We start from the raw sequence: 57,671 nt of genomic DNA, 5'->3' as shown, positions 1-57,671 counted from the left end.
ATTCCTCCATACTTGAACCGGGAAACTGAAAAAAGCGATTTGCAGACTTATCAGACTGTCTATTCGAAGATAAAAGGTTCGGTGGCCGCTCCGACTGCCGGTTTGCATTTTACGCCGGAAGTCCTGGCTGATATCGATGCGCACGGCATCGGACGCGAGGAGTTGACGCTTCATGTCGGAGCCGGGACGTTCAAGCCGGTGAAAAGTGAAACAATCGAAGGCCACGAGATGCATACGGAATTTATATCCGTACGCCGTAGTTCGATCGAGCGGATCAAACAGAACCTCGGTAAGATTATTGCGGTCGGTACGACTTCGGTCCGTACGCTTGAAAGCCTCTATTATATGGGAGTTACGCTGGCTTCGAATCCGGAGGCGACAGCCGATGAATTGATTGTCAAACAGTGGATGCCTTATGAAGAGTCGAATAACCGTCTGACTGCTGATGAAGCGTTGCAAAATATCCTGGATTATCTGGACAGGCATCAGGCGGATAAGCTGGTGACGGCTACCCGGATCATTATCGCCCCGGGTTATGAATTCAAAATCGTACGGGGTATCGTGACGAATTTCCACCAGCCGAAAAGTACTTTGCTGCTGCTGATCTCAGCCTTTGTAAAAGGAGATTGGAAGAACATTTACGATTATGCCCTGGCGCATGATTTCCGTTTTTTGAGTTACGGGGATAGTTCGCTGTTGCTGTAAAGTACTGGTAGATCAGGCAATAATTGTGCTGAATGATGAACGGTAAGAATATCGATCCGGCTATCATTTAGCACTAAGTAGACTATCCTGTAGTTAGAGCGTATTAGTTCTCGTATATAATGGACATTATATTCAGGCACAACTCTTCCTGATAGAGGAAAGTTCTCTAAGATACTTACAGAGTCAAAAAGGTAATTTACAACTCTTGAAGCTTGTCGATAGCTATTCTGTTCAATGTAGTTTCCAATATCATTAAGGTTTTGAATAGCAAAGTTAGTCCATTTTATTTCAACCATTTTGACAGTTTGTTTCTTGCTTCTTCTTTAGTATTGGTTAACATTAATGCAGACTCTAAACGTCCTCGTTCTATTTTTTCAAGAAAAAGCAATCTGTCTTTTGTCTCTTTCAACGAAGAAACATTGGCTGGTTTATTAGAGATATTTAATTCATTTAGCATAGCTCGTTGGTTTTATATATGTTTATTTGACAAAGATAGTTATTTTCTTCAATTCAGGTTTCTAATGCAATAAGATTATTATGTATTCGTTGTATTTATCAGATAATAGTATATTTGTTCCCATATTGGTATAAGATGAAATTGAATATAATCTCATATTTGTTTCTGTTTTTTGCAATAGTTTCTTTGTATTCCTGTAAATCGGCGAAGTTGAGCGATGCGGAAGAAAAGCAACGCATTGGCGAATACTTTGAAGCTGCGGCCATATACCGGAAAGTATATACAAAAACACCTCCTGTCAAGCGGGACTTGCGTGGTTATATCGCTTACAGGATGGCTGATTGTAATCGCTTGATTAATAATACGCCGCGTGCAACCAGTGCGTATATGAATGCCTTGCGCTATAACTATCCCGACAGTATTGTGAACCTCAGGCTGGGACAGATGTACCATAAGAGCGGACGTTATGGTGAAGCGATCAAATATTACAATGATTATCTGTTAGCGGAACCGGGCAGCATATTGGCATTTAACGGTATTACGGGGTGCGAGGAGGCTACGAAATGGAAACAGAATCCGACTCGTTATGTGGTCAAACGAATGGAGAAGTTTAACTCCCGCCGTTCCGAGTTTGGCCCGATGCTGTACGGAGAAAAATATGACCAGCTTTATTTTGCATCGACTCGTACGCCCAAAGGAGCCGGAAAAGATAAGGATGAGACTACCAATGCGATTACCGGGCAACGGAATAATGATTTCTTCCTGGTGAAGCAGGATGAGAACGGAGCCTGGCAAGCACCGATAGAGTTGGAGGATGAAGTAAATACGGAATTTGATGAAGGGACGCCCTCTTTTTCGAAGGATGGGAATACGATGTATTATACTTATTGTGCGCAGGATCCGGAGGGACCGCGTACTTCTGAAATTTATATCTCTACCCGTAGCAGTGCCAAATGGGGGAAGGGTACGCGTGCCAGTATCGTAAAAGATTCGGTGACAGCTCTTGGTCATCCGGCGATTTCGCCTGACGGTAAATATTTGTATTTTGTATCCGATGCAGTGGGCGGTTACGGTGGTAAAGACTTGTTTCGGGCGCGTGTTGTCGGGAATGATTTCGGACCGATGGAAAACCTGGGACCGGATATCAATACGCCGGGTGACGAAATGTTTCCATATGTGCGTGATTCCGTTACACTTTATTTTGCATCGGATGGTCATCCGGGTATGGGAGGACTCGATCTGTTTAAGGCTACTTTAGACAGTACCGGTAAATGGAATGTCGAAAACATGAAAGCTCCGATCAATTCTTCCGGAGATGACTTCGGTATCACTTTCGCCGGGAAGCAGGAAAAAGGCTTTTTTAGTTCCAATCGAAATGATGCACGCGGATACGATCATCTGTATTCTTTTGAAATGCCGGTTATCACGATCTTTATTGAAGGTATCGTATCGGATGTGGATGAGAATCCGATCGAAGATGCGACAGTACGTATTGTCGGCCGGGACGGTTTGAACGAAAAAGTGCTGGCAAAGAAAGATGGTAAGTACAAAGTGGAACTGGAACGTGACATCAGGTATGTGATGATGGCCAGTGCACGCGGTTATCTGAACCAGAATTTTGAGTTGAAGACCGGGCCGGAAGAAAAGAATGAGACATATATCGTGGACTTTTTCCTTTCTCCGATCAGCAAACCGGTTGTGATCGAAAATATATTCTATGATTTCGATAAGGCGACACTGCGTTCGGAATCGAAAAAAGCATTGGATGAACTGATTAAGATGTTGAATGACAATCCGAATGTGACAATCGAATTAGGAGCGCATACCGACCGGAAAGGTTCGGACCAGTATAATGAACGCCTGGCCCAACGGCGCGCCCAATCGGTAGTCGATTATCTGATTGCGGGAGGTATAGCCAAAGACCGCTTGGAAGCCAAAGGATATGGTGAAAGTGTTCCTAAGGTGATCAACAAAAAGATGGCTAAGAATTACGATTTCCTGAATGAAGGGGATGTCCTGACGGAAGAATTTATAGAGAAGCTGACTCCTGAACAGCAGGAGACTGCGGACCAGATAAACCGTCGGACAGAATTTAAAGTATTACGGACAAACTATAATCTGTTTTGATTTATCAGCAGAGTAGACAAAGATATAAGGTACCTCGAATTTTTATCTTGTAGCGCGTAAGAGGTTGTCTTTGAATATCGGCATTTTTTTCTGAATGAGCCCGCCGGTTTTCGGATAACCTCTTACTTTAGTTAACTGGTCGATTAATTATTGCGCCTCTGATTATTTAATTGCTGATAAAGCTTATCTTTGTGGCAAATAAAAACAAGATACTATGCGGATTAAAGTACTTCACTTATTATCTTTTATGTTGATTTTTAGTGCTTGTAACGGTCAACAGCCCAAAAAGGTGGAAACAGAGAACACAAAAGAACGTACTTTTGAAATGGTTTCTGTTCCAAGTGTCATAACCGAGCCGGAAAAACGTGCAGCCTATCTGGTCACGCACTATTGGGATAAATTTGATTTTACCGATACGACCTTGATCCACCTTCCCGAAATCACGGAACAGGCAGCATCCAATTATATTGACATGATGAAATATGTTTCACCAGCAACGGCTGCTTCTTCTATTAAAGACATGATGAATAAGGCGGCTGTCGACAGTACGATGTTTGCTTATTTTGCCGGGTTATATGAAAAATATTTGTATGATCCGAATTCACCCATGCGGGATGAATCTCTCTATATACCTGTATTGGAAGCTGTGTTAGAGGCTCCGGTTTTCGATGAAGTCCATAAAGTACGTCCGGCGCATCTTCTTGAAGTGGCTCTTAAAAACAGGATAGGGGAGCCTGCTACCGATTTTACCTATACGCTGGCAGACGGAAAGAAAGGCACTTTGTATCATGTGAAAGCTGATTATCTGCTTTTATTCTTCTATAATCCGGATTGCCATGCCTGCAAGGAAATAACCGATCAGCTTGCTGCTTCCCCGATTGTGAATGGATGGATCAAGAATAATAAACTCAAAATCCTTGCTGTCTATCCGGATGAAGATCTGGATGCGTGGAGGAACCATATTTCTTATATGCCGGCAAGCTGGATTAATTCTTATGACAGCACGGTCAGCCTGAAGAATGATGAGATTTATGATTTGAAAGCTATCCCGACACTTTATCTGTTGGATAAGGATAAGAAAGTTATTTTGAAAGATGTTACATTTAACCAGATAGAGAATTATTTACAACAATAACAAACGAAATGAAAGGAAGAACATTTTTATTATCAATGGCTTTGGTGACCGGTGTCAGCTTGAGTGCATCGGCTCAATTTAAGATTGGCGGTAAATCCATCAATACAAAGAAATTAGTAAATGCGGCAGCGGATGCTGCAAAAGCTATAACTCTGTCGGACGAGGATGTGGCAAAGATGGCGCGCGAATATATCCAGTGGATGGATACGCACAATGAAGTAGCTGGTCCTGATACGGAAATGGGACAGCGTTTAGCTAATCTGACAAAGGATGTAAAAGTGGATGGTCTTGACCTGAATTTTAAAGTCTATAATGTGATTGACGTAAACGCGTTCGCTTGCGGAGACGGAAGTGTTCGTGTTTGTGGAGGTCTGATGAAGATCATGGATGATAATGAAGTGATGGCAGTTATCGGTCATGAAATCGGCCACGTGGTACATACGGATTCGAAAGATGCCATGAAGCAAGCCTATCTGACTTCAGCGGCCAAGAACGCTGCCGGTGCTGCGAGTAATACGGCGGCAAAGCTGACTGATTCACAGTTGGGAGATCTGGCCGAATCGCTTGCTGGTGCGCAATATTCACAGACACAGGAAAACGAGGCGGACGATTACGGCTTTGAATTTAGCATAGCCAACGGCCTTGATCCTTACAGTATGTGTAATTCATTGAACAAACTGTTGGAATTGAGTGAAGAAGCCCCTAAATCGTCTAAATTCCGCCAGTTATTCTCCAGTCATCCGGAAACGCAAAAGCGGGTGGAACGCATGAGGGCAAAAGCGGATGAATACGTGAAGAATCAGAAATAAACCGTTAACGGCACTTAAATAGATGGTTTTTTGATTAAAATAATGCTAAATCCTTGATCTTTTCTGCTGAAAAACTATGCTGCATAACATAAAACAGGTATATTTGCACTGTGTTTTTCATGGTATTAGATTTAAGGTTAGCAATGAAGATTGGTTGTCGTGATGACAACCTTTTCTTTTTTTAGACCGTATGTTCTCTTCTTTCCTATCGAATGCTTTTTAAGATTCCGAAATAATATTACTTTTGTGTATTGACTAAAAAACTAAATAGTGTGGATACAAGAATAAAACTACGGGTACAGGGTTTGACGAATAGCCAGATACAGTCGGGTGCATATGCCCTGATCCTGGCGGAAGAAGAAGGGGTTCGCCGCATACCTATCATTGTCGGAACATCGGAAGCGCAGTCAATTGCGATTGCATTGGAGCGCATAACACCTCCTCGTCCTTTGACGCATGATCTGTTTGCAACGTTTGCCCAGGCTTTCGGTATCCGTTTACGTGAGGTTTTTATCTATAAGTTTGAAGACGGTGTGTTTTATTCCGAATTGCTTTTTGAAGATGGAGCCAACGAGGTTCGTCTGGATTCGCGTACTTCCGACGCTATTGCTATTGCATTGCGGGTAAAATGCGATATTTATACAACGCCTGAGATCGTGAAAGAATGTGGTGTTGTTCTGGAAGATGCCGCCATGGATGAAAAGGATAAGGATGATGATGATTTTATCCTGGATTTGGAGCCGGAAGATATAAAAGATGAAGTCCGGCTAAAAAAGTGGCTTTCCCTTTTGGATGCCGAGGAGCTGTCGGATCGTCTGGATGAGGCGATTGCAGATGAGAACTATGAGTATGCAAAAATGTATAAGGATGAAATACGGCGTCGCGAAGAGGAGGGAGGGCCCAAATGATAGAACAACAACTTGGTTTTAGCCTGGAGTCTTTTTTGCGTGGTATTCTGGGTATAGCAACGGTTTTAGGAGTGGCTTATCTCCTGAGTTATGACAGGAAACGGATCGATTGGAAACTGGTCGGAGGCGGATTGCTGATGCAGGTCATTTTTGCACTTGCGGTTCTGCATGTTCCGGCAGTCGGGATCGTGCTGGAATGGTTGGGAAAGGCTTTTATCAAGTTGATGGACTTTACACAGTCGGGTGTCGCTTTTCTGTTAGGGCCGTTGGTGACCAAAAGTGAAGGGTTTATTTTTCTTCTGAATTCACTCCCTGTCGTGATTTTCTTTTCCGCATTGGTTTCCTTGTTCTATTATTGGGGGATTATCCAGCGTATAGTGGGTGCTTTTTCCTGGGTTTTGCGTCGTTTTATGAATATATCCGGTGCGGAAGGATTGGTAACTTCCGGAAATGTATTTATGGGAATGACGGAATCGCCTGTTTTGATAAAGAACTATTTGCCGGCCATGAACCGGTCTGAAATATTTTTGGTCATGGTTTCCGGTATGGGTACGATTGCCGGAACAGTGATGGGGACTTATATCGGTATGTTGGCTGGTGGCGATCCGGTTGCCAGAGTCTTGTTTGCGAAGCATTTGCTTTCCGCATCGTTGATGGCTGCCCCGGGTTCGATTGTTCTGGCAAAGATTCTTTGTCCGCAGACAGAAAAAGCCGATGACCGACTGGTTAAAATGGAAAAAATAGGAGAGCATTCTACGGCATTGGATGCTTTGGCTGCCGGGACATCGACAGGTGTCCGCCTGATGGTCAATATTGCTGCCATGTTATTGGTCTTTATTGCGATGGTGGCGCTTGCCAACTATATATTGGAAGGGTTGGTCGGACGGTATACCGGACTGAATGATTGGATCGTGTCGGTCACGGACGGTAAGGCGCAAGGGCTGACATTCCAGTTTATTTTAGGGGTAATTCTTTCTCCTTTCATGTGGTTGATCGGGGTTCCTTATCAGGATATCATGCTGGTCGGCTCTTTGTTGGGGCAGAAAACAATCCTGAATGAGTTTGTCGCCTATTTCCAGATGCAGGAATGGAAAGATGCCGGTATGTTTGTATATCAGAAATCAGTTTTGATGTCTACTTATATTTTATGTGGTTTTGCTAATATTTCATCCATCGGTATTTTGTTGGGAGGCATGGGGGTGCTGGCGCCGGAAAAACGGGAACTCATTACCCGCTTCGGTTTTCCTGCCATGGTCGGTGGTGCCTTGGTTTCGGTGCTTTCAGCTACCATAGTGGGCATGATACTGGGGTAATTGAAAGTTGAAAATTGAAAATTGAAAGTGAGAGATGCAGATATTTTATACGCCGGATATTGCTGTTAATCCAGAGTTGCCGGAAGAAGAAGGTGGCCATTGTGTTCGTGTCCTTCGGTTGACAGAGGGCGATGAGATTTTACTGACGGACGGTAAAGGTTTTTTTTATAAGGCTGCTATCAGTAGGGCACATCCTAAACATTGTGAAGTCAGTATATTGGAAAGCTGGGAACAACCGGCTTTGTGGAACTTCAATTTGCATATAGCGGTAGCTCCGACTAAAAATATGGACCGGATGGAATGGTTTGCGGAGAAAGCAACGGAGATCGGTATTAATGCGATCACTTGTTTAAACTGCCGTTTTTCCGAACGGAAAGAGATTAAGCCGGCCCGCCTGGAAAAGATTTTGGTTAGTGCGATGAAACAGTCTCAGAAAGCAACATTGCCGGAATTGAATGGAATGACGGATTTCCGTTCTTTTGTCAGCCAGCCTTTTGAAGGCCGTAAGTTTATCGCTCATTGTGAAGAAGGCGAAAAACCTTTATTGAAGAAAGTGTACCATCCTGGCGAGAATGCTTGATACTGATCGGTCCGGAAGGAGATTTCAGCCCGGAAGAAATAGCCTTTGCCCTGCAACAAGGATTTGAACCCATCTCATTGGGCGAAAGCCGGTTGCGCACGGAGACGGCGGCATTGGTGGCATGTCATACGATACATGTGTTGAATCAGTAAGAATAAATTTTTGTAAGAAAAGGGATATGTTAACCCAAAAAAATATTTTGGTTCATATCCTTTTTTTATTTTTCTTTGAATCGTTATTTAGAGCATCAACGGAAAAGGAGAAGATTAATGAAGAATTCTGGTATATTAACGTAGGTCCTAACGTTAAGAGTAAAATACCATAATTCTTTGCGAATATCATATAAGCCTTTAAATGTGCTTGGCTGTATATTTGTACGGCAGACTTATGTCTGTCGTCTGATTGTCCATTCTTTTAACAAATAAAATATTATGATACCACTTTATCAAGAACTACCATTTACGAGCAATAGTTATATAAACTTCTATAAAGAAGATTTGCCTCATTTTATTGTTCCGTGGCATTATCATCCGGAAATTGAAATCATGTATATATTAGAGGGCATAGGCACGCGTTTTGTTGGTGATCATATAGGTAGATACCAAGAAGGAGATGTTTGCATGGTAGGGCCGAAACTACCTCATGAATGGAGAAATGACGATGAGTTTTTTACACAAGGAGCAGGACTGAAGGCTTCTTGTTTATGTTTGTTTTTTCTGAAAGATATTTTTGAAGCTAATTTGATTCGTCTGCCGGAGATGTCTAATATACGTCAGCTTATAGAACGTTCTAGAAGAGGAATTAAGTTTGTAGGGAAATCCCGGGATGCCATTGGCTCTTTTATTCAGCGGTCGGTAAATGATACCGGAGCGTCCCGTATTATTAACTTTATTTCTTTGTTAGAATGATGGCTACCACTGATGAATACGAATTGTTAGCGAGTATCGGCTTTACGGAATCTGTTAATTCTTCTGATTTTGAAAGATTTGATAAGGTATATCAATATATGATGAAGAATTTTATGAAACCGATTAAATTAGAGGAAGTGGCATCACTGGTTGGGCTTACTCCTAATGCTTTTTGTCGCTATTTTAGAGGACGAACGAAGAAAACATTTATTCAATATCTGAATGATATAAGAATTGGTCATGCCAAAAAGTTATTGATTGAAGGACGTATGAAGATTTCGACATTGAGTATGGAGTCCGGTTTTAATAACTTATCAAATTTTATTGAGCAGTTTAAACGCTCTACGCAAATGTCCCCCTCGGAATACCAGAAGAAATTTGGGGTAAAAAACCAAAAAGTTATATGAATTTGGAATTATGGTAAAATACCAGAAATGTGTGTGAGAATTAAGAAATAAGATAATATCGGATTACTATATATTTGCAATATGATATTCGAGATATAGTTAACAGTTGTAATTCTAATAATAGAAAGCCTATGAATATAGAAATATTTGAATGAATAGTTTTGTCACACGATTGTAAATTATCCTGTTTGAGTACTAATATGAATAGAAGAAATTTTATAAAACAAACTACAATAGCCGCTTTAGGGAGTCTTACTGCCTTAGATACTCTTGGTTCTTCTAATAAGGATACGATGGCTTTTGAGACTGGGAGGAGAAATGTTTCACCTCGTGCAATTACTATGTGGGATTTTTCTTGGTTGGAGCGCCGTTGGCCGGGTGCTGGTTATGAAGACTGGGATATAGCATTGGATGAATTGCAGGAACGTGGTTATAATGCAATACGTATTGATGCTTATCCACATTTGATTGCAGAAAACCCGACTAAGAAGTGGTTATTGAAAGAAGTTTGGAATCAGCAGGTCTGGGGTAGTCCGGATTTGAATGAAGTACAGGTTCAACCGAATTTGAATAGATTTCTATTGAAGTGCAAAGAACGTGATATAAAAGTTGGACTTTCTTCTTGGTACCGCCAGGATATAGATGATGTTCGAATGAAGATAACGACCTCTGATAAAATGGCTGATTGTTGGATTTCGGCTCTTCAATCTATAGAACAGGATGGATTACTGGATACCATATTGTTTGTAGATTTATGTAATGAATGGCCGGGGAATTTATGGGCACCTTTCTTTTCTTCACAGTATCCTCATGTTGTATGGGGGCAGTGGTATAAGGAAGAATCTCTTCGATGGATGAAGCAGGCTTTGAGTCGAATGAAGGAAAAATATCCGGATATACCTTTCCTTTTCTCGTTTGATTGTGGTGATGTTTATAAATATGAAGAAATAGATACTTCATTTTTGGATTTGTATGAACACCACATTTGGATGGTTCACCAGAATAATAGTGAGTTTTATAAGATTGTAGATTATAAAGACGGACAATTTTCTCCAGAGGCATATAAAAAAGTGGTGAAAGTTGCAGAAAATCTTTATCAGGATAAACCATTGTACTGGCAGAAACTTTTGACTGATAAAATTAAACTGATGGGAAAAGTGGCAAAAAGAGTAGGCCGCCCTCTTGTTACGACGGAATGCTGGGGTATTGTAGATTATAAAGATTGGCCTATGTTAAATTGGGATTGGGTGAAGGAACTTTGTGCTTTAGGCACTGTCACCGCTGCTCAAACCGGTATGTGGGCCGGGATAGCTACCAGTAATTTTTGTGGGCCTCAGTTTGTAGGAATGTGGCGTGATATAAAATGGCATCAGGAGATGACTGCAATAATCAGGTCTGCTGAGTTGGATGAATCTATTATCATGAATAATGAAGTAGCTGCTAAATTATTGAGACGGCTCTAAATTTCAATCTTCAAAAGTCTCAAATAAAAAAATATAGGCAAGGACGTTTTTTGTCTTTGCTGGGGATGTTGCATTTTTTTAATAATGATTAATCAATTAAATTGATTCTTTTATGGAGAAGAAGAATAGGACTTTTTATCTGGTTTTCATTTCCGTTTTTCTGCTTTTAGGAAACTTGATCGCAGAAGCTCAAACGGGAAGAACTATTTCCGGAATTGTTGTTTCAGAGGTTGATAATGAGCCTTTGATTGGTGTAAATGTAGTTCAGAAAGGAACTACAAATGGTGTAGTTACAGATCTGGACGGGAAATTTACTTTAACTGTTCCGGATGGGAGTGTTTTACAAATTTCGTATATTGGATATCAGGAACAACTTCTGACAGTTAAACCTAATATCGCCGTTTATCAAGTAGCGTTGAAAGAAGATTCGCAGGCTTTGGAAGAAGTGGTGGTAATAGGGTATGGCATTCAGAAAAAAAAGCTGGTGACTGGTGCTACCGTACAGGTGAAAGGCGATGATATCCAAAAATTGAATACAGTAAGTGCTTTAGGTGCTTTACAAAGTCAAACTCCGGGTGTGAATATTACTCAATCATCCGGTATGCCGGGAGAAGGCTATAGTGTGACGATACGAGGGTTGGGTACTACTGGCTCTTCGGGCCCATTGTATATTATAGATGGCGTGACGGGTGCAGATATTAATAATTTGAATCCAGCTGATATAGAGTCTGTTGATGTGCTGAAAGATGCTGCTTCGGCTGCTATTTATGGTTCACGTGCCGCAAATGGTGTCGTATTGGTTACCACAAAACAGGGGAAAGCAGGAAAGGCTTCTATTTCTTATGATGGATATTTTGGCGTTCAAAACGTGTATAAAATGGCTCCGACGCTAAATGCCCAGGAATACGCCATGATACAGAATGAAGGTCGGCTGATGGATGGCCTGCCTGCTTATGATTTTAGTTCTTTGGTTCCTAATTGGGAAAGTTATTCGAATGGGACGAATAAAGGAACAAACTGGTTGGATGCCATGAGAAATGAAAATGCACCGATTCAAAATCATGCATTGAATATCACTGGAGGTAGTGAACAGTCTGTTTATTCTATGGGTATTTCGTATACTTCACAAGAAGGTATTTTGGGCAAACCTGTACAGCCTAAATATGACCGTTATACATTTCGTCTGAATACGGAACATACATTGTTAAAAAATAATGATTTTGATGTGATTAAGTTTGGTGAAAATTTAACTTATTCATATAGTGAAAAATCAGGCATATCAATCGGTAACCAGTACCAGAATGATATTAATGGTGTGTTGAAAGCAAACCCATTCCTTCCGATGTATGACGAAAACGGTGATTATCATTATGCATTGGCTTGGGATCCGACTGGTGAAAATCCTATAGCGCTGATGGAGTATGCACACGGTCAAAATTTGACAAAAAAGCATAATATCAAGGCTAATGCATATGTAACCTTGCAACCAGTTAAAAACTTGAAAATTAAAAGTAGCTTTGGCTTGACGATGGAAGCGAATGCTTATCGTAGTTTTGAGCCGGTTTATGAATTGGCTTCTAACGTATATAATAAGGAGAATGAAGTGACTCAACAGATGTATATCAGTTCCGGATGGCTTTGGGAAAATACGATTAGTTATGATTTTAAAATAAATAACGATCATAGTTTTAGTGCAATAATCGGTCAGTCGATGGAAAGAAGCGGTTTAGGGGATAATTTGTCCGCCAGTAATGTGAATTCAATTTTTAATGATTTTGAACATGCATATCTGAATAATACAACTGTTATCTATGCCGATAAAACAACCGTAGGTGGATCTCCCTATATGAAAAATAAGATTTTACAGAAAAGGAGTATTGCATCTTTCTTTGGACGTGTAAATTATGATTATAAAGAAACTTATTTGTTGACTTTGGTAATGCGGGCTGACGGTTCTTCTAATTTTGCAAAAGGAAATCGCTGGGGATATTTTCCTTCAATTTCTGCAGGTTGGATTATGAGTAATGAAGCTTTTATGGAGTCGACAAAGAATTATCTTGATCTTCTTAAAATTCGTGCCAGTTGGGGACAAAATGGTAATCAAGATATTGATCCGTTCCAGTATCTGGCTACGATCTCATTTTTGAAATCTAATTATTTCTTCGGCCCGGATAAGCAAACGATTTCTTCTGGTGCATATCCTGATATTCTACCTAATAAAGATGTTACTTGGGAAACTTCCGAACAATTGGACTTAGGTTTGGATGCTCGTTTCTTTGGTGGCCGTTTGGGGCTCTCTTTCGATTATTATTTGAAGACAACTAAGGATTGGCTTGTACAGGCTCCAATTCTGGATTCCTATGGAACAAGTGCTCCATATATAAATGGTGGGGATGTTCGGAACCAGGGGATTGAAATGGCTTTGAATTGGAATGATCATGTTGGTGATTTTACTTATGGAGTAAATTTGAATTTATCTCATAATAAAAACGAGGTAACCCGTATTGCTAATTCAGAAGGTATTATTCATGGTAGCCCTAATATTTTGAGTGAAGGTACTACTGAAATGTATCGCGCACAAGAGGGATATCCTATCGGTTATTTTTATGGATACAAAACTTTAGGTGTTTTTCAGAGTGAAAAGCAAATAGCAGAGTATTCCGGTGCCAAGCTTTCCGGGACAGCTCCTGGCGATTTGATCTTTGCGGATACTAATAAAGACGGTGTAATTGATGATAATGATAAATGTATGATTGGTAATCCTCATCCTGATGTAATAATGGGGCTTACTTTTAATTTAGGTTATAAAGGATTTGATCTGGGAATAACAACTAATGCTGTATTAGGCAATCAGATTGCCAGATCGTACCGGTCATTTGCCGATCAACCGAAGGAAAATTATACCACTGATATTTTGGGACGTTGGCATGGTGAGGGGACCTCTAACCGCTTACCTCGAGTAGCGTCTGGAACAAATACAAATTGGTTATATATTTCTGACATATTTATAGAAGACGGTGACTATTTCCGTATTCAGAACGTCACATTAGGGTATGATTTTAAAAAATTATTTCCACGTATTCCATTGGGACAGGCCAGACTATATGTTACAGCCCAGAATCTGGCAACTTTTACTAAATATTCGGGTATGGATCCTGAGATTGGATATGGTGCGGACAAGAGCTGGGTTTCCGGCATAGATGTCGGTTTTTATCCGAGTCCAAGAACATATATGGTAGGTGTTAATTTAAAATTCTAATAGATTTGAAATATGAAAAAGATAGCATTTCTTATATTACTCGTTTCTTTTATTACAGGTTGTGACTCTTTTCTGGATTCAGACAATTTAGTAAAGAAAGACACTTCTAATTTTCCGGAGACTTCACAGGATGCATTGGATGCACTGACCGGGGTGTATACAGTATTACCGTCTGTGAATGTTAATCAGTGTACTTTTCTGGTATCTGAATTATTGTCTGATGATCGTTTGGGAGGTGGAACATTAGTGGACCGAAGTTGGGGGGCCATTGATCAATTGAAGAAGATAAATGATGATATGTTTCCTGATTTTTGGAAAAAAATGTATCAAGGTATTTTTCGAGCTAATATGTTGTTGGAAACTCTTGATGTTGTAAAAACATGGGAAAAGCCAGAATTGAAAGATCAGATTGCTGCAGAAGCTCGATTTTTACGTGCTTACTTTTATTTTGACCTGTGTCGAATGTTTGGAACGGTTCCATTAGTACTAACAACAGAGGCGGTTAATAATCCAAGAGCTGAAGTAAAAGACTTGTATGCCCAGATAGCAGATGATTTAATATATGCGATTCAAACTTTACCGAATAGAAGGTATGAAGCAAAAGACGGTCAGTTGGGGCATGCAACCAAATGGGCTGCCGAATCATTGTTGGCACGTGTTTATTTATTCTACACAGGGTATTATAAGCAGGATGTATTGCCTTTACCTGACGGAGGTTCTATTACAAAGCAAGAGGTAATTAATTGGCTGGATGATTGTATTAATAATAGTGGTCATGGGCTGGTATCTAATTTCGGTAATTTATGGCCTTATGCGAATTCGGCTACGGCTCCTGATTATAAGTTTGCTGCAGATAATAATTTGAACTGGGTCGGTGATGATCAGAATAATGAAACAATTTTTGCGATTAAATATTCTGCAATGGGTAACCATTCGACTAGTATCTATTATAGTAATCAGCCAGTGCTTTATTTTTCTATTCGTGAACAGCCTGATTATGAAAATATTTTTCCATTTGGACAAGGTTGGGGGGCCGGTACTGTAAGTACAAATTTGATCGAAGATTGGGAAGCAAGTGAACCGAATGATTTTAGACGTACAGCATCTATTCTGGATGTAAATAATCCGGATGAAAATATCAAAAGTTATACTTGGGGAGCCAGTATGCAAATTCAGGAAACAGGTTATTGGCAGAAAAAATATATAGCGATCAATGCCCATCAGGCAAAATCGGATGGCACAACAGCTTGCGTAAATTATAGTTGTGTATTATATGGACGTACCCCAGATTTTCAAATTGATAATACACAGGATCAAGTGATTATTCGTTACGCAGATGTCTTATTGATGATGGCGGAATTAAAAAAAGATGTAAGTTATCTGAATCGGGTGCGTGAGCGTGCAGGTTTAGCCCCTTTGGCAGTTTATACGGATAAGGCTTTGCAGGATGAACGTCGCTGGGAACTTGCTTTTGAAGGTGTCCGTTATTATGATTTACTCCGCTGGGGGATTGCGGCAGAAGCTCTTGGAAAGCAAAATGGAGTGAAAGTGAAAAATAATGGTGTGGATGATGTCATGAATATGGGGAATCTGGTACAGCGTCTTCAGGAAACAGGTGGATTTATGCCGATTCCTAAAACTCAGATTGATTTATCTGCAGGGGTACTTGAGCAAACTCCGGGCTGGGGAAATGAAGCTTTGTATTAATTAATTAGTTAAATGAATTTATATGAAAAGGATAATAATAGCTCTTTTTTCGTTATTGGCAATATTTCAATTGTCCTGTAATCCGATAGAAGAAGAGCATAAACAAGGAAGTACTATTGCTGAAAGTGAATTGAATTTGGATGTTTACCCACTTACAGAAGGTGGAAATAAAATCGTAATGATAAATAGAACTCCAATGATTGGATCTCATTGGAATTATGGTTCGGGAATTTCCGTTCGTCAGCAAGACACCGTATTAGTCCCGTTTTTAGGGGAAAAGGAAATCGTCTTTACTGGAATTTGTTCTGGAGGAACTGTTTCTACTAGTCGAAAGGTGATAATTGATAAAATTTTGTATCCGATAGAAGATGAATGGGCTCTTTTTGCTGGTACTGATAGGAACGGTAAAACCTGGATGTGGGATTATACCAGTCCGGATGATGTTGTTTGGGGAAATGGGGGATACCCGGGAAATATAGCTCCCGCTTGGGCTACGATCAAAGCTGGTGATATGGACGAGCAGGATCCAGAAGTCGGAAAGGATGGAGTTATGCTTTTTGACTTGAATGGGGCGGCTAATTTCACTAAAATAAGTCAAACTGGACAGGTGGTAGAGAGAGGTAGTTTTCAATTTGATATGACCAAACAGAAACTAATGGCGGATGGAACACCTTGGTCTATTGGTACATTAACAATTGTTGACGGTACTGTGCTGAAAGGAGTTTCTCCTAATGAAGGAGGAAAAACTGTCCATGAATTTGATATACTGAAACTGACAGAAGATAAAATGGTATTGGCTCATGTTTTAAATAATGGATGGGAGGCTTGGTTTTGGTGTTTTAAAGTGAAAAAGTAAGGAGGAGGAGTAAGCTGGGAATAAGAGGATTAATCTTGGTTCCCGGCTTATATTTGAAATCTGGTGTGGAATCGGTAAACTGTTTTGTAGTATGAAAAGGATAGTTCTGTTTTGTATTTTACTTTGTCATTGTTTTTATCTTTCTGCTCAATATGAAAGAGCGGCACAATGGGAAGAAAAGATTCAGGAGTTAAGAGATAAAAATAGTAAAGAAGGGATTAAACAAGGTTGTGTTTTATTTATAGGAAGTTCCACTTTTACAAGATGGGGAGATACGCAGAAATACTTTCCAAATTCTGTTGTTGTGAACAGAGCCTTTGGAGGCTCTATGATGTGTGATCAAATATATTTTTTTGATGAAATTGTCAAACCATTTAGTCCCAGACAGATTGTTATTTACGAGGGCGATAATGACTTGAATGAAACGTCGACAACTCCAGTGCAGTTTATGGAAGATGTAATTTGTATGAGTCGCCTTATCCATTATCATTATCCTAAATGTCAGATATTACTTGTCTCTATTAAGCCTTGTCCGGCACGGGTGAAATCTTTTGATAAATATAAGGAAGCTAATAATCTTATGAGAGAGTATGCTGCATTATATGATTATATAGACTTCGTAAGTGTATGGGATAAGTTTGTAGATAAAAATGATCGTCCTATTATGAAATATTTTATGGATGATCAGATTCATATAACTCCTGATGCTTATCTTCTTTTTAAAGAGGTGATGGAAGATAAGCTATTGAAAAAAATAAATTAATAATATGACAAAGGTATATTGGTTTAGTTTGTTTACCTTTTTATTAATAGGGGGACAAGCTATAGGACAAAATAAATTGAATTTTGGGCGGACTGTCAGACAGCCGGTAAATGAACTCCCACGTTCAAAATCAACTCAGGATATTTTGAAACGGAAGGCTTATCAATCCGTTTCCGGAAAACTGAGTTTGGATGATGACGGAAACTTTTTGTTGTCCGGTGGCTGGGAAATGATCGAAGGATATAAGTTGGCTGGAAGGGGAATGTCTTTATGGGATATTCAAACCAATGCATCTGAATGGTATAATGCAGTTGTACCGGGTACGGTCTTGACAACTTTAGTGGAGCAATCCGTATATCCGGATCCTTATTATGGATTGAATAATTTACTTATACCGGATACGCTTTGCCGTATGGACTGGTGGTATCGGATTTCTTTTGCTGTTCCTCAAGATAATAATGATTCAGACTATCAGATATTATTGAATGGTATTAATTATAAAGCAGATGTTTGGTTAAATGGTAGCCGTTTAGGAACTATAAATGGTGCTTTTAAAAGAGGAATATTTCCTGTTACTGATTTATTGGATAAACAAGGCTTAAATACATTGGCTATTCATGTTTTTCCGCCTAATAATCCAGGTATTCCTTTTGAGGAAACGAAGGAATGGTTTGGCGGAAACGGGGGGGGCTCTTTGCTTGGATGGACCAACTTTTATATCTTCGGAAGGATGGGATTGGATACCAGGTATCCGAGATCGAAATATTGGTATTTGGCAAGATGTTAGATTGATGCGAGTAGGTGATGTTATTATGGAGGATCCTCAGGTTATAACGGACTTACCTTTACCTGATACTACTTATGCGGATATCACGATAAAGATACCCTTGGTGAATAATACTACAGAAGAACAAATTTTCTTCGTAAATGGGAAGATCGGAAATGTTTCATTTTCACAGAAAGTAGCGTTGAGCCCGTTAGAGCGGAAAGAAATATGTTTTACATCGGAAAAGTTTGAACAACTACGTTTTCAAAACCCTGCTTTATGGTGGCCGAATGGTTATGGAGCACAAGCTTTGTATAAGTTGAATTTGACTGTAATACGGGACAATCAGGCTTTACAAACAAAAAATATTCGTTTTGGTATTCGTGAACTTTCTTATAAACTTATGGCGCAAACTCCAGACAAGAGAAATGTGCGCTTTCAATATAGTCCTACAGATGTAGAAGAGAAGGGAAAACCTTTGTTTAATTATAAAAAACGAATTGCAATAGAAAATCCTGCTTTTCCACAAGTAGTTATTCCAACATTAGCAGATGGAACTATACGGTATTTGCAGGAAGAAGTGAATCAGTCGGAAAATCCATTTTTGACTATTTGTGTAAATGGAAAACCGATCTTTTGTCGTGGCGGAAATTGGGGTATGATGATGGGATGAAACGTGTGACCCGTGAGAGGCTTGAGCCTTATTTCCGTTTGCATAAGGATGCTAATTTTACAATGATTCGAAATTGGACTGGAGAGTCGACGGAGGAACTATTTTATACTCTCTGTGATGAATACGGCTTGCTTGTATGGAATGATTTTTCCCTTTCAACTCAAGGGTATAATTTGGAACCATTGGACGATGAACTATTTCTTTCGAATGCTCGGGATATTGTTTTGCGTTTTCGTAATCATCCTTCTATCGCCATATGGTGTCCACGTAATGAAGGGTATGCACCAGATATATTGGAAGATGGTTTTCAAGAAATAGTTAATACGGTGGATGGGACCCGACATTATCACGGGAATTCAAGATGTTTAAATCTTTGTCCAAGTGGTCCTTGGCATTATATTGACAATCAATTGGAATATTTGACTGAAAGAGCGAATGGTTTCAGTACGGAATTGGGAGCACCTTCTGTTCCAACAGTGGAAACTCTTCGTAAATTTATACCGGAAGAAGATCTTTGGCCGATTGGAGATGTTTGGTATTATCATGATTTACATTATGAAAGTTTTGATTGGAAAAATTATATCCGCGATGTGGAAAAATTAGGAATGGCTCCATCTCGTAGTGCGGATGAGTTTTGCTCGCGAGCTCAGTTTATTAATTATAATCTGTATCGTAATATGTTTGAAACTTGGAACCAGAAGATGTGGAATTATGCCAGTGGATTATTGTTATGGATGAGTCACCCGGCATGGCCGAGTGTTATTTGGCAGGTATATTCGTATGATTATGAAACTCACGGGGCATTCTATGGAGCAAAGAAAGCTTGTGAGCCGATACATGTACAATGGAATTCAGTTAACGGGAAACTACAAGTCATAAATACAACCCTTGGAAAAATTTCGAACGCAAAAGCATCATTTAAAATATATAATTTAAAAGGCCAAAAGTTGTATGAGAAAAAAATATCGGTAAACTTAGATGCTAATGGATTAACTGATTGTATGGAAGTTTTTGTTCCATCAGAAATCAATGAATTATCATTGGTCAGAACCCAGTTGTTAGATCAAAAGGGGCATACCATTTCCTACAATGATTATTGGGTTAATCCTGCTGCTCCTTCAAATTTCTCTGTTTTGCAAAAAGGAGGGAAAGCTAAACTGCAGCTAAAATCAAAGAAGGTAAAGAAAACAGAGGAGCGAATATTGATCCAGGCTGAAATAAAGAATAATTCAGATCTGGTAGCAACAGGAATCAAGGTCAACGTGCGTGACAAAGAGTCCGGACAAGCTTTACTTCCAGTGTATGTGTCAGAAGGTTATTTTAATCTATTGCCAGGTGAGTGCAAACGAATAGATATAGAAATGCCTGAAAAGCAAGGCTATAAAGAGTTTTATTTGTCATTTGATGAATGGATTAGATAGAAGGTGGAATCAATGTAAAAAAAGGATTATGAAAGTAGATAATATTTATGTACCTGAAGTTTTTTTTACCAATAATTGTCTTACAGGAGAAAATGTTGTAAAATCAACTCGTTTATTGGGGGATTTGGATGGTGTATTCCAAGATAAGGATGCTTTTGAGCAAATGGATAGAGACCGGATTATTTATCAGGTCAGTAGTTTTCTTCCTGTTGTGGAAAATACACCAGGGGGACTGTTTATGGGGATCACATTACTTTATCCGGGTAAAGTAGGGCAAGAATTTTTTATGACTAAAGGGCATTTTCATACCAATAGCAATCGTGCAGAATTTTATTGGGGAGTTGAGGGAGAAGGCATGCTAATCCTAATGGATGAGCAAAGAAATGTATGGGCCGAACGAATGTTTCCGGGTAGTTTGCATTATATTCCCGGGAAAGTCGCACATCGTGTAGCCAATATAGGTTATCAAAAATTAGTTTTTTCTGCTTGTTGGCCTTCTGATGCCGGACATGATTATGCGACAATTGCAGCAGAAGGGTTTGCGCGTAGTTTGATGGATGTAAATGGGGTTCCCACTTTATTATGAAAGGTCTGGATATGTATACTATAGGAATTGATTTGGGAGGAACTTTTGTTAAAATAGGTTTGGTTGAATCTGGTAAGGTGTTAAACTTTAAAGTTTTGCCGGCTCATTCAGAGAAAGGACTTAGAAATAATTTACCAGAAATAAAAGATACGATAAATCTCTGGAAAAGACGAATAAAAAGGGACAAATGTCTTCGTAATGCCTGTCAATAAGGCGTTTGCGAAGACAAATGAGGACAGGCGAAAAATCGAGGTAACGTAAAGGAAAGCGGATTTATGAAGAAGAACGGTCTCCAAATCATTACCCGCCGAATGGTGATTTTTAACACACCGTGTTGTATTTGGCAGCTTGTGGCACAGGTTGGCATATCAAGGTCTAACTCGTTGAGTAATAACTTTGCAAACAAAAAACGAGTATGGCAAGAAGCACATTCAAGGTTCTGTTCTACGTGAACGGCAGCAAGGAGAAAAACGGTATTGTCCCCATCATGGGACGAGTGACAATCAACGGGACTGTGGCGCAGTTCAGTTGTAAGCAGAACATCCCGAAAACGCTTTGGGACGTGAAAGGAAACAAGGCGAAAGGCAAGAGCCGCGAGGCACGAGACATCAACCTTGCCCTTGACAACATCAAGGCGCAAATCATCAAACATTACCAGCGCATTTCAGACCGCGAGGCATTTGTTACGGCTGAGATGGTGCGCAACGCCTATCAGGGAATCGGCAGCGAGTATGAGACGCTGCTAAAAGCATTCGACCGTGAGAACGAAGTGTTCAAGAAACGGGTAGGCAAAGACAGGGTAATGGCTACCTATCGGGCACGTGTACGGGCAAGAAACCATGTAGCCGCCTTTATCAAGTCGTTTTACAGACGCAGCGATATGTCCATGTTGGAACTTACTCCCGATTTCATCAAGGAGTTCGCCGCATACCTCTCGACTGAAGCCGGATTGCGGAACGGTTCGATATGGGCAAACTGTATGTGGCTGAAAGGCGTGGTCATGAAAGCGCATTATAACGGGTTGATACCGCGCAATCCTTTCATCCAGTTTCATATCAGCCCCAATGTGAAAGAACGGGAATATCTGACGGAGGATGAACTGAAAGCGGTCATGACACATGAGTTTGCAGACAGCAAGCTCGCATACATCCGTGACATTTTCATCTTTGCCAGTTTCACCGCCTTGTCATTCGTGGACATTCAGGAACTGACGAATGACAACATCGTGGAGGTGAACGGCGAGAAGTGGATATTGTCCAAACGCCACAAGACAAAAGTCGCCTTCCAAGTGAAGCTGCTGGATATACCCTTGCAGATAGTCGAACGCTACCGACCGATGCAGAAAGACAATCGTATATTCCCCGGCTTGAACTATTGGTCTATCTGCAAACCGTTGAAACGGATGATAAGGGAATGTGGCATAACCAAGTCAATATCATTTCATTGCAGTCGTCATGGCTTCGCAACATTAGCTTTGAGCAAGGGGATGCCCATTGAAAGCGTAAGCCGTGTGTTGGGACATACGAATATAGTCACGACCCAACTCTACGCAAAGATAACCACGCAGAAGCTCGACAACGACCTGACCATGTTCGGCGACAAACTGAGTAAGACGTTTAACGGAATAACGATGTCATGAGTATGAGAAGAAACAGCATAACAGTGAATGAATCCGGCAATATCATCATGCCGGAGAATGTCTCAAACATTTGGATGAGCGAGCCGGAATTGGTGGAACTGTTCGGAGTAATTGCTCCGACACTTCGTTCTGCCATCAGAAACATCTATAACAGTGGAGCATTAAAAGAATACGAGGTACAGAAGTATGTTCGGCAGGAGAACGGGTATCATGCCGATGTGTTCAGCTTTCCGATGATAGTCGCACTTGCTTTCCGCATTGACAGCTTCGGTGCGGAACAGGTGCGCAATGCCATATTTAAAAGGCTGTACTTGCGAAAAGAGAAAACAAATATCTTCTTTTCGCTGGGTATAAATGGTTGGGATATGTCTAATTATCAGGCATAAGTTCTAATGATATGACGACATGAAGTAGTGAGACCTATGCGTATTCCCATTGCCAACAATGTATTTATACGAGTATGTGAATAGGTGTATTGCCATTCATACGTACGATTACGACAAACCCGAAGAAAAATCCATTAGAATGGCATTTCTTCGGGCTTTTGTTGTATGTCATAAAGCCAAATCCAAGAAAATCTTACGTGAGGTATGCGTGAGTTGTTAATCCGTTCTGCGCTAATTGCCGAGTTTTGCACTGATTAAACAAAAAAATGAAGTGCTAATGAAACAAGGCAACTTTGAAAATGAGGAGTTTATCCGTGTGGGTACTACCCTCTACAAGTTAGTGAACCAGCCCCGTCTGAACGGAGGCTATGTGAAGAAGCGCATCGTGTGGAACAACGAAACACTGCGGCAGGACTACGGCAAGGACTATCTCGCCACCGTGCCGAAGTACGACGGCTTCTGCACCGTCCCCGACCATGTGGACTACCGTCCCGTGGTGGACAAGTTCCTGAACCTCTACGAGCCGATAGGACACCGTCCGCAACAAGGCGAGTTTCCCTGTATCCGGTCATTGGTGCGCCATATCTTCGGTGAACAGTATGAATTGGGCATGGACTATCTTCAATTGCTCTACCTGCAACCCGTGCAGAAACTGCCTATCCTGCTGTTGGTATCAGAAGAACGCAACACGGGCAAGAGTACATTCCTGAACTTCCTGAAAGCTGTGTTTCAAAACAATGTCACTTTCAATACCAACGAGGACTTCCGCAGCCAGTTCAATTCCGACTGGGCAGGAAAACTGCTCATCGTGGTGGACGAGGTATTGCTCAACCGCAGGGAGGACAGCGAGCGGTTGAAGAACCTCAGCACCACACTTTCCTACAAGGTGGAAGCCAAAGGCAAAGACCGTGACGAGATAGCGTTCTTTGCCAAGTTCGTGCTATGCTCCAACAACGAGTATCTGCCTGTTATCATTGATGCAGGTGAAACACGCTATTGGGTGCGCAAGATAGACCGTCTGCAATCCGATGACACAGACTTCCTGCAAAAGCTGAAAGCTGAGATACCTGCCTTTCTGTATTACCTGCAATACAGACAACTTTCCACCGAAAAGGAAAGCCGTATGTGGTTTGCGCCCTCTTTGCTGCATACCGAAGCCTTGCAGAAGATTATCCGCAGCAACCGCAACCGATTGGAGATAGAGATGTGCGAACTTATCCTTGACATTATGGAAAGTGTCGGCACGGACACATTCTCGTTCTGCCACAACGACATTCTTCTTTTGCTGGTACATTCGCAGGTAAAGGTGGAGAAGCACCAAGTCAGAAAGGTATTGCAGGAATGTTGGAAACTTACTCCTGCCTCTAACGGGCTTACATATACCACTTACCAATTCAATTACAATCGGGAGTGCCGATATGAGCCGATAAAAAGAGTCGGTCGTTTCTACACCGTCACAAGGGAACAACTTGAATCCCTGTAATACTATTCTTTTTTTGTTGAATTGATGAATAATGATATAACCATACTGATAATAAACAGCATACACTCTCAACAAATTCTCAACAATCGAAAAGAAAAGTTGAGAGGGAAACAGCATCAGTTTGTTGGATTCTCTATTTGTGAGTGGTTTGTTGAGAAGATGTTGAGAATATAAAGCATTAACGTATAGGACAATACATATCTCATTCATCAAATCAACGTTTTTACAGTCATCATCAAATCCATAGAAATTATATCATGAACATCCAAGAAGCAAAACAAATCAAAATTGCGGACTATCTGCAAAGTTTGGGTTATTCGCCCGTAAAGCAACAGGGAAACTGCCTGTGGTATAAATCCCCGTTCCGTCAGGAAACGGAAGCCTCGTTCAAGGTGAACACCGACCGCAACCTGTGGTTCGATTATGGACTGGGAAGAGGTGGTAACATCATCGCACTTGCAGGGGTACTGTACGCATCCGACCATGTGCCTTATCTGCTTGGCAAGATAGCGGAACAGGCACCACACATCCGTCCCATATCTTTCTCTTTTCGCCAGCAGGCATCCGAACCGAGTTTCCAACATTTGGAGGTGGGCGAACTCACCCATCCGGCATTGCTCCGATACTTGCAGGAACGGGGCATAAACATCGCTTTGGCAAAGGCGCAATGTAAAGAGCTCCACTTCACCCATAACGGCAAGCCCTATTTCGCCATCGGTTTTCCGAATGTGGCGGGAGGATTTGAAGTGCGTAACCGTTTTTTCAAAGGCTGTGTCGCACCCAAAGACATCAGCCATATTCGGCAACAGGGAGAAGCGAGAGAGAAATGCCTTGTATTCGAGGGCATGATGGACTATCTTTCATTCCTCACGTTGCGGAAGAGGAACTGCTCGAACTTGCCCGACCTTGACAGGCAGGATTACGTCATCCTCAATTCGACCGCCAATGTTTCCAAAGCTATAGATGTGCTGCACGGGTATGGACGTATCCACTGCATGCTCGACAATGACGAGGCGGGAAGAAAGGCGTATCGGGAATTGGAAAGGAAGTTCGCCGGACGCATCCGCGACTTCTCCGACAACTACAAAGGGCATAAAGACCTGAACGATTACCTGCGTGGAATCCGGCAGAAATTAGCCGTTAGTCCACCGCCAAGAACTATCGTAAAACCCAAGAAGAAAGGGTTGGGATTATGACATCCCGAATGAGAAAAACGGGAGATGCCCGAAACTCATTCCTTAAGGATTGGGAGGTAGCAAGTTTGTGTTTCGGGTGTACCGAAACCGCTTGCCACCCACCATCCAAATTGCAGGAGGTGGCATCCCGTCGGTCTATACAGTTGAATCAGTAACCGAATTAAAAGGAATAAAATATGGAACAGACAAAGGAACACAAGGAACGCAACAAGGGAGGTCGCCCCAAGAAGGAAGCAACCGAGAAACTGAAATACCGTATCGCAGTGAAAATGACGGCAGCCGACTACTTCCGCCTGCTGACACGATCGCATGAGGCGGGCGTATCACCAAGCGAGTACATGAGGGAATGTTTCCGTAACGGTCATGTGAAAGAACGGCTGTCGGAGGAACATGCCGGATACATCCGCCAACTCTGCGGCATGGCTAACAATCTCAACCAGCTTGCGCGTAAGGCAAACGCCGGAGGCTTCCACGATGAACGGTGGGACTGCAAGGTGGCAGTGGCAAGGATTCATGAACTTATAACCAAGATAGGGATATGATGGCGAAAATCGTAAAAGGAAGCGACTTCAAGGGTGCGGTGGATTACATCATCGACAAGAAGAAGGATACGCAGATAGTAGCAAGCGAAGGCTTGTTTATGGAAAATCTGGAAACTATCGCCATGAGTTTCAATGCCCAGTCACGGATGAACGATAAGGTGACAAAACCTGTCGGACATATCGCGTTGAGTTTTTCCAAAGAGGATGAGTTACGGCTGACGAACCGTATCATGGCAGGCATCGCGCTTGAATATATGGAACGGATGGGAATCAAGAATACGCAGTTCTTCATCGCCCAGCATTTCGACAAGGAGCATCCGCACGTGCATATTGCTTTCAACCGCATAGACAACAACGGCAATACCATATCGGACAGGCACGAGCGTCTGCGCAGTACCCGCATCTGCAAGGAATTGACCTTGAAATACGGCTTGCATATGGCTGGCGGAAAGGACAATGTCAAACGCAACCGCCTGAAAGAGCCAGACAGGACGAAATATGCGCTTTACGACATCATCAAAATGGAAGTCGGCAGATGCGGCAACTGGAACGTGCTTATCGCCAACCTGAAACGGCAGGGAGTGGAAGTACATTTCAAGCATAAGGGGCAGACCAGCGAGGTGCAGGGTGTTGTATTCTCCATGAATGGCTACCATTTCAACGGCTCCAAAGTGGACAGGCGTTTCAGTTATTCCAAGATTGACACGGCTTTGCAGCACAACAGATGCAGGGAACGTATGGGAATAACAGCCGGAATATATGAAACGGCTACACCAAGCGCACCGTCCGGCACGGCACAAAGCGAGTTGTTCAACGGCTCTTGGGGATTGCTAAAAAGCAGTGGCTCATCTTATAACGCTGCTGATGCGGAAGCCAATCAGGAAATGGTGGATATACTTCGCAGAAGGAAGAAAGTTAAGCGCAAGAGAGGTGTTGGGTTCTAATATTCTGTACTAATCCAATTCTCACGACACTTGCGCTCTATATTCATTCGGAGTGTAACCTACCTCTTTCTTGAACAGTCGGGTAAAATGTTGCGGGTACTGAAAACCGAGATTATAGGCGATTTCATTAACGGTGTCGTCTGTAGATGCAAGTTCCGTCTTGGCTATTTCAATAGACTTGTCATGAATGAAATGCAGGGCGGTTGAACCTGTTTCTTTTTTCAATAAATCACTGAAATAGTTGGGCGAGAGGCAGAGCTTGTCTGCACAATACTGTACAGTGGGCAAGCCTATCCGTTTAGCAGCCCCATCATGGAAGTATTCGTCAAGCAACCGCTCAAATCTTGCGAGGATGTCTCGGTTTTGGTTGTCGCGTGTGATGAACTGGCGGTCATAGAAACGTGTGCAGTAATCAAGGAACGTCTTGATGCTGTCTGTGATGAGGTTCTTGCTGTGACGGTGTATCGGATGGTTCAATTCATATTGAATCTTGTGGAAGCAATCCATGATGATTTGCCGTTCTTCCACACTAAGGTGCAATGCCTCGTTTGTCTCGTAGGAAAAGAACGAATATTCACGCATTATCCGCCCGAGAGGTGTATTCCGCAGCAGGTCGGGATGGAACATAAGCAGGTAGCCATCTGGTTGGAACTGCATGCCGTCATCTTCCGCACCGAACACCTGTCCGGGCGCGATAAATATCAGTGTGCATAATTATTCCTAAGTCTGTGAAACCGGAACGCATGAAGCAGAATCTCGACATATTAGACTTCACCCTGTCGGCCGAGACATGGCACGGATAAAGACGCTGGATACCGACAAGCCTTTCTTACTCGGCTCGCACGAAGATCCAGAAATCGTAAAATGGTTCATGCAGTACAAAAACGCCTGAACATCAACAACCATATTTCGATAGCCGCTATCGACTATATTAAGAAGTTATTCGTATATGCCTTTATTGTAATCCGTCATGTACTGAGTAAATGTTTTGCCTGTTTGCTGTTTGAAGAAGCGCATGAGATGGCTCGGATCAGAGAAATTGAAATCATCCGCCATTTCACTGACAGTGCGGTTGGAGAATAGCAATTCGTTCTTCAGTTCCTCAAGCAGACGTTGTTTTATCAAATGGGTAGCTGATACTCCGAATTGGGCTTTTACTGAGTTATTGAGTGTGATGCGACTGACATGAAGCATGTCTGCATATTCCTGCACCCGCTGGTGGGTGCGGATATTCTGTTCCAACAAGTCCTTGAACCGAAAAGCGAAATTGTTTTTAGCAATTTCAGCGGGCAAGCAATAGGCGGCAGCGTATGTACGATTGATAATCAGCAAAAGATAATATAGTAAGGAAACAATGATATTGTACGTATCGGACACTGGATTCATCAGCTCATACTTAATCTTTCCGAGCAGCCGCATATATTCCTTCATTTCGTCATGTGTGGCATTGATGTAAGGCGGCGTATCTGTCTGGTAACAATACAAAAGGCGAAAAACGAAGAACTTGTCGGCGATAAAAGTACGCATGAAATCTTCGCGGAATATAAGGAACGTGTAATCCAACGCCGTCTCATCTACATGCCACTCTTGTTGCTGATGGGGTGAAAGCAGGAGAACCATGCCGTCGCGCAGTTCAATCTTGCGGAAGTTCAGTAGCAAATATCCGTTTGCCTTACGGAAAAAGTAGAAGCTGAAGAAGTCTGTCTTAAACCGCTTGTTTTCTGTCAGCACAAGTCCGATGTCCTTGTTTATGGCAGTATTGATGTAAAAATCCACGCCGCAGCGTGTCTTGTTGAACGGTACGCTGACCAGTCGATCAGGGTTGATTATCTCGTCCATATCCTTGTCGTTTTTGCAAAGATAATAATTTCATTTATCAAAATGGCATAATTACCGTTTTTTCAGGCATAGATGTTTCGCCGGATTCTTCCGAACTTTGCACCCGTAATCAATAACAAGACATATAGTCATGAAAAAGACATCTACAGTACAATTGGTGCGCAATGCCACCTTGAAAATCAGGTATGCGGGACACACCATGCTAATTGACCCCGTTTTAGCCGACAAAGGCACTTTGATATCGGCCCTCGGTGTGAATAAAACACCGAGGGTACACCTCACCATCCTATTCAGGATATTATCGGAGGCGTGGACATGGTGCTCCTGACCCACAATCACATCGACCATTACGAGCCGAGTGTCCCCACACATTTGCCCAAAGAAATTCCTTTCTACGTTCAGCCCCAGGACGCGGACGCCATCAGAAACGACGGATTTACAAATGTGATACCCATCGAAGAAATAAAAACAATAGACGGCATATCCATTTACCGCACGACCGGACATCATGGTTTCGGGCAGATCGGGCAGATGATGGGACCTGTATCAGGTTATGTGCTAAAAGCCGAGGGCTTCCCGACCGTTTATATAATGGGTGACTGCCGATGGGAAGCATGTATCCGAGACACCGTGGAACGGTTCAATCCTGACTATATCGTGGTAAACTCCGGAGGTGCAATCTTTCCCGAATTTTCCAAAACGGACGGTCCTATCATCCCCGACGAGAACGAAGTGATGCAGATACTTGACGAATTGCCTTCGCATATCAAGCTGATAGCCGTACACATGGATGCCATCGACCATTGCCAGACCACCCGTGCAATTCTGCGCAATGAGGCAACGCATCACGAAGCCGACATGAGCCGGCTGATTATCCCGGAGGACGGAGAAACAGTTGTGTTATGAGTGTCTGCATTAAATCCCTGATAAAAAACATGAACATAGTGGTAGGGTGCACTATAGGATGCCCTTACTGCTATGCCCGTAACAACTGCCGCCGTTTCCACATTACCGACGACTTTTCCGTGCCTGAATACATGGAACGAAAACTGCGCATCATCGATACGTCCCGTCCTCATGTGTGGCTCATGACAGGAATGAGCGATTTCTCCGATTGGAAGCCTGAATGGAACGCAGAAATTTTCGAGCGGATCAGCAGCAATCCCCAGCACGCCTATATCTTTCTGACGAAGCGCCCTGACAAAATCAGTTTCTCCTCTGACGACGAGAACGTATGGATGGGCGTGACCGTCACGCGCAGTTCCGAGAAAAGGAGGATTGATGATTTGAAAAAGAATATCAAAGCACGACACTACCATGTCACGTTTGAACCTCTCTTCGATGATATCGGCGAGATTGATTTCGAGGGAATTGACTGGATTGTCATAGGCACAGAGACCGGAAACCGAAAAGGAAAGTCATATTCGCGCCCCGAATGGGTGCTTAGCATTGCAGAACAGGCAAAGGCTCATGGCATACCGGTGTTCATGAAAGAGGATTTGCTGCCGATTATGGGCGACGAAAGAATGATTCAGGAATTGCCGGAACAATTTACCAGACGAATACAATGAATATGGATACAATAAAGGAAATAGATGTAAAGAGTGTAATGACCAAATCCTCTCTGCCGGTGGGAGGATATTCGGTCAACCCTTATGTAGGGTGTCCCCACGCCTGCAGGTATTGCTACGCATCGTTCATGAAACGGTTCACCGGGCACACCGAGCCGTGGGGTACGTTTTTAGATGTAAAAAACTGGAAGCCGATAACGAATCCTCATAAATACGACGGTGAACGTGTTGTAATAGGGTCTGTGACGGACGGTTACAATCCGTATGAAGAAGAATTCCACCGTACCCGAAGGCTGCTCGAAGAGCTGCGAGGAAGCGATGCCGAGATTATGATATGCACAAAGTCCGATCTTGTCCTTCGCGATCTCGACCTGTTGAAGAGTTTTCCCAAAGTGACTGTGTCATGGTCTGTCAATACGCTCGACGAGCAGTTCTGCGCAGATATGGACAACGCCGTAAGCATTGAACGCCGTCTGAAAGCGATGCGTCAGACATACGAGGCAGGTATCCGCACCGTATGCTTCGTCTCGCCCATATTCCCCAGAATAACAGACGTAAAGGCAATAATAGAGGAGGTAAAAGATTATGCTGATTTAATCTGGCTTGAAAACCTGAATTTACGCGGGCAGTTCAAAGGCGGGATAATGACGTATATCCGTGAGAAGTATCCTGACCTCATACCGCTTTACGAGGAAATTTACAATAAAAAAAGGCTTGAATACTGGCAGGCATTGGAGCAGGACATTTCAAATTACGCCAAGGAGCAGGGCTTCCCGTATCGTATAAACGATCTGCCATACGGACGCTCGGAAAAAGGCAAACCTGTCATCGTAAACTACTTCTACCACGAAAAAATACGATTGACAAAATGAGGCTATGCCGGACTGATGCAGAAAAGTTGTAGCGCGGATAAAAGCACCATGTATGTGGATAATATCCGGCAATCTTCCGAGCGTATGCGGGAGATGCTCAACACGCTGCTGGATTTCTTCCGTCTGGACAACGGCAAGGAGCAACCCAACCTTTCCCCTTGCAGGATTTCCGCAATCACGCATATTCTTGAAACGGAGTTCATGCCCATTGCCATGAACAAGGGGCTGACTTTGATAGTGGAGAGCCACACCGATGCGGTGGTTTTGACCGACAAGGAACGTATCCTGCAAATCGGCAACAACTTGTTGTCAAACGCCATCAAGTTCACGGATAACGGTAGTGTATCATTGGCAGCGGATTATGATAACGGTTTGCTGAAACTTATCGTTGAAGATACCGGTACGGGCATGACCGAAGATGAGCAACAACGAGTATTCGGTGCATTTGAACGTCTTTCAAATGCCGCCGCAAAAGACGGCTTCGGATTAGGATTGTCCATCGTGCAGCGTATTGTGGCGATGCTCGGTGGAACTATACGCTTGGAAAGCGAGAAAGGCAAAGGGAGCCGCTTCACGGTGGAAATTCCCATGCAGACAGCCGAGGAACTGCCGGAACAGACAATTCAAGCGCAAATGCGCCATAATCATATCTGCCATGATGTGATTGCCATCGACAATGACGAGGTACTTCTCCTTATGTTGAAAGAAATGTATGCCCATGAAGGGATGCACTGCGATACCTGTACCAATGTTTCGGTACTGATGGAGCTGATACGAAAAAAGGAATACAGCCTGCTTCTGACGGATCTGAATATGCCTGAGATAAGCGGTTTTGAACTGCTGGAACTGTTGCGCTCATCCAATGTAGGCAACTCGAAGAGTATTCCCATAGTCGTGACAACCGCTTCGGGCAGTTGCAGCAAGGAGGAACTTATAGGGCGTGGATTTGCCGGATGCCTGTTCAAGCCGTTCTCCATATCCGAACTGATGGAGATTACGGATAAATGCGCATTAAGCAGCATATTGGATGAAAAGCCGGATTTTTCCACTCTGCTATCTTATGGCAATGAATCCGTCATGCTGGACAAACTGATAGCGGAAACCGAAAAGGAAATGCAGGCGGTCAAGGATGCAGAACAGCGTAAAGACCTCCAAGAACTGGACACACTTACACACCATCTGCGAAGTTCATGGCAGATTCTCCGTGCCGACCAGCCATTGAGGGAACTTTACGCCCAACTTCATGGAAGTGCCACTCCAGATGACGAAGCGATATGCAAAGCGGTGACCGGCTGTGCTGGATAAAGGTGCTGAAATTATCCGGCAGGCAAAAGAAGAAAGGAAAAATACGAAAATGGATAAAACAAGAATCATCGTGGTGGAGGACAATATCGTGTATTGCGAGTTTGTCTGCAACCTGCTGGCACGGGAAGGATTCCGTACCGTGCAGGCTTACCACCTCTCGACCGCGAAGAAACTTCTGCAACAAGCCTCAGACGGGGACATCGTGGTTTCTGACCTACGACTACCCGACGGTGACGGCATCGACCTATTACGATGGATGCGCAAGGAAGGCATGACACAACCGTTAATCATCATGACCAACTATGCCGAAGTGCATACGGCAGTCGAAAGTATGAAACTCGGCTCGCTGGACTATATCCCCAAGCAGCTTGTGGAGGATAAACTTATGCCTCTGCTTCATACCATCCTGAAAGAACGGAGTATCGGACGAAATCGTATGCCCGTTTTTGCCCGTGACAGTTCCGCCTTTCAGAAAATCATGCAACAGATAAGATTAGTTACCCCTACTGATATGAGCGTGCTGATATTCGGAGAGAACGGCACGGGCAAGGAGCATATCGCCCACCATCTGCATGATAAGAGCAAAAGGGCAGGGAAACCGTTTGTGCCTGTGGACTGCGGTTCACTCTCCAAAGACCTTGCGCCCTCGGCATTCTTCGGACATGTCAAAGGCGCGTTTACGGGTGCGGACAGCACAAAGAAAGGATACTTCAATGAGGCAGAGGGTGGCACATTGTTCTTGGATGAGGTAGGCAATCTCGCATTGGAAACCCAGCAGATGTTACTCCGTGCCATACAGGAACGGAGATACCGCCCTATAGGTGACAAGACGGACAAGAGCTTCAATGTCCGCATCATCGCCGCCACCAACGAGGATCTGGAGAAAGCGGTCATTGAAAAACGTTTCCGACAGGATTTGCTGTACCGTTTGCACGACTTCGAGATAACTGTTCCGCCCTTGCGTGACTGTCAGGAGGACATCATGCCGTTGGCGGAGTTCTTCCGTGAGATTGCCAACAATGAATTGGAATGTAGCGTGACTGGGTTCGATGCGGAAGCCCGTAAGACATTGCTGACCCATCCGTGGCCGGGTAATGTCCGTGAGCTTCGGCAGAAGATAATGGGCGCGGTGTTGCAGGCACAGACGGGAGTTGTCATGAAAGAGCATCTGGAACTTGCCGTAACGAAACCGACCTCACCTGTCAGCTTCGCCTTGCGAAACGATGCGGAGGACAAGGAACGCATCTTACGCGCGTTGAAGCAGGCAAACGGAAACCGCAAGGTTGCCGCCGAATTGCTCGGAATCGGACGTACAACGCTGTATAGCAAGTTGGAAGAGTATGGATTAAAGTATAAATTTCAGCAATCATAGCCCGCAACTTGCCGAAAATAGAAGTAACGGTTAAACCGGATTATTCAGCGAAGATAAAAAACGTCCTGTGATAAAAATCATGGGACATTTTGATGTGTATCCGATTTTTATTGCTACTTTTGTACCAAGACGAGAGACATTGACAGCAACTCACAGCAGAACGTAGAAATAGACAGGGTTGCCAAATCATTACCTCATTTTTACCTTATCCTCAGAACTGCTTGCTAATAAAGTGGTTATAAAAATCTTCCAGAATTATCATAAATAATTTATTGTATAATAGCGGAGTTCAAATTACAGATCTGGCAGGTATAAGTTTGGCTTTTCCGGGGATTGTGGATGTGAAGCATTATCAGGTTTTGGCAACAAATGACAAATATGATGATGCTTGTGATTTAAATTTGAGATTATGGTGCGAATTGAATTGGGGCGTCCCTTTTTATATGGATAATGATACGCGACTGGCTACTATTGGGGAATGGGAATGCGGAGCTGCACAAGGTTTGAATAATGTTGTAATGATGACAATTGGTACTGGAATTGGTACTGGTGTTGTTTTGGATGGGCGTGTTCTGTATGGGGAGCATTATCAGGCCGGTTCATTGGGTGGGCATTTCGTAATCGATTATAAGGGGCGTAAATGTAGTTGTGGTAATGTAGGATGTGTAGAGGCTCTTTCCTCCTCTTTTTTCCTCCCTTACATAATAAAGGAAAATCCGAAGTTATCTGCTTCGTTTAGGGAAAACGCTGACAATTACGATTTTGAGAAAATCTTTAATTGGGCCTCTCATGGAGATGTAGATGCTTTAATCGTACGTAATGAATGTATGGATGTGTGGAGTGCAGCCATAATTACTTATATACATGCTTATGATCCTCAGGTTATTGTTTTAGGGGGTGGAGTGATGAAAAGTAAAGATGTAATACTTCCCTATATCCGTGAACGTGTAGGAAAGTTAGCTTGGTGTCCAAGTTCAGTTGTTAAAATATTGGCATCTGAACTTGGTGATAATGCAGCGATATTGGCATCAGAATATTGTTTTAAAAATAAAAAAAGAAGGAATGAAATCTTATCTGCATAAAAAATCTAATTATAATAAATATCCATCGGTTAATGTGCCGGATATATATATATCTTCTTGCTATTTAGGGTGGGCGAATATTGTAAACGTCTTGAATCAACGGTTGAATGCAATAGATAAACCCCGTAAGATATTGGTTGTAGAATGCTATCAGGGAATACTTCATGAAGAGGTGAAAAAGCAATTCTGTTTGGCATTTCCTGATGCTTTTTTTATTGATTCCTCCGAAGGTATGCTGTCGGAGCAAGAGCTAAATGTTAAGTTGCAAGCGGATATAACGGATGATGAGCTATTTGGTTATATGACACGTTTTAGCATAGACTGCTATTTTGATGAACAGAAAGTTTGTGATTTACGGAATAAAATAGACCGGAAACAAGGACTTGTTATTGTTTATGGTACAGGAGCTGCTTATATTCAGCCAGAAACCGATTTATTAGTGTATGCAGATATGGCTCGTTGGGAAATCCAGATGCGCTTTCGAAGGAATGAAATTAGTAATGTAGGGGTGGAAAATCGGACTGAGCGATCTGCATTGCAGTATAAAAGAGGTTTCTTTGTAGATTGGCGTATTTGTGATCGTTTCAAAAAGAGATTAATGCCCCATTGGGACTATGTTCTTGATACCAATAAAGCCGGGGAACCCAAAATGGCAACAGGGGATGCTGTTCGTGCGGGATTGGAGCAAGCTATAAAACAGCCATTTCGTGTGGTCCCTTTTTTTGATCCGGGACCATGGGGTGGACAATGGATGAAAGAAGTGTGTGATTTGGATAGAAGTACTGCTAATTATGCCTGGTGTTTTGATTGTGTTCCGGAAGAGAATAGTTTATTTTTATCTTTTGGCAATATCAAGTTTGAAATACCTTCTATTAATTTGGTGTTTGCCCATCCCCGTGAATTATTGGGAGATCCGGTACATGCCCGTTTTGGTGATGAGTTTCCGATTCGATTTGATTTCTTGGATACGATGCAAGGAGGTAATTTAAGCTTGCAGGTACATCCGCTGACTGAATATATCCAAGAAAAGTTCGGCATGCATTATACACAGGATGAGAGTTATTATTTGTTAGATGCGGGAGAAGATGCTGTGGTTTATTTGGGGTTAAAGGAGAATGTTGATTCGAAGGGTATGATTAAAGCATTGGAAGATGCCCAAATTTCCGGGAAATTCGATGCCGAAAAGTTTGTAGGACGCTATCCTGTGAAAAAACATGACCACGTCTTGATACCGGGGGGAACAGTCCATTGTTCCGGAGCAAACGGCATGGTACTTGAGATCAGTGCGACTCCTTATATCTTTACATTTAAATTATGGGATTGGGGACGTTTAGGGTTGGACGGACGTCCCAGACCTATAAATATAGAGCATGGAAAGAATGTAATTCAATGGAATCGTACGGAATCATGGGTGAGAAAAGAAGTTCTTAATCAAGTTGCTTTTGTTGCAGAAGGAGATGGATGGAGGGAGGAACATACTGGTTTGCATGAATGTGAATTTATTGAGACACGAAGACATTGGTTTACAAAACCAGTTTTGCATCATACGAGCGGCAGTGTCAATGTATTAAACTTAGTTGAAGGGAGAGAAGTTGTTGTTGAAAGCCCTTCCGGATCTTTTGAACCGTTTGTTGTTCATTATGCAGAAACATTTATCATACCGGAAGCGGTCAGAGAATATACAATTCGTCCGTTTGGAGAATCGGAAGGAACAGAATGTGCCACAATTAAAGCTTTTGTAAAACATCATGTGTGAACTTTTTTTTGATCCAGGGCTTGATATCAAGGCAACTGAAAGTCCTATGGGATTTATTTATGGCCCTGATATTTTTGGTCCTCAGGTAGAGAATCGTAAATTGAACGACATCTCGAAGAGTTTGTTGGATCCGAATTGTGAGGGACCGGAGATTGTTTATTCCATTGCTATGGATGTCGGTAAAAAAAATCATAGGGAACTACTCAATTCGATGCATTTGTTGTATGGAGTCGTGACTTATGCTGCTGGGAAATTAGGAACTGAGCCTATTCGAAGCCAGGGGCATATTCATAAGGTTTCTCCTTTCAGTAATTGGTCGACTCCTGAAGTATATGAAATATGGTCCGGAGAGGCGATTATTTATATACAGGAATATGCAGAAGATAATCCGGGACGTTGCTTTGCTGTTTATGCCAAACCTGGAGATGTAGTGGTGGTTCCCCCTTATTGGACGCATGCGACTATTAGTGCCAATCCTAATAAACCTTTGACATTTGGTGCTTGGTGTGATCGCGAATATGGATTTGTGTATGATGGAGTGAGGAAACATAAAGGTATTGCTTGGTATCCGGTTTTTAACGAATTTGATGAGATTCAATGGGTCGCAAATCCTTGTTATCAGTCTTCCAAATTGATATGTAAATTACCATCGGATTATACGGATTTAGGTATAAAGAAAAACAAGTCCATATATGAAACTTTTGAAGAAAATCCTGATACTTTCTTGTTTGTTCCGTCTCCTCAACTAAGAAAGGAATACTGGATAAATTTTATTCCATAAAAATAATTTAGTTTGTAATTTTAGATATCATGGAAACAGGGCACAATAGTATGTTGGTTTATATTATAGCTGTTATAGCTGCTACCGGAGGTCTGCTTTTTGGCTTTGATACAGGGGTGATTTCAGGAGCGATTCCATTTTTTCAAAAAGATTTTGGAATAGATAATAGTACGATTGAGTTAGTTACATCTGCCGGTTTGTTGGGGGCAATTCTGGGTGCCTTGTTTTGTGGTAAAATAACAGATCGATTAGGACGTAAGAAAGTGATATTGGCTTCTGCCATTATTTTTGCAGTAGGCGCGATTTGGTCAGGAATTGCAGTAGATGCTTGGAATTTAATTTTGGCTCGTCTTTTTCTTGGAATAGCAATAGGAGTATCTTCATTTGCGGTACCTTTGTACATTGCTGAAATTTCTCCGGCAAAAGTGAGGGGTATGCTTGTTTCTATGTTTCAGTTGATGGTTACCATTGGTGTATTGGTCTCTTATTTATCTGATTTGTTTTTTGCGGATGAAAATGATATATCTTGTTGGCGCCCCATGTTTTATGTCGGTGTCATACCTGCTTGTGTTTTATTAGTGGGTATGGTTTTTATGCCAGAAACTCCTCGTTGGCTGATGAGCCGGGGAAGGCATAATGAATGTGTAGATATTTTGAATAAAATAGAAGGGAAAGAGCAAGCGAGGATTTCCCTGTTACAGATGCAAGAAGAAATAAAAAGGAACGAGATGGAAAAATCTGGTTGGAAAGAGCTCTTACAACCTTGGTTGAGGACACCACTTTTCATTTGCATAGGGATTATGTTCTTCCAACAATTTGTCGGAATTAATACCGTAATCTATTATAGTCCCAAGATTTTTCTAATGGCTGGCTTTGATGGAACAGTTGCTGCTATTTGGGCTTCTGTAGTGGTTGGATTAGTGAATGTTATATTTACGATTGTGTCTGTTTGTTTTGTGGATCGCTTGGGGAGAAGAAAGCTTTATTTTATAGGATTGTCCGGAATAACTGTTTCTTTATTACTGTTAGGGTTATGTTTTCTGGGAGGCAATCTGTTAGGAGAATCTGTCAAGTGGCTAACAATTCTACTTATACTCTGTTATGTTGCATTCTTCGCAATAAGCATAGGGCCTTTGGGATGGTTGATTATTTCGGAAATATTCCCTCAGAAATTACGTGGATTAGGAGTGTCATTAGGATCGTTATCTGTTTGGTTGTTTAATAGTATTGTTTCATTCACTTTCTTTAAAATTGTCAATGTATTGACTATACCAGGCAAAGAGATTCTGTTGGATGGTGAATATCTGGGTAATCCTGCTGGTGCTTTTTGGCTATATGGAGGGATTGCTTTTTTGGCATTAATCTGGGGATATTTTTATATACCGGAGACAAAAGGTGTTACCCTTGAGCGAATTGAAAGCTTCTGGCGAATGAGAAAAAGTCCACGTGAATTAAAATAATTCTTATTTTTGCCAAAGTAATAAAGAAACAGATAATGACCGAAAAAGAAAAATGCAACCTGGGCCTGCTATACGATGCAAACTATGATCCCGAATTGTTGTCGGATCGTGAAACAGCGAAAGAACTGCTTTATGATTATAACCGTTTGCGCCCTTCACAACAGACAGAGCGGACGGAACTCCTAAAGAAACTTTTGGGGAGGACAGGAGAGAACTTTATTATAGAACCTCCTTTTGCTTGTGACTACGGATATAATATAGAGATAGGAGAAAATTTCTATGCCAATGTCAATCTGGTTATATTGGATGGAGCAAAAGTGAAGATTGGTGATAATGCTTTTATTGCTCCTAATGTCGGAATCTATACAGCAGGGCATCCGTTGAATGTCTCACAACGCAATCAGGGATTGGAATATGCCTATCCGGTCACAATCGGTCATAATGTTTGGATAGGTGCGGGTGCGATTATTCTTCCCGGTGTCACTGTTGGCGATAATGTTGTAATTGGTGCCGGCAGTGTAGTGACGAAAGATATACCTGATAATTCACTTGCCGTTGGTAACCCTTGCCGGGTGGTACGGAAGATCGGAAAAGTTTAAAGAAAACTCCCTTGTCATTCTCTTTAATAGAAAGAGCGGTAGGGGAGTTTTCTTTATTTTATGGATTTGTATTTATTCCCACTCGATCGTTGCATTGGGTTTTGGGGACATATCGTAGCAGACGCGGTTTACGTTTTTAACCTCTTTCAGGATACGGTCTGTTATTTTCATCAAAATAGGCCAATCTACCGGTTCGATGGTCGCCGTCATGGCATCTACCGTATTGACGGCACGGATGATAACAGGCCATTCAAAAGACCGGGCATTATCCCGTACGCCTACAGACTTGAAATCGGGTACGACTGTAAAATACTGCCATACTTTCTTATCCAAGCCGGCATTCTGGAACTCTTCACGCAGGATGGCATCTGCTTCACGTACGGCTTCCAGTCTGTCACGGGTGATCGCTCCTAAGCAACGTACGCCTAAGCCTGGTCCGGGGAACGGCTGGCGATAAACCATCTCGTATGGCAAGCCCAATTCCAAACCGCAAGCACGAACTTCGTCCTTAAACAATTGGCGCAGTGGTTCTACCAGTTCGAATTTCAGGTCGTCGGGCAAGCCGCCTACATTATGGTGGGATTTGACCATTTTGGCAGTCTTGGTTCCGCTTTCCACGATATCCGGATAAATAGTTCCCTGTCCCAGGAAGTCGATACCATCCAACTTACGGGCTTCTTCTTCAAAGACGCGGATAAATTCGCCACCGATAATTTTACGTTTCTGTTCGGGATCGGCGACATCTACTAATTTATCAAGGAAACGGTCCGTTACATCTACGTAGATCAGGTTTGCCTTCAATTGGTTTTTGAATATTTCGACCACAGCTTCCGACTCACCTTTACGCATCAGACCATGATTTACGTGTACGCAAACCAGTTTGTCGCCGATAGCTTTCAATAACAGGGCGGCAACGACTGAACTGTCAACACCGCCGGATAACGCCAACAAGACTTTCTTGTCTCCAACCTGGCGTCTGACCAGTTCGATCTGGTCATTGACGAAATTAGTCATGTTCCAGTTTGCTTCCGCCTTACAAGTGTCGAATACAAAAGACTTTACAGCATCCTTGATTGCTTCTACGTCATCCTTGAATTCTTCTAATTTGACTTCGCATAATGCTTTCTCGTGGCCTGCTGCCATTACAGGAATGCCAATCGTATAAATATCCGGATTAACGTCGATTGCAACACCGTCGATAATATGGTTAGGACCGCCGTTGATAATAACACCTTTTACATTCGGCAGTGCCTTCAACTCTTCTGCTGTTATGTCATGCGGATAGATTTCACTATAAACGCCCAATGCACGGATTGCACGTGCCAACACTGTGTTTTCATGACTGCCCAAGTCCAGGATAACAATCATATCTTGCTTCATGTGATTCTTGATTTTATTGATTTTACATTATGTTATACTTGAGGCAAATATATGATTTTTTCATTTCAAGGCAAAATAAAAGCCCGGTATAACATGAATACCAGGCTTTATAAATGTTTTTAGCAGCTTATTCCCACTCAATCGTAGCTGGTGGCTTCGAGCTGATGTCGTACACTACGCGGTTAACACCTTTGACCTTGTTAATGATTTCGTTGGAAACCTTTGCGAGGAATTCATAGGGGAGTTGTGCCCAATCAGCGGTCATGGCATCTGTAGAAGTAACAGCACGTAAAGCAACCGTGTTTTCGTATGTGCGTTCGTCACCCATAACACCGACAGATTGAATCGGGAGGAGGATTACTCCGGCCTGCCAGATCTTGTCGTATAATCCCCATTCACGCATCAGCGACATATAGATATCGTCAGCATCTTGCAGGATCCGTACCTTTTCAGGCGTGATGTCACCTAAAATACGGATGCCCAGACCGGGACCGGGGAAGGGATGGCGTTTGATCAGGTGCGGTTGCATTCCTAATTCCATACCCACGCGGCGCACCTCGTCTTTGAACAGCAGACGCAACGGTTCGATCAGCTTCAGGTTCATTTTAGCAGGCAGACCGCCTACGTTGTGATGGCTCTTGATAACCGTTCCGGTGATGGAGAGCGATTCGATTACATCCGGATAGATCGTACCTTGACCCAGCCATTTGATATCTTTCAGCTTGTGGGCCTCTTCGTCGAATACATCGATGAAACCTTTGCCGATGATTTTACGTTTCTTTTCCGGGTCGGAGACTCCGGCCAGTTCCTTATAGAATTTTTCTTTTGCATTTACTCCGATTACGTTCAATCCCAGATGTTCGTAATCTTTCAATACATTCTCAAACTCATTCTTGCGCAGTAAGCCATGGTCTACAAAGATACATGTCAGGTTCTTTCCGATCGCCTTGTTCAACAGAACGGCTGTAACGGAAGAATCCACACCGCCGGAAAGAGCCAGGATCACTTTATCGTCACCCAGTTGTTCCTTCAGTTCTGCAACTGTCGATTCGATGAAAGAAGCCGGTGTCCAGTCTTTGGCACATCCGCAGATATTCAGGAAATTGTCTAACAGTTTAGTCCCGTCGGTCGTATGGAATACTTCCGGGTGGAACTGTACGCCCCAGGTCTTTTCACCTTCTACATGATAAGCGGCAGCTTTCACATCGTCTGTACTGGCGATAACCTTGAAGTTTTCAGGAAGTACGGTGATTGTGTCTCCGTGAGACATCCAGATTTGTGAGCCGACATTGATACCTTTCAGCAGCTCGTCTGTGCCCGCGATATGCGACAGGTTGGCACGTCCGTATTCGCGGGAGTTTGCCGGTTCGACATTCCCGCCGGATGTATAAGCCAGGAATTGGGCTCCATAACAGATTCCCAATACGGGATATTTACCTCGTATTTCACTTAAATCAGCTTTAAATGCATTGGCATCATATACTGAATAAGGACTTCCGGAAAGGATTACACCTTTCACATCTGTAGCATCATGTGGGAATTTGTTGTAGGGGACAATCTCGCAATACATATTCAACTCACGGACTCTACGTCCTATTAATTGAGTTGTTTGCGAGCCGAAATCAAGAATAATAAGTTTCTCGTGCATGCAAATTATTATTTAATTGAGTGGCACAAAGGTAGGAATAATATTCGGAACTTAAATCATTTTTACTACCTTTGCGTGTTCATTTTTAACAGTGACAGTATGGATACAGAAAAGAAAGAAACAAAAGAAATAAATAAGCTTTCATTATTGATCATGGCAGTGGTTGTGCTACTGCTAATTATTGCCGGAGCCTGCTATTATATTTTCCATCAGAAGCAGCAGATGCAAGAGTTGGAACAAGCTTATGTGTTGGATAAGGAATCGCTGGAAGATGAATTTAATGAATTATCTCTCCAGTACGAAGGATATAAATTTAATATAGGCAATGATTCGCTGTTGAACTTGCTGTCGACCGAACAGGCTAAAGTTCAACGTCTGCAAGAAGAACTCCGGACTGTCAAAGCTACCAATACAAAAGAGATTGCCCGTTTGAAAAAGGAATTGCAGACGTTACGTAAGATCATGCGTAACTATGTCGTTCAGATCGACTCTTTGAACCGTGCGAATGAACAGTTGAAGGTTGAAAAGAATGAAGCCGTAAAGAAATATCAGCAAGCTTCTTCTACAGCCACTACGCTAAAGAAGGAAAAGGAAAAGTTGACAGAACGTGTTACGCTGGCAAGCCGGTTGGACGCGACGGGAATCACTGTAACCCCTGTAACCAGTCGTGGGAAGAAGGCGAAGGTGATCAAAAAGATGGAACAGTTTGTCGTTGATTTCCGTATTGCTAAAAATATTACGGCTCCGGTTGGAGAAAAAACGATCTATGTGCGTATCATGAAGCCTGACGATGACATCCTGTTAAAGAGCCGTGCCGATGTCTTTACCTTTGAAGGAAAAGAAATCAATTACTCCATGAAGAAGCTGGTTGAATATGACGGTGAAGAATTGCCGGTAACCATGTATTGGAATATCGAAGAATTCCTTTCCCCCGGAACCTACCGGGTAGACGTATTTGCAGACGGCAATCTGATTGGACGTAAAAGTTTCACACTTGAGAAATAACGATGGAAACAGATGCTCATTTCGCGCGACTCCTTGCCGATCTGCCGGAAGCTCTCGCTCGCGATGAAGCTTTCCTGGACGAACTGGAAGACCATGCCAAAGTGATTTCAGTGAAAAAAGGGGATTACCTGTTGCGTACGGGTGAGTTGTGTCAGGATGCCTATTTCATCAACAAAGGACTATTCATTAATTTATATGTAAACGAGAACGGTAACGAATGTGTCACCGGTTTTGCGGCCGATAATATGTTTCCGTTCCTGTCTGCCATTGGTTATTTTACGAAACAGCCTTCCGAGTTCGAAATTAAGGCACTTGAAGCAGGAGAATTGCTTTGCTTTTCCCGTAGCCATATCGAAGATCTTTCTTTTCGTTATCCGTTGTTCGCTTCCTATTACCAGAATGTCATGCTGACGATCATCTATAAGCTGGATGTTTTGCTGGCTGTTCGTCTGTCCTCTACCGCTGAAGAGTTCATCCAGTTTCTCTATGCAAATTATGCTTGGATGATCAACCGTGTGCCCGATAAATACATTGCCCGGTATATGGGTATCAGTAATGCCTGGTATTGTAAACTGAAAAAGAAGATATTATAGACTTCCCCTATTGGTTGTCCAAATAATGGCCAGCACCTTCCGCACACCGTTCACCGTCGATCGCAGCTGAAACAATTCCACCCGCATATCCGGCACCTTCACCGCAGGGGAAAAGACCTTTTAGCGTTATATGTTGGAAGCTCTCTTTGTCGCGCAGTATGCGGACAGGCGATGAGGTGCGTGTTTCCACCCCGATCATCAATGCTTCGTTGGTCAGGAATCCCTTAGATACTTTTCCGAAATAACGGAAGCCTTCACGTAGCCGGCCTGTTACAAATTCCGGCATCCAAAAATGTAGCGGAGAAGCCAATAATCCCGGTGTATAAGAAGATTCCGGAAGATCAAAAGAATTTTTCTTATTGATAAAATCTGCCATTCGCTGTGCAGGAGCAGTCTGCTTCATACCGCCATTCAGCCAGCTGAGTTCTTCCAGATGTTCCTGAAATTCCATTAATCCCAAAGGGGAATCCGAAGGAAAATCTTCCGGACGAATCTCCACAACCATTCCGGAATTAGCCCAACGAGACCCCCGGTTGGATGGCGACATCCCATTGACCACCACCTGTTTTGGGCCACTGGCTGCTGGAACGACAAAGCCACCGGGGCACATACAGAAAGAGTAAACTCCCCGTCCGTTGACCTGCGTAACGAAGCTGTATTCGGCAGCCGGCAGATATTCCCCTCTTCCTTCCTTGCGATGATATTGGATCTGATCGATCAGCATCTGAGGATGTTCCAGGCGGACCCCGACAGCAATGCCTTTTGCTTCGATTGGGATCTGCCGGTCGTGTAAGTAGCGGTAGACATCACGTGCGGAATGACCTGTTGCCAGGATGACCGGACCGTAGAAGCTCTTGCCTGTATTGGTTTCCACGCCGGCAACTTCTTCGCCATGGATGATCAGGGCATCCATGCGTGTTTCAAAATGAACTTCGCCACCGCAGCGGATAATTTGCTCCCGAATATTTTCGATCACGCGCGGCAGTTTATCTGTTCCGATATGCGGATGGGCGTCTGCCAGGATCGATGTGCTGGCACCAAATTGGCAAAAGATATTCAGGATCTTGTCGACCGAACCGCGCTTCTTGCTACGGGTGTAGAGCTTGCCATCCGAATATGCTCCGGCACCTCCTTCACCAAAACTATAATTCGATTCGCTGTTCACTTTATGCTCGCGGCTGATCAGGGCGATATCTTTCTTTCGTTCACGAACATTCTTTCCACGTTCGATCACGACAGGACGCAAACCAAGTTCGATCAGGCGGAGAGCTGCAAACAGACCTCCCGGGCCAGCGCCTACCACGATAACTGTTTTGCCAGCTGAAACATCTTTATATTCCACCGATTGGTATTCCGGTTCGTCCGGCTGTTCGTCGATGAAAACACGCAGTTTTACATTCACATAGATTGTCCGCTGGCGCGCATCGATTGAACGTTTCAGTACCCGGACAGCCAGGATATGCGGAACGGATGTCCCCGTCTCACGGGCAACAACCTGTTTCAACGACTGTTCGTTTGCAGCCTCTTCGGGCAATATACGGAGTTGTAATTCTTGTATCATACTTACTTCTTCAGATTCAAATAAAAAACCAATCCAGCCTGTGCCCGGTAGCCACTCCAGTCGACCTCTACGGGCAATGGGGATTTCTGATTTCCGAGTTGGCAGTCTTCTTTTACCGCATCCCATTCGTATCCGACACTCAGGTTCAGCGCGATGTTGCGGCAGAGGCCAAATTTAATACCAAAAGTTGGTTCCAGAAAGATGTTTGTACCGGAATATTTATTTTTACTTTGGTTACTACTTTCCGGAGCAGACTCTATAAACAAGCTGTAGAGCTCTTTTCCTCTGGTCAGCACGACACCGGACGAGAGCTGTACATAAGGCTCAAAGGTGAAAATTCCCAGTTCTTCCTTCGTCAGGCGGAAGCGGTAGAAAGCCCCTAATTTGTACCCTTTGTTATGTAACTCATAGTTGCAGTGCCCCGAATAATCGGCTACGCCTTTCTTCCCCGCCGTATTCATATAGTTGAAAAGCACCCCTGCATGATTACGTTTCCATTCAATCCCGATGCGGGTATCCTGGGTGACATAACCGGGGAACTTGTCGGTTGTCTGGGCATTTACAACAGGGAGTGCAAGATCTTTTAACCGGTCTTTCATTTCGGACATCTGGTAAGAACCATGTCCGATGTTATACTCGACAGTCAGCGATTGTGCCTGTCCGAAGCGGACGGCAGATAAGACGAGGCATATAAAAAGCAGTATCCGTTTCATTTCTCCGGGGTGTTTTCAGGGTTAGACATGTTTGCTTCCAGAATTGCCTTGCCAAGGGAATAAGGACGAAGGGTCTCGTCTTTGAAATAAATATAAACCTCGTATGTGCCGCCGCCACCGGTGTATTTCTTGTCTATGAAAGAACGTTGGTCGAAATCGTAACTTCGCCGGATATATGTATAATTCTCGATGCTATACTCGATTGTGTAGTAATCGAAATCGTCACGCTCCGATTCGTCTACTTCCCAGAATATGACAGGATGCCCTTCTTCATTGATTTCGTACAGCAGGAGTTTGTCGCTCCCGTTACGCGCATCAACCTTTAGAGGCCAACTGCGCTTTTCTACATAATGTTCGGTCCCGACCTGTCCGGCAACCGTCCCACTGTTTGTACGTGCAAAGATTTCGCACGACAACTCATAAGAACCATTTGGAATCCGGTCTACGTCCAGCATAAAATCGCATCGGATTCCATCGCTTTCCCATTCCATTTCACCTAAGCGGATGATTTGCTTCTCAACTTCGAATCCGGGCAACGGATAAATTTCGCATACAGCATTCCCGCTATGTTTCACCACATAGATTTCGTTTTCCAAATCATGGATAAAACCATAAAAATCCACACTCGTCGTGACCGAGTCAACCTGGTGATTTTCTATCTCCACAAAATTCTCCCCTAACTGATACTCACAGCTCGTAAACAGGAAGAAAACACTCACAAATAGATAAACAACACTTTTTCTCATATAAATATAACTTATCCGAACAATTGCCGGAAAGCCTCTTCCACCTTGCGCACCTGGATGATTTGAATCTTGCACTTGGATGAGTCGAAGCCTTTCAGGTTATTGTGCGGGATGATAATGCGTGAGAAGCCCAACTTCTCCGCTTCCAGGATACGCTGCTCGATGCGGTTCACCGGACGTATCTCGCCCGACAGCCCCACTTCGCCACACATGCAGATACCCGACTCGATCGTAATGTCGAGACTGGAAGAAAGTACGGCGCTGATCACAGCCAGGTCGATCGCCGGATCGTTCACCTTCAGGCCACCGGCGATATTCAGGAAAACATCTTTCTGGACCAACTTGAAGCCAGCGCGCTTTTCCAGCACGGCCAGCAACATATTCATACGTCTGAGGTCGAAGCCCGTCGCGCTGCGCTGGGGCGTCCCGTAGACAGCGGAACTCACCAATGCCTGCGTCTCGATCAGGAAAGGGCGGACGCCTTCGATAGCCGCCGCGATGGCGACGCCGCTCAGCCCTTCGTGATTTTGCGTCAGCAGCAGTTCGGAAGGATTGCTGACTTCGCGAAGCCCGTCCTGCCGCATCTCGTATATCCCCAACTCGGCCGTACTCCCGAAACGGTTCTTGATGCTGCGGAGGATGCGGTACATATAATGTTGGTCGCCCTCGAACTGCAGGACCGTGTCAACGATATGTTCCAATACCTTCGGGCCGGCAATGCTCCCTTCCTTGTTGATATGGCCGATTAGAAGAACGGGCGTCCCGCTTTCCTTGGCATATTTCAGGATAGCCGCACTGCATTCGCGTACTTGGGTGATACTGCCGGGAGAGGACTCTACAACTTCCGTATAAATGGTTTGTATCGAGTCGATAATCAACAGGTCGGGCTGTACATTTTGGGCCTGTACGAAGATCTGTTCAAGATTGGTTTCGCAAAGGATAAAACAGTCCGGGTTTTCGTGGGCGATGCGGTCAGCACGGAGCTTCAGCTGGCGACTGCTCTCTTCGCCGGAGACGTAGAGCGTTTTCAGCCCGTTCAATCCTAAAACAGTTTGCAGAACGAGGGTCGATTTCCCGATACCCGGTTCGCCTCCGATCAGGACAAGTGAGCCTTTCACCAGACCGCCTCCGAGGACGCGGTTCAGCTCCTGGTCCCTCAGGTTGATGCGCGATTCCTCTTCGGAAGTGATGTCGCGAAGCAATACAGGCCGTACCTTGCCGCCGTCCGGCAAGCCGTAGAGCGCCCGCTTTCCGGCAGGCTCTTTCGCCACGATCTCTTCGACATACGTATTCCACTCGCCGCAAGAAGGACATTTCCCAATCCATTTCGGGGAGTCAGCCCCGCAATTGGAGCAGACATAGACAGTTTTTGCTTTCGCCATTGTTATTTTGTTTTATCCGAAAAGATCAAGTGTCAACTGCTTCTTTTCGGCTTCTAACTTCCGCAGGTGCCGTTTGCCTTGCGGCGTGATGATTTCCATTTTGTCGAAGCGGGTCCGGATGACTGTCTCGACGGTGTAGCTGACGTTGACCACTTCGCCTAACTCGCTCATCTTCCGCTGTATTTCCAACACGCAGTCGATGCACATGCCGCTCTTGAAGGTGATCTTTTCGTCGAACATATCTTTTTTGAAATCTTCGTCGCACATATAGAAGTCGATCGTTTCTCCTCCTTTGTTATAGATCCCTTTCCAGCGGTAGCGGGCGTCTTTCAACACAGGCGAGATAATCTCGATCGTCGCTTTGTTATCCTTGACAGAGGGCAGCTCGTCGGAACGGAGGATATAATAGTCGAACTGTTCGCGCTTGACTTCCAGTGAACCGGAACGGCTCCGGTTGTTTTCGTTCAGCTCGCGCAAGGTGAACCGCGTTACTTTCGGATAGCCGCGTACAGCCTCATAAAAATTGGATTTGCATTTGCAGAAGCGGGGAGATGCGCTCAGCAGTTCCACCAGTTCGTGCGAAATCGTGACGCCGGGCAGTCTCTTTTTCAAATTGTTACGAAGGAGCGACACTTCACGTTGCATCTTCTCCTCGTCTGCCGTCGTACGGTCTGCCGCCGGCTGTCCGCCAACCAGTAGGGAAGGGCGTGTCCATACCTGCATAAACAGATTCAGGACGATCGAGATCAGGCGGCTGTTTTCGCCTGCCGCCGACCATATCTCGCGGAATCCCTCCTGTTGCTGGAAAGATTCGCAGTAGACCGTCATCTTGACATCCAGCATGTCTGCCAATGACCGGAGAAGGGAAAGGACTTCTTTCTCTGCCCGGTGTTTGATCATGGCATCCATGTAGTTGGACTTGTCATTGAAATAATATCGAAGTTCGAGTTTGTTATCAAACTTAATCATAAACACAATTTTATTAGTTAACCTTCAGTCTTCGGTTTCCGGTCGAAGAACGGGTTTTTGGAAGACGCGCTGACCGGAATCGCCATCACGCATTTGCAGTCACCCAGCATCCCCAACCGTTGGGCTGCCAAACCGGCGCTGAACATGACGCGTGTATCCAAACGGAGATCCGATGCCGTGGCGCAGGCCGAACCGATTGCGATACCCAGGTCCACCGAATTGATGGCGCAGGGGACAGCGTCGGGTTTCTCCACACAAGTGGGGTATCCGCAGTGTGCGCAGTTCAAACCCTGTACCTGCTGGCGTGTGCCGGCAATCATAATCGCTTCGGCCTGGAGGATATTGTCGGCGTCGCGCAGGAAAAACTTCAAACCGGTTTCGCCTGACATGATAATAAGTTCTTCGGAAAGACGTTTGATATCTTCGTCCGTAACCATTGCCACCTCGATGATGTCGATGCCTTTCCCCTTCGGGGCCGTCCGGGCGGCTGTCATCATCTGGCGGACAGCCTGTAACACATGCTCGTGTCGTGTTTCTCTTTCGTTCTCTATCATTTTAATATTGGTTTAGCACGAACAAAGATAACACATTACTCGTTTTATAGCTCAAGATTCGTCATCTTTTCTGTAATATCAAAAGGATAATCGGGGTATTCGTAGATACTGAAGCGCGGTTCGGTTACGCCTTCGGAATAATTCCAGATGCTGAGGTACTCTTTGATGTCTTCGCCCATTGCCTGTAACTGGCGCAGGTAGGCGGCGATGGACTTGTTTTCGACAATATACACCTCTCCCATACGATTGATGATAGGGCTATGGAGGCGTCCGGCGTCATGCTCGAATTTCAGGATACGTTTTCCATCGGCAGTCATGCCGACTGTTTTGAATGTCATGCTTTTACCGATAGCGGGAAGATTCAATACATTACGGTCGGTTGCTGCAAACAGGAGATGGTTTTCCCGGATGAAATTGACCAGCTTCTTTCCCAATGGACGTTCGTAGCGGATCAGGCGGTAAAGCTCTTTCTGTTTTTCTTTCGGGACAAGACCGAATATCTTTTCCTCTTGCTGTTCTTGCAAGGAGCGGCTGTTCGGCGTAAAGACTGCATAATTTTCATGAAAGCCCTTGACCGAAAATGTGTAATAGCATACGACACCCATCGCGTTCAGCGTCTGCCGCAGCTTGGCCGTATGTCCGCGCCGGGAGGCGGCAACGGTATAGACCAGCTGGTTGGTGATGATCCATCCGGCAGACAGAATTGCTTCGATAGCCTTTTTCGCTTCCGGCGTCACCTCGAGCGGAGACTGGAAATGCGTCTGGATAATGAACTGCGAAACTCCGATGCGCGATGCTTTCTCTTTGAAATCCCTTAAAATAGTAACCAAATCATCCGTGATACGCAGTGGCAGGTAGGCAAGCAGGCGGGTTCCAAGACGGACACGCTGCAGTTCGGCATACTTTTCTCCGTCCGGGCGGCTCTCGTTCGCTTTTTGTTTTCGGGCTGCCATTTTGTAGACGGCATCGAGGATGTTACGCAGTGTTGCATTCTGGCTCATCAACGCGTCGCCTCCGGTAATCAGGATATCCCTGAGCTGTGCATCTTCTTCGAAATAACGCATAAGGCGTCGCAGCTTCTTGTCCCAGGTCTCTTTCGGTTTTAAAGATTCGAAATCGAAATTCAGACGTTCGCTCTGGAAATCGTACATACGTTGGCAAGAAGCGCACAAACCACCGCAAGCCCGTCCCATCGAATCGGGAATCAGGATCGCCACGTCCGGATAACGGCGGTGTATGTTATGCCCTTCCGGCAGTAGCCATCCGGCAGCATTGGGTTGGCCGGCCACGACGATGTCTTCTTTTTCCCAAGCTTTTATCTGTCCGTATGTTTCGACCAGTTCTTCTGAATAAAGAACATAGGAACGGATCGTGGCGTCGTCATATCCGCTTGTGTTGGTGTTCAGCAAAGAAAGGTAATAAGGCGTTACGAAGAAAGGCATTCCTTTTTTCCGGGCACGCGCCAGTAATTGCATTGTCTCTTCCGATAGGGAGCCACCGAGAAAATAGTTCAGTTCCGTCGGGCTCTTAAATGCCATTGCAAGGTGGAAACGGCTGGTATTCCACCAATCCTGCACCATTGTGTACTTTTCTGCATAGCTCATTCCTTCGGCAAACTGAAAGCGGGATGTCGGTGCATGGCGCCGTTCGATCTTGCGTATCAGTCCGGCAATGATCCGCTCCTTATTGGAACGGCGTATTGCCATCACATCTTCATCCAAGCCGGTAGGCCAACGGTTCATTTGTCGTTTGACAAGCGAACGGTCTGGTATAACCTCTTCCGGATTCTCCAATAAATCAAACTGCCGGAACAGGTCTATAAATAAATCAGGTGAAACAGGCTCCGTCAGCTTTCCGGTCAGGAGCTGCCATAGATAGGTGATTGTCCGTACCGGTATATTTTCGCCGGTCGAGAGCTCGGAAACGATGGTGTCGTCATGTTCGATTAGTAGAAGAATATGTCTCGCCACGGCATTGCCCATATTGCTTCCGCCGACAGTCTTGTCAATGCGTGAAGAGACAAAAGAGCGCAGAGCCTCTTTAAAAAGCTCTGCGCTCTCGCTTTCTTCCGCCATTGCCTGCAACTGGGGAAAATCTTTCTTAAATTCTTTAGTTAATTGTGGGATGTCATACGCGAGTAATCTTCTTTTGATCATAAGCAAATACTTTTGGAGGGTTATAGAATGTTAGTTTAAATGCATTTGCTACAAATATACTATTTTTTCTCCGCTATTGAAAGTATTTTACTTATAAAACATCTTAAACACCTTGTAAAACACAGCAAAATGACAATGCTAAGATATATTTATTACAATTTTGTTACTTCCGTTTTGGTTTTACTTCATACAGGTCGTGCCGACGATCTTTCAAGTATCGGACACTTTCATATATATATGCAGCTCATTTAGTAAATCAAGATATACAGGGGGGTAGGAACAGCCGGTTCAGCGGAGAGAGCGGGATTCGAACCCGCGAAACCCTTTAGGGGTTTACACGCTTTCCAGGCGTGCCTCTTCAACCACTCGAGCATCTCTCCTTGTTTTCGGAGCGCAAAAGTAAAACAACTTTATAAGAAATCCAAGCCATCATCTATTTATTTTCTCTTTTATGTCCATTTTAAACTGCTCTACTTCTTCCTTCCCAAATCGGCAGTTACAAACTTCTTTCTTCCTGCCTCTTTTCATCAAACGGTCTAAAAAGACAGCTTTTGTGTTATATGCGCGACACAACCGGCAGAGTGAAAGGTGGATAGCTAAACGCATCCTTTCCGTAACCGATAAAGGGACATGGATACGCTTTTCGATTAAGTAGGTTGCCTGTTTGCATGACAACGTAAATATGTGTATAAACTCTTTAAGCATTTTGACCTCCTAATTTAAACCAGTGAATATCGAGGCACTTTCTTAACTGAAGACGGCTGCGCTGCAATAGCTTCCAGTAATTGGCAGTCGACAGGTTTAGTTCGCGGCATATTTCCACCGCTTTTTGTTCCTGAAGATAACACTTGTTGACGACAATCAGCCATTGTCGGGGCAGATTCCCAAGACATTGATTGAATACCTCATAGAAACTGTCATTATTTAATAGTGTACTTACTGCAAACTCGTCCTCCTCCCAAGGGTCCGCCACGTCTGGCTCGATCCATTCACCGTGTTTGTCAAAAAAAGTCTCGAAAGATAATGATTGGGAGTTCCCGTTATACCGCTTTTTGTATATATCGGCGATTTTATGTTGCAATATGCTTGTCAGCCAAGTTAATGGCGTACTTTTCCCCTGAAAAGAATCTCTGCTTTTGTAAGCCGAAAGAAAAACTTCCTGAACTACATCTTTGGCATCTTCTTTATCGGACAGCAAATAATAGGCTCTGTCCAAGAGTGTTTTTGAGTAGTCGTCTATCCATTTCTCCAACTCGAAAGCCGATGTGGAAATGCCGTTTTGTCGCATTTGTTTATTGATTAGAAGTCGTGAATCCAGGGCATGATTCTCAAGCACCTGTGCCCTGGATTCTTCTGTTACAAAGATACTATTATTATCGGATAACTACCTTCAAAACATTATTTATTGTCGGAACCGGGAACATATCATCTACTTTCATAATAGATGCGTCCTCTTTTTCCGGCATTCCGATGAAAAGCCCCTGTGCATTTCCGGCTCCTGGATATTGGCTAACAGCTGTTCCGTCATCAAAAAGAGCAGTCTTACCCGTAATGTCACCTTTGAAATTAGCAGGAATCATGGCTTCATTTGCATAAAACCAGTCATTGGAATAACCAAACATGGTCGCATAGGCGATATGGTCACCTTCGGTTGCTTCAAACTCTATTTCCACTTTTTCACCCGGTGCTACCGGAGCATCGCCGGCAACATAGACCATTCTTACATCAGGCATCTTTTCCAATGAAGCCTTCAAGGCTGATGCATCACCCTTCTGCGCAAGGTTAGCCAGACCTATTCCGGCATCTTTCTTTCCTGCTTCATAGATTGGGTTGACGTCTCCCGTATAGACTACAACTATGGCTGGAGAAATGCCTGTGATGATGCCTGTGTTGGCAGAAATCTTTTTCGCTAAAAGAGAATTGTCGCCCATTTGCGCAATCGCTGTTATTTCTGCATTCGATTTTGCTCCGGCTTCATAAAAAGGCATCTCGTTCAGAAGTTCCCCGTTGAATACATTCGAAACTGCCCATACACCCGGTGAAAAAGGGGTCTCGTTATCACTGCCACCAGAGGTGTTGGTGATAGTCAACTCAAATTCAGAGGAACTGGCCATATAACTCAGTTCCAGTTTCATCAGCTTCGAAGCGTCGATATCAGGAACCATCATAATGCCGGCATCTTCTTTCTCATCAGTCATTCCGGCTTTCGTCCCGTTATCCCATAGTTTGATTTGCGAAGAAACATCTCCCGTCATAGGCACACCGTCATTATTATAAAGTTGTAGGCCCGGATTCTCTGGTGCGAAAAACCAGTCTTTCGATGCTCCGTACATCGTGGCAAACATCAAAGCCTGTCCTTTACCCGCATGGAATGTAAAGCGGATACTCTGCCCCGGTAATACCACAGGCGCGTTAACATCTTCACTTCCCATTCCTACAAATGTTCCGCTCTCTACAAAATCTTTAGGTTCCAATACATTCTCAAAAGAGATTACCGAAGAAGCAAGTCCCGGCATGTCCTTTTCATCCTCATCACTGCATGAAACAAATGCTGTTGAAACCAAAGCAAACATTGTTGCTGCTAATAAATACTTTTTCATATTCGTCTGTTATTAAATTGTTTGTATAATAAAAATTCTTTATTTCTTTTCCAGAAGTGGAATATAATCGGCGTATCCTTCGGCTTTCATCTTGTCTTTCGGGATAAACCGGAGTGATGCGCTGTTGATGCAGTAGCGCAATCCGCCTTTATCGGCCGGACCGTCATTGAACACATGTCCCAGATGTGCATCTCCGGTTTTGCTGCGCACTTCAATACGCTGCATACCATGGGTATTATCCGTCTTTTTCATTACCAGGCTCTTATCTATGGGTTTTGAAAAACTGGGCCAACCACAACCGGAGTCGAATTTATCGGTCGAGATGAATAAAGGTTCACCTGTAGTTATATCGACATATAAACCTTCGCGTTTTTCATTCCAATATTCGTTCCGGAAAGCTCTTTCCGTTGCATTCTTTTGTGTTACGGCGTATTGTTCGGCTGTCAACCGGGAACGTAATGTCTCGTCATCCGGTTTTTGATATATCTTTTGAGGCGAGAAAGTTGCTTTCTTGGCCATGTCGAACAATTCAGGACTGATATGGCAATAACCGTTCGGATGTTTGTCCAGATAATCCTGATGATAATCTTCTGCCGGAAAGAAATTCCTTAGCGGTTCGACTTCTACGACAACCGGTTTGGTATATTGTTTGGTCAGGGCTTCCACAGCCTGTTTGATAACCGGTAAATCAGCTTTATCTGTGTAATAAATGCCTGTCCGGTATTGTGCTCCTTTGTCGTTCCCCTGCCGGTTAAGGCTTGTCGGGTCTATCGTTTTGAAGAACAGATTTATCAGAAAGTTCAAATCGGCCTGCTGCGGATTGTAACCGACTTTTACTGTTTCGGCAAAACCGATATTATCATTGCAAACCTGCTCGTAAGTCGGATTCTTTACATCCGTTTTTCCATTTGCATAGCCCACTTGCGTATTGACTACGCTATTAATCTGTTTCATGAAATGTTCTGTACCCCAGAAACATCCGCCTGCAAAATAAATTTCTTTTACGTCACTCATATTTGTATTTTTAGAGAGCTGTCCGCTCATTGTTTCTTGTGCTGTTGCCAATCCTCCGGATATGAACAAAGCGATGATTAGAATAACATTTTTCATACGTCTTTCGTTTTTTAAGTAAGTAAACCCTAACCCTAACATTGGGATGTCTTTTAAGATCATAAAATTTGTAATTGGAACGCCATCTACCATATTCCACATTCCGGGAGTCGTAAACAGGAAACTGAATGTTATCAGGAATGTTGCGATAAGGCAGAATGCTGCAAAGGGCCTCAATGCATCATACTTTAGACTGAAAAGCAACAGAAGTCCTGTTGTAATCTCGATCACACCGAAAAGATTGGAAACCTGCTGTACGCTCAATACGTCATATAGCCAAAACAGTAAAAAATGATTTTCAACCAAAGGCTTGATACCAGCCGCCTCAGTCGGTGTAAATTTGAAAAAGCCGATCCACAGCATAATCAACACAATACCAAAAAGCGATATATAATACCCAAGGCGTGCAAGTTGTGGAAACGGGGTGACGATGTAATTGATAATTGATTTCATGTTCTCTTTCTTGTTAGTTTGTAATTTCGTTGTTTTACTTCTTTTGTTAGGTTAGTCTGTCATACCACGAAATACTGACACACTTTGGGCGATTTTTTTTTCATGTTTTTGAATGATTGTTCCTTTTTGTATCTTTGTATATGGAACAGCGTACTAATAAATAATTGGTCATAAATATGGAAGATATAATAAATGCCCGTTGCGATTGGGCTGGAACAGACGAACTATACATAAAATACCATGATGAAGAATGGGGCAAACTTGTCACTGACGACAAGGCTTTGTTTGAGTTTCTGGTTCTTGAAAGTGCCCAGGCTGGGTTAGCTTGGATTACTATTCTCCGCAAACGTGAAGGATACCGGGAAGCCTTTCATCACTTTGATGTAAAGAAAGTAGCGCAGATGACACCGGAAGATATCGAGCAATTGATGCAATTTGATGGGATTGTCAAAAACCGGTTGAAAATCAAGAGTACAATTAATAATGCGAAACTATTTATGGCTATTCAGGAAGAGTTCGGTAGTTTCTACAAGTACACTTTATCATTCTTTCCCAACCGGCAACCTATTGTCAATAATTTCAAGAGCTTGAGCCAGATTCCCGCCACATCTCCCGAATCGGATGCTATGAGCAAAGACATGAAAAAGCGAGGATTCAAGTTCTTCGGGCCGACTATTTGCTATGCTTTTTTACAGGCGGCCGGTTTTGTGAACGACCATTTGGAAAACTGTTTCTGCAAGGCGGCTCAATAAGTTCTCACCCGATAATCATTGGGGATAAACACAAGGATGAGGTAGGTGATACAGATCAGTTTAAACCTCGTATGTTTTGAATCTTCCGCAAACCTGAAGATTACAATAACCCCCTTTTTAGCCGTTTTTCTATTTCGTCCGAAATTCTGATCGATTTTGGATTGACTTTTTTCATGGTTTTAACCTGGTCGGATGACAATAGATAAGATGAGGTGCCGAGCCCATTCCAAAAAATGTGCAATTTGATAGCCGAGAACTGGATACGGCAGCAAAGTGATAAAGCTTAACTCCCGGAGAATCGAATATTTGAAAATAAAACGGACGGCGTTCCAAATATCCCAAGGAAATTCAGGTGCTTTTTTGCCCTTACAACGGTCCT

At 43.4% G+C, this 57,671-nt stretch carries 50 protein-coding genes, 1 tRNA gene and 4 pseudogenes (1 of these 55 running past the window's edge); 37 read left to right on the top strand and 18 right to left on the bottom strand.

Annotation, left to right across the window (positions count from 1 at the left end):
• Positions 1–705 carry the 3' portion of an S-adenosylmethionine:tRNA ribosyltransferase-isomerase gene (locus DW083_RS02400; protein WP_122331299.1) on the top strand. The gene continues 516 nt to the left of window position 1, outside the view, so only the last 705 of its 1,221 coding nucleotides appear in the window; the start codon falls outside the window, past its left edge; it ends in the stop codon at positions 703–705.
• On the opposite strand, the gene DW083_RS02395 is transcribed toward DW083_RS02400, so the two are convergent.
• Positions 678–1,001 carry a type II toxin-antitoxin system RelE/ParE family toxin gene (locus DW083_RS02395; RefSeq protein WP_115499955.1) on the bottom strand — a complete coding sequence of 108 codons (324 nt, stop codon included), beginning with the start codon at positions 999–1,001 and terminating at the stop codon, positions 678–680. The two genes, DW083_RS02400 and DW083_RS02395, sit on opposite strands and share 28 nt — an antisense overlap.
• Positions 989–1,162 carry a hypothetical protein gene (locus DW083_RS22210; RefSeq protein ID WP_167451676.1) on the bottom strand — a complete coding sequence of 58 codons (174 nt, stop codon included), beginning with the start codon at positions 1,160–1,162 and terminating at the stop codon, positions 989–991. Before DW083_RS22210 ends, DW083_RS02395 begins: the two co-directional genes overlap by 13 nt.
• 135 nt (positions 1,163–1,297) lie before the next feature.
• Between DW083_RS22210 and DW083_RS02390 the strand changes: the two genes are divergently transcribed.
• The 23 genes and pseudogenes from DW083_RS02390 (at position 1,298) to DW083_RS02290 (ending at position 27,033) form a co-directional block, all read left to right on the top strand.
• The gene (locus DW083_RS02390; protein ID WP_122331298.1) at positions 1,298–3,289 is read left to right on the top strand and encodes an OmpA family protein; all 1,992 of its coding nucleotides are present in this window, start codon (positions 1,298–1,300) and stop codon (positions 3,287–3,289) included.
• 214 nt (positions 3,290–3,503) lie between these two features.
• A complete protein-coding gene (locus tag DW083_RS02385; RefSeq protein WP_122331297.1) occupies positions 3,504–4,424 on the top strand; it encodes a DUF5106 domain-containing protein in 921 nt (306 codons plus the stop codon).
• 8 nt (positions 4,425–4,432) lie between these two features.
• Positions 4,433–5,233, top strand: a complete 801-nt coding sequence (locus tag DW083_RS02380) for a M48 family metalloprotease (protein ID WP_122331296.1) — start codon at positions 4,433–4,435, stop codon at positions 5,231–5,233.
• 272 nt (positions 5,234–5,505) lie between these two features.
• Positions 5,506–6,141 (top strand): bifunctional nuclease family protein, encoded by a 636-nt coding sequence (locus DW083_RS02375; protein ID WP_115499951.1) that lies wholly within the window; start codon positions 5,506–5,508, stop codon positions 6,139–6,141.
• On the top strand, positions 6,138–7,454 hold the full coding sequence (locus DW083_RS02370; protein WP_115499950.1) for a NupC/NupG family nucleoside CNT transporter: 1,317 nt from the start codon (positions 6,138–6,140) through the stop codon (positions 7,452–7,454). Before DW083_RS02375 ends, DW083_RS02370 begins: the two co-directional genes overlap by 4 nt.
• Before the next feature lie 34 nt (positions 7,455–7,488).
• Positions 7,489–8,186, top strand: a pseudogene (locus DW083_RS02365) (16S rRNA (uracil(1498)-N(3))-methyltransferase).
• A 279-nt stretch (positions 8,187–8,465) separates the two neighbouring features.
• A pseudogene (locus DW083_RS02360) lies at positions 8,466–9,349 on the top strand (AraC family transcriptional regulator).
• A 200-nt stretch (positions 9,350–9,549) separates the two neighbouring features.
• Complete coding sequence (locus DW083_RS02355) at positions 9,550–10,812, top strand: cellulase-like family protein (RefSeq protein WP_122331295.1); 1,263 nt, start codon at positions 9,550–9,552, stop codon at positions 10,810–10,812.
• A 112-nt stretch (positions 10,813–10,924) separates the two neighbouring features.
• Complete coding sequence (locus tag DW083_RS02350) at positions 10,925–14,071, top strand: TonB-dependent receptor (RefSeq protein ID WP_122331294.1); 3,147 nt, start codon at positions 10,925–10,927, stop codon at positions 14,069–14,071.
• Between the two features lie 12 nt (positions 14,072–14,083).
• Positions 14,084–15,778: a RagB/SusD family nutrient uptake outer membrane protein gene (locus DW083_RS02345; protein ID WP_122331293.1), complete on the top strand. Its 1,695-nt coding sequence runs from the start codon at positions 14,084–14,086 to the stop codon at positions 15,776–15,778.
• A gap of 22 nt (positions 15,779–15,800) precedes the next feature.
• Complete coding sequence (locus DW083_RS02340; protein WP_122331292.1) at positions 15,801–16,634, top strand: hypothetical protein; 834 nt, start codon at positions 15,801–15,803, stop codon at positions 16,632–16,634.
• A 91-nt stretch (positions 16,635–16,725) separates the two neighbouring features.
• A complete protein-coding gene (locus DW083_RS02335) occupies positions 16,726–17,397 on the top strand; it encodes a GDSL-type esterase/lipase family protein (protein ID WP_115499944.1) in 672 nt (223 codons plus the stop codon).
• A gap of 4 nt (positions 17,398–17,401) precedes the next feature.
• Positions 17,402–18,184, top strand: coding sequence for a hypothetical protein (locus DW083_RS22405; protein ID WP_233551701.1), 783 nt, complete (start codon positions 17,402–17,404; stop codon positions 18,182–18,184).
• A 4-nt stretch (positions 18,185–18,188) separates the two neighbouring features.
• On the top strand, positions 18,189–18,836 hold the full coding sequence (locus DW083_RS22400; RefSeq protein ID WP_233551700.1) for a hypothetical protein: 648 nt from the start codon (positions 18,189–18,191) through the stop codon (positions 18,834–18,836).
• Positions 18,833–20,257 carry a glycoside hydrolase family 2 TIM barrel-domain containing protein gene (locus tag DW083_RS22395; RefSeq protein WP_233551699.1) on the top strand — a complete coding sequence of 475 codons (1,425 nt, stop codon included), beginning with the start codon at positions 18,833–18,835 and terminating at the stop codon, positions 20,255–20,257. The genes DW083_RS22400 and DW083_RS22395 overlap by 4 nt, the downstream gene beginning before the upstream one ends.
• Positions 20,258–20,285: 28 nt before the next feature.
• Positions 20,286–20,843 (top strand): glucose-6-phosphate isomerase family protein, encoded by a 558-nt coding sequence (locus DW083_RS02325; protein WP_115499965.1) that lies wholly within the window; start codon positions 20,286–20,288, stop codon positions 20,841–20,843.
• Between the two features lie 11 nt (positions 20,844–20,854).
• Positions 20,855–21,055 (top strand): hypothetical protein, encoded by a 201-nt coding sequence (locus tag DW083_RS02320; protein WP_233551698.1) that lies wholly within the window; start codon positions 20,855–20,857, stop codon positions 21,053–21,055.
• Positions 21,056–21,258: 203 nt separating this feature from the next.
• Positions 21,259–22,482 (top strand): site-specific integrase, encoded by a 1,224-nt coding sequence (locus DW083_RS02315; RefSeq protein ID WP_005775881.1) that lies wholly within the window; start codon positions 21,259–21,261, stop codon positions 22,480–22,482.
• A complete protein-coding gene (locus tag DW083_RS02310; protein WP_004328110.1) occupies positions 22,479–22,868 on the top strand; it encodes a hypothetical protein in 390 nt (129 codons plus the stop codon). Before DW083_RS02315 ends, DW083_RS02310 begins: the two co-directional genes overlap by 4 nt.
• Before the next feature lie 277 nt (positions 22,869–23,145).
• A complete protein-coding gene (locus DW083_RS02305; protein WP_004328112.1) occupies positions 23,146–24,351 on the top strand; it encodes a primase-helicase family protein in 1,206 nt (401 codons plus the stop codon).
• Positions 24,352–24,608: 257 nt separating this feature from the next.
• Entirely contained in the window at positions 24,609–25,547 is a 939-nt protein-coding gene (locus tag DW083_RS02300) for a toprim domain-containing protein (RefSeq protein ID WP_005775883.1), read from the top strand.
• 176 nt (positions 25,548–25,723) lie between these two features.
• The gene (locus DW083_RS02295) at positions 25,724–26,089 is read left to right on the top strand and encodes a MobC family plasmid mobilization relaxosome protein (RefSeq protein ID WP_004329306.1); all 366 of its coding nucleotides are present in this window, start codon (positions 25,724–25,726) and stop codon (positions 26,087–26,089) included.
• Positions 26,086–27,033, top strand: a complete 948-nt coding sequence (locus tag DW083_RS02290) for a relaxase/mobilization nuclease domain-containing protein (RefSeq protein WP_118161531.1) — start codon at positions 26,086–26,088, stop codon at positions 27,031–27,033. Before DW083_RS02295 ends, DW083_RS02290 begins: the two co-directional genes overlap by 4 nt.
• 21 nt (positions 27,034–27,054) lie before the next feature.
• On the opposite strand, the gene DW083_RS02285 is transcribed toward DW083_RS02290, so the two are convergent.
• Both DW083_RS02285 and DW083_RS02280 read right to left on the bottom strand, forming a co-directional pair.
• Complete coding sequence (locus tag DW083_RS02285; RefSeq protein ID WP_004329304.1) at positions 27,055–27,714, bottom strand: AraC family transcriptional regulator; 660 nt, start codon at positions 27,712–27,714, stop codon at positions 27,055–27,057.
• A gap of 258 nt (positions 27,715–27,972) precedes the next feature.
• Positions 27,973–28,872 carry an AraC family transcriptional regulator gene (locus tag DW083_RS02280; protein ID WP_004329302.1) on the bottom strand — a complete coding sequence of 300 codons (900 nt, stop codon included), beginning with the start codon at positions 28,870–28,872 and terminating at the stop codon, positions 27,973–27,975.
• A 130-nt stretch (positions 28,873–29,002) separates the two neighbouring features.
• Between DW083_RS02280 and DW083_RS02275 the strand changes: the two are divergent.
• The 10 genes and pseudogenes from DW083_RS02275 to DW083_RS02230 all read left to right on the top strand — a co-directional run bounded on the left by DW083_RS02275 (position 29,003) and on the right by DW083_RS02230 (position 39,670).
• A pseudogene (locus DW083_RS02275) lies at positions 29,003–29,778 on the top strand (MBL fold metallo-hydrolase).
• Positions 29,775–30,443 carry a radical SAM mobile pair protein A gene (locus DW083_RS02270; RefSeq protein ID WP_004329299.1) on the top strand — a complete coding sequence of 223 codons (669 nt, stop codon included), beginning with the start codon at positions 29,775–29,777 and terminating at the stop codon, positions 30,441–30,443. The pseudogene DW083_RS02275 and the gene DW083_RS02270 overlap by 4 nt, the downstream one beginning before the upstream one ends.
• Positions 30,440–31,315 (top strand): radical SAM mobile pair protein B, encoded by an 876-nt coding sequence (locus tag DW083_RS02265; RefSeq protein WP_004329298.1) that lies wholly within the window; start codon positions 30,440–30,442, stop codon positions 31,313–31,315. The genes DW083_RS02270 and DW083_RS02265 overlap by 4 nt, the downstream gene beginning before the upstream one ends.
• Positions 31,316–32,677 (top strand): annotated as a pseudogene (locus DW083_RS02260) (hybrid sensor histidine kinase/response regulator); the annotation flags it as partial.
• Positions 32,670–33,992, top strand: coding sequence for a sigma-54 dependent transcriptional regulator (locus tag DW083_RS02255; RefSeq protein WP_122114739.1), 1,323 nt, complete (start codon positions 32,670–32,672; stop codon positions 33,990–33,992). The pseudogene DW083_RS02260 and the gene DW083_RS02255, both read left to right, overlap by 8 nt.
• A 272-nt stretch (positions 33,993–34,264) precedes the next feature.
• Positions 34,265–35,074, top strand: coding sequence for an ROK family protein (locus tag DW083_RS02250; protein ID WP_233551697.1), 810 nt, complete (start codon positions 34,265–34,267; stop codon positions 35,072–35,074).
• Entirely contained in the window at positions 35,055–36,830 is a 1,776-nt protein-coding gene (locus DW083_RS02245; protein ID WP_122331290.1) for a class I mannose-6-phosphate isomerase, read from the top strand. The genes DW083_RS02250 and DW083_RS02245 overlap by 20 nt, the downstream gene beginning before the upstream one ends.
• Complete coding sequence (locus DW083_RS02240; RefSeq protein ID WP_122331289.1) at positions 36,823–37,611, top strand: glucose-6-phosphate isomerase family protein; 789 nt, start codon at positions 36,823–36,825, stop codon at positions 37,609–37,611. The genes DW083_RS02245 and DW083_RS02240 overlap by 8 nt, the downstream gene beginning before the upstream one ends.
• 29 nt (positions 37,612–37,640) lie before the next feature.
• The gene (locus DW083_RS02235; RefSeq protein WP_122331288.1) at positions 37,641–39,071 is read left to right on the top strand and encodes a sugar porter family MFS transporter; all 1,431 of its coding nucleotides are present in this window, start codon (positions 37,641–37,643) and stop codon (positions 39,069–39,071) included.
• A gap of 35 nt (positions 39,072–39,106) precedes the next feature.
• Positions 39,107–39,670 (top strand): sugar O-acetyltransferase, encoded by a 564-nt coding sequence (locus tag DW083_RS02230; RefSeq protein ID WP_122331287.1) that lies wholly within the window; start codon positions 39,107–39,109, stop codon positions 39,668–39,670.
• Positions 39,671–39,742: 72 nt separating this feature from the next.
• On the opposite strand, the gene guaA (DW083_RS02225) is transcribed toward DW083_RS02230, so the two are convergent.
• A complete protein-coding gene (guaA, locus tag DW083_RS02225) occupies positions 39,743–41,050 on the bottom strand; it encodes a glutamine-hydrolyzing GMP synthase (RefSeq protein WP_115499938.1) in 1,308 nt (435 codons plus the stop codon).
• Between the two features lie 127 nt (positions 41,051–41,177).
• Positions 41,178–42,698, bottom strand: coding sequence for a glutamine-hydrolyzing GMP synthase (guaA, locus tag DW083_RS02220; protein ID WP_115499937.1), 1,521 nt, complete (start codon positions 42,696–42,698; stop codon positions 41,178–41,180).
• 99 nt (positions 42,699–42,797) lie between these two features.
• Between guaA (DW083_RS02220) and DW083_RS02215 the strand changes: the two genes are divergently transcribed.
• Positions 42,798–43,703 (top strand): hypothetical protein, encoded by a 906-nt coding sequence (locus tag DW083_RS02215; protein WP_115499963.1) that lies wholly within the window; start codon positions 42,798–42,800, stop codon positions 43,701–43,703.
• Positions 43,704–43,705: 2 nt separating this feature from the next.
• Complete coding sequence (locus tag DW083_RS02210; protein WP_115499936.1) at positions 43,706–44,296, top strand: Crp/Fnr family transcriptional regulator; 591 nt, start codon at positions 43,706–43,708, stop codon at positions 44,294–44,296.
• Between the two features lie 7 nt (positions 44,297–44,303).
• Here DW083_RS02210 and DW083_RS02205 read toward each other — a convergent pair whose 3' ends face one another.
• The 11 genes from DW083_RS02205 to msrB all read right to left on the bottom strand — a co-directional run bounded on the left by DW083_RS02205 (position 44,304) and on the right by msrB (position 56,540).
• On the bottom strand, positions 44,304–45,857 hold the full coding sequence (locus DW083_RS02205; protein ID WP_122331286.1) for an NAD(P)/FAD-dependent oxidoreductase: 1,554 nt from the start codon (positions 45,855–45,857) through the stop codon (positions 44,304–44,306).
• A 2-nt stretch (positions 45,858–45,859) separates the two neighbouring features.
• The gene (locus DW083_RS02200) at positions 45,860–46,570 is read right to left on the bottom strand and encodes a hypothetical protein (protein WP_122331285.1); all 711 of its coding nucleotides are present in this window, start codon (positions 46,568–46,570) and stop codon (positions 45,860–45,862) included.
• Complete coding sequence (locus DW083_RS02195) at positions 46,567–47,316, bottom strand: hypothetical protein (protein WP_233551696.1); 750 nt, start codon at positions 47,314–47,316, stop codon at positions 46,567–46,569. Before DW083_RS02195 ends, DW083_RS02200 begins: the two co-directional genes overlap by 4 nt.
• An 11-nt stretch (positions 47,317–47,327) precedes the next feature.
• Positions 47,328–48,698, bottom strand: coding sequence for a DNA repair protein RadA (gene radA / locus DW083_RS02190; protein WP_122331284.1), 1,371 nt, complete (start codon positions 48,696–48,698; stop codon positions 47,328–47,330).
• Positions 48,699–48,710: 12 nt separating this feature from the next.
• Complete coding sequence (locus DW083_RS02185) at positions 48,711–49,667, bottom strand: hypothetical protein (protein ID WP_122331283.1); 957 nt, start codon at positions 49,665–49,667, stop codon at positions 48,711–48,713.
• A 17-nt stretch (positions 49,668–49,684) separates the two neighbouring features.
• Positions 49,685–50,221, bottom strand: coding sequence for a ferredoxin domain-containing protein (locus DW083_RS02180; RefSeq protein ID WP_115499930.1), 537 nt, complete (start codon positions 50,219–50,221; stop codon positions 49,685–49,687).
• 44 nt (positions 50,222–50,265) lie between these two features.
• Entirely contained in the window at positions 50,266–52,377 is a 2,112-nt protein-coding gene (locus DW083_RS02175; protein ID WP_115499929.1) for a KamA family radical SAM protein, read from the bottom strand.
• 292 nt (positions 52,378–52,669) lie between these two features.
• A tRNA-Ser gene (locus tag DW083_RS02170) sits at positions 52,670–52,757 on the bottom strand.
• Positions 52,758–53,074: 317 nt separating this feature from the next.
• A complete protein-coding gene (locus DW083_RS02165; protein ID WP_122331361.1) occupies positions 53,075–53,665 on the bottom strand; it encodes a sigma-70 family RNA polymerase sigma factor in 591 nt (196 codons plus the stop codon).
• A gap of 85 nt (positions 53,666–53,750) precedes the next feature.
• Entirely contained in the window at positions 53,751–54,977 is a 1,227-nt protein-coding gene (locus DW083_RS02160) for a spondin domain-containing protein (RefSeq protein ID WP_122331282.1), read from the bottom strand.
• 39 nt (positions 54,978–55,016) lie between these two features.
• On the bottom strand, positions 55,017–56,540 hold the full coding sequence (msrB, locus tag DW083_RS02155) for a peptide-methionine (R)-S-oxide reductase MsrB (protein ID WP_122331281.1): 1,524 nt from the start codon (positions 56,538–56,540) through the stop codon (positions 55,017–55,019).
• A gap of 176 nt (positions 56,541–56,716) precedes the next feature.
• Here msrB and DW083_RS02150 point away from each other — a divergent pair, with 176 nt between their 5' ends.
• Positions 56,717–57,292, top strand: coding sequence for a DNA-3-methyladenine glycosylase I (locus DW083_RS02150; protein WP_122331280.1), 576 nt, complete (start codon positions 56,717–56,719; stop codon positions 57,290–57,292).
• A 179-nt stretch (positions 57,293–57,471) separates the two neighbouring features.
• On the opposite strand, the gene DW083_RS22385 is transcribed toward DW083_RS02150, so the two are convergent.
• Positions 57,472–57,671 (bottom strand): hypothetical protein (locus tag DW083_RS22385; protein WP_233551695.1); only part of this gene is annotated, 200 nt, incomplete at its 5' end.

It is taken from the genome of Parabacteroides sp. AF48-14, from assembly GCF_003477465.1.
In the GTDB taxonomy this organism is placed as follows: Bacteria; Bacteroidota; Bacteroidia; order Bacteroidales; family Tannerellaceae; genus Parabacteroides; species Parabacteroides acidifaciens.
Note: the sequence above shows the minus strand (reverse complement) of the source record. Positions and strands in the feature narration are given on the sequence as shown.

Bases quoted from the DNA above. Each gene is read 5' to 3' on its own strand.
- DW083_RS02315 (WP_005775881.1), top strand. From the start codon at position 21,259: ATGGCAAGAAGCACATTCAAGGTTCTGTTCTACGTGAACGGCAGCAAG.
- DW083_RS02320 (WP_233551698.1), top strand. From the start codon at position 20,855: ATGTATACTATAGGAATTGATTTGGGAGGAACTTTTGTTAAAATAGGT.
- msrB (WP_122331281.1), bottom strand. From the start codon at position 56,540: ATGAAATCAATTATCAATTACATCGTCACCCCGTTTCCACAACTTGCA.
- DW083_RS02290 (WP_118161531.1), top strand. From the start codon at position 26,086: ATGATGGCGAAAATCGTAAAAGGAAGCGACTTCAAGGGTGCGGTGGAT.
- DW083_RS02305 (WP_004328112.1), top strand. From the start codon at position 23,146: ATGAAACAAGGCAACTTTGAAAATGAGGAGTTTATCCGTGTGGGTACT.
- DW083_RS02230 (WP_122331287.1), top strand. From the start codon at position 39,107: ATGACCGAAAAAGAAAAATGCAACCTGGGCCTGCTATACGATGCAAAC.
- DW083_RS02350 (WP_122331294.1), top strand. From the start codon at position 10,925: ATGGAGAAGAAGAATAGGACTTTTTATCTGGTTTTCATTTCCGTTTTT.
- DW083_RS02200 (WP_122331285.1), bottom strand. From the start codon at position 46,570: ATGAAACGGATACTGCTTTTTATATGCCTCGTCTTATCTGCCGTCCGC.
- DW083_RS02180 (WP_115499930.1), bottom strand. From the start codon at position 50,221: ATGATAGAGAACGAAAGAGAAACACGACACGAGCATGTGTTACAGGCT.
- DW083_RS02185 (WP_122331283.1), bottom strand. From the start codon at position 49,667: ATGATTAAGTTTGATAACAAACTCGAACTTCGATATTATTTCAATGAC.
- radA (WP_122331284.1), bottom strand. From the start codon at position 48,698: ATGGCGAAAGCAAAAACTGTCTATGTCTGCTCCAATTGCGGGGCTGAC.
- DW083_RS02295 (WP_004329306.1), top strand. From the start codon at position 25,724: ATGGAACAGACAAAGGAACACAAGGAACGCAACAAGGGAGGTCGCCCC.
- DW083_RS02325 (WP_115499965.1), top strand. From the start codon at position 20,286: ATGAAAGTAGATAATATTTATGTACCTGAAGTTTTTTTTACCAATAAT.
- DW083_RS02280 (WP_004329302.1), bottom strand. From the start codon at position 28,872: ATGGACGAGATAATCAACCCTGATCGACTGGTCAGCGTACCGTTCAAC.
- guaA (WP_115499937.1), bottom strand. From the start codon at position 42,698: ATGCACGAGAAACTTATTATTCTTGATTTCGGCTCGCAAACAACTCAA.
- DW083_RS02175 (WP_115499929.1), bottom strand. From the start codon at position 52,377: ATGATCAAAAGAAGATTACTCGCGTATGACATCCCACAATTAACTAAA.
- DW083_RS02205 (WP_122331286.1), bottom strand. From the start codon at position 45,857: ATGATACAAGAATTACAACTCCGTATATTGCCCGAAGAGGCTGCAAAC.
- DW083_RS02240 (WP_122331289.1), top strand. From the start codon at position 36,823: ATGTGTGAACTTTTTTTTGATCCAGGGCTTGATATCAAGGCAACTGAA.
- DW083_RS02265 (WP_004329298.1), top strand. From the start codon at position 30,440: ATGAATATGGATACAATAAAGGAAATAGATGTAAAGAGTGTAATGACC.
- DW083_RS02355 (WP_122331295.1), top strand. From the start codon at position 9,550: ATGAATAGAAGAAATTTTATAAAACAAACTACAATAGCCGCTTTAGGG.
- DW083_RS22405 (WP_233551701.1), top strand. From the start codon at position 17,402: ATGACAAAGGTATATTGGTTTAGTTTGTTTACCTTTTTATTAATAGGG.
- guaA (WP_115499938.1), bottom strand. From the start codon at position 41,050: ATGAAGCAAGATATGATTGTTATCCTGGACTTGGGCAGTCATGAAAAC.
- DW083_RS02195 (WP_233551696.1), bottom strand. From the start codon at position 47,316: ATGAGAAAAAGTGTTGTTTATCTATTTGTGAGTGTTTTCTTCCTGTTT.
- DW083_RS02380 (WP_122331296.1), top strand. From the start codon at position 4,433: ATGAAAGGAAGAACATTTTTATTATCAATGGCTTTGGTGACCGGTGTC.
- DW083_RS02150 (WP_122331280.1), top strand. From the start codon at position 56,717: ATGGAAGATATAATAAATGCCCGTTGCGATTGGGCTGGAACAGACGAA.
- DW083_RS22400 (WP_233551700.1), top strand. From the start codon at position 18,189: ATGCGAGTAGGTGATGTTATTATGGAGGATCCTCAGGTTATAACGGAC.
- DW083_RS02210 (WP_115499936.1), top strand. From the start codon at position 43,706: ATGGAAACAGATGCTCATTTCGCGCGACTCCTTGCCGATCTGCCGGAA.
- DW083_RS22395 (WP_233551699.1), top strand. From the start codon at position 18,833: ATGAAACGTGTGACCCGTGAGAGGCTTGAGCCTTATTTCCGTTTGCAT.
- DW083_RS02385 (WP_122331297.1), top strand. From the start codon at position 3,504: ATGCGGATTAAAGTACTTCACTTATTATCTTTTATGTTGATTTTTAGT.
- DW083_RS02340 (WP_122331292.1), top strand. From the start codon at position 15,801: ATGAAAAGGATAATAATAGCTCTTTTTTCGTTATTGGCAATATTTCAA.
- DW083_RS02255 (WP_122114739.1), top strand. From the start codon at position 32,670: ATGGATAAAACAAGAATCATCGTGGTGGAGGACAATATCGTGTATTGC.
- DW083_RS02390 (WP_122331298.1), top strand. From the start codon at position 1,298: ATGAAATTGAATATAATCTCATATTTGTTTCTGTTTTTTGCAATAGTT.
- DW083_RS02235 (WP_122331288.1), top strand. From the start codon at position 37,641: ATGGAAACAGGGCACAATAGTATGTTGGTTTATATTATAGCTGTTATA.
- DW083_RS02370 (WP_115499950.1), top strand. From the start codon at position 6,138: ATGATAGAACAACAACTTGGTTTTAGCCTGGAGTCTTTTTTGCGTGGT.
- DW083_RS02270 (WP_004329299.1), top strand. From the start codon at position 29,775: ATGAGTGTCTGCATTAAATCCCTGATAAAAAACATGAACATAGTGGTA.
- DW083_RS02345 (WP_122331293.1), top strand. From the start codon at position 14,084: ATGAAAAAGATAGCATTTCTTATATTACTCGTTTCTTTTATTACAGGT.
- DW083_RS02300 (WP_005775883.1), top strand. From the start codon at position 24,609: ATGAACATCCAAGAAGCAAAACAAATCAAAATTGCGGACTATCTGCAA.
- DW083_RS02215 (WP_115499963.1), top strand. From the start codon at position 42,798: ATGGATACAGAAAAGAAAGAAACAAAAGAAATAAATAAGCTTTCATTA.
- DW083_RS22210 (WP_167451676.1), bottom strand. From the start codon at position 1,162: ATGCTAAATGAATTAAATATCTCTAATAAACCAGCCAATGTTTCTTCG.
- DW083_RS02335 (WP_115499944.1), top strand. From the start codon at position 16,726: ATGAAAAGGATAGTTCTGTTTTGTATTTTACTTTGTCATTGTTTTTAT.
- DW083_RS02245 (WP_122331290.1), top strand. From the start codon at position 35,055: ATGAAATCTTATCTGCATAAAAAATCTAATTATAATAAATATCCATCG.
- DW083_RS02165 (WP_122331361.1), bottom strand. From the start codon at position 53,665: ATGCGACAAAACGGCATTTCCACATCGGCTTTCGAGTTGGAGAAATGG.
- DW083_RS02395 (WP_115499955.1), bottom strand. From the start codon at position 1,001: ATGGTTGAAATAAAATGGACTAACTTTGCTATTCAAAACCTTAATGAT.
- DW083_RS02160 (WP_122331282.1), bottom strand. From the start codon at position 54,977: ATGAAAAAGTATTTATTAGCAGCAACAATGTTTGCTTTGGTTTCAACA.
- DW083_RS02310 (WP_004328110.1), top strand. From the start codon at position 22,479: ATGAGTATGAGAAGAAACAGCATAACAGTGAATGAATCCGGCAATATC.